40 protein-coding genes, 1 other RNA gene and 1 pseudogene (1 of these 42 running past the window's edge) are annotated in these 57,671 nt (G+C 71.5%); 20 read left to right on the top strand and 22 right to left on the bottom strand.

The features are described 5' to 3' along the window. Positions 1-570, top strand: the 3' portion of a protein-coding gene (locus AB0L95_RS24665) for a response regulator transcription factor (RefSeq protein ID WP_311692209.1). It extends 177 nt beyond the left edge of the window; the window shows 570 of its 747 coding nt (coding positions 178-747); the start codon falls outside the window, past its left edge; it ends in the stop codon at positions 568-570. Between the two features lie 53 nt (positions 571-623). On the opposite strand, the gene AB0L95_RS24660 is transcribed toward AB0L95_RS24665, so the two are convergent. Together AB0L95_RS24660 and AB0L95_RS24655 are read right to left on the bottom strand one after the other, a co-directional pair. After that, entirely contained in the window at positions 624-1,826 is a 1,203-nt protein-coding gene (locus tag AB0L95_RS24660) for a crosslink repair DNA glycosylase YcaQ family protein (protein WP_365164519.1), read from the bottom strand. Between the two features lie 59 nt (positions 1,827-1,885). Then, positions 1,886-2,464 carry a GNAT family N-acetyltransferase gene (locus AB0L95_RS24655; RefSeq protein ID WP_365164517.1) on the bottom strand — a complete coding sequence of 193 codons (579 nt, stop codon included), beginning with the start codon at positions 2,462-2,464 and terminating at the stop codon, positions 1,886-1,888. Between the two features lie 302 nt (positions 2,465-2,766). On the opposite strand from AB0L95_RS24655, the gene secA reads away from it, so the two are divergent. Beyond that, the gene (gene secA / locus AB0L95_RS24650) at positions 2,767-5,580 is read left to right on the top strand and encodes a preprotein translocase subunit SecA (RefSeq protein ID WP_365164515.1); all 2,814 of its coding nucleotides are present in this window, start codon (positions 2,767-2,769) and stop codon (positions 5,578-5,580) included. Positions 5,581-5,685: 105 nt separating this feature from the next. Here secA and AB0L95_RS24645 read toward each other — a convergent pair whose 3' ends face one another. After that, a complete protein-coding gene (locus AB0L95_RS24645) occupies positions 5,686-6,210 on the bottom strand; it encodes an Rv3235 family protein (protein WP_365164513.1) in 525 nt (174 codons plus the stop codon). 341 nt (positions 6,211-6,551) lie between these two features. On the opposite strand from AB0L95_RS24645, the gene AB0L95_RS24640 reads away from it, so the two are divergent. Then, positions 6,552-7,067 (top strand): hypothetical protein, encoded by a 516-nt coding sequence (locus tag AB0L95_RS24640; protein WP_365164510.1) that lies wholly within the window; start codon positions 6,552-6,554, stop codon positions 7,065-7,067. Between the two features lie 69 nt (positions 7,068-7,136). Next, positions 7,137-7,802: an HAD family hydrolase gene (locus tag AB0L95_RS24635; RefSeq protein WP_365164508.1), complete on the top strand. Its 666-nt coding sequence runs from the start codon at positions 7,137-7,139 to the stop codon at positions 7,800-7,802. Positions 7,803-7,875: 73 nt separating this feature from the next. On the opposite strand, the gene AB0L95_RS24630 is transcribed toward AB0L95_RS24635, so the two are convergent. Further along, entirely contained in the window at positions 7,876-8,442 is a 567-nt protein-coding gene (locus AB0L95_RS24630) for a DJ-1/PfpI family protein (RefSeq protein WP_365164506.1), read from the bottom strand. Positions 8,443-9,058: 616 nt separating this feature from the next. Between AB0L95_RS24630 and AB0L95_RS24625 the strand changes: the two genes are divergently transcribed. The 3 genes from AB0L95_RS24625 (at position 9,059) to AB0L95_RS24615 (ending at position 16,339) form a co-directional block, all read left to right on the top strand. After that, a complete protein-coding gene (locus AB0L95_RS24625) occupies positions 9,059-13,999 on the top strand; it encodes an NAD-glutamate dehydrogenase (RefSeq protein ID WP_365164503.1) in 4,941 nt (1,646 codons plus the stop codon). A gap of 259 nt (positions 14,000-14,258) precedes the next feature. Continuing rightward, complete coding sequence (locus AB0L95_RS24620; protein WP_365164501.1) at positions 14,259-14,783, top strand: GtrA family protein; 525 nt, start codon at positions 14,259-14,261, stop codon at positions 14,781-14,783. 104 nt (positions 14,784-14,887) lie between these two features. Then, entirely contained in the window at positions 14,888-16,339 is a 1,452-nt protein-coding gene (locus AB0L95_RS24615) for a hypothetical protein (protein ID WP_365164571.1), read from the top strand. 87 nt (positions 16,340-16,426) lie between these two features. Here the strand turns inward: AB0L95_RS24615 and AB0L95_RS24610 are convergent, their stop codons facing one another. The 4 genes from AB0L95_RS24610 to AB0L95_RS24595 all read right to left on the bottom strand — a co-directional run bounded on the left by AB0L95_RS24610 (position 16,427) and on the right by AB0L95_RS24595 (position 22,217). Beyond that, the gene (locus AB0L95_RS24610; protein WP_365164499.1) at positions 16,427-18,088 is read right to left on the bottom strand and encodes a glycosyltransferase family 2 protein; all 1,662 of its coding nucleotides are present in this window, start codon (positions 18,086-18,088) and stop codon (positions 16,427-16,429) included. Then, positions 18,085-20,319 (bottom strand): CDP-glycerol glycerophosphotransferase family protein, encoded by a 2,235-nt coding sequence (locus AB0L95_RS24605; protein WP_365164497.1) that lies wholly within the window; start codon positions 20,317-20,319, stop codon positions 18,085-18,087. Before AB0L95_RS24605 ends, AB0L95_RS24610 begins: the two co-directional genes overlap by 4 nt. A gap of 139 nt (positions 20,320-20,458) precedes the next feature. Then, positions 20,459-21,310, bottom strand: coding sequence for an ABC transporter ATP-binding protein (locus AB0L95_RS24600; protein WP_365164495.1), 852 nt, complete (start codon positions 21,308-21,310; stop codon positions 20,459-20,461). Then, positions 21,303-22,217, bottom strand: a complete 915-nt coding sequence (locus AB0L95_RS24595) for an ABC transporter permease (protein WP_365164493.1) — start codon at positions 22,215-22,217, stop codon at positions 21,303-21,305. Before AB0L95_RS24595 ends, AB0L95_RS24600 begins: the two co-directional genes overlap by 8 nt. Before the next feature lie 246 nt (positions 22,218-22,463). Between AB0L95_RS24595 and AB0L95_RS24590 the strand changes: the two genes are divergently transcribed. Then, the gene (locus AB0L95_RS24590; RefSeq protein WP_365164491.1) at positions 22,464-23,090 is read left to right on the top strand and encodes a TetR/AcrR family transcriptional regulator; all 627 of its coding nucleotides are present in this window, start codon (positions 22,464-22,466) and stop codon (positions 23,088-23,090) included. A gap of 460 nt (positions 23,091-23,550) precedes the next feature. On the opposite strand, the gene AB0L95_RS24585 is transcribed toward AB0L95_RS24590, so the two are convergent. Together AB0L95_RS24585 and AB0L95_RS24580 are read right to left on the bottom strand one after the other, a co-directional pair. Further along, positions 23,551-24,192: an ADP-ribosylglycohydrolase family protein gene (locus tag AB0L95_RS24585; RefSeq protein WP_365164488.1), complete on the bottom strand. Its 642-nt coding sequence runs from the start codon at positions 24,190-24,192 to the stop codon at positions 23,551-23,553. Further along, positions 24,189-24,794 carry a TetR/AcrR family transcriptional regulator gene (locus AB0L95_RS24580; protein WP_365164486.1) on the bottom strand — a complete coding sequence of 202 codons (606 nt, stop codon included), beginning with the start codon at positions 24,792-24,794 and terminating at the stop codon, positions 24,189-24,191. Before AB0L95_RS24580 ends, AB0L95_RS24585 begins: the two co-directional genes overlap by 4 nt. 100 nt (positions 24,795-24,894) lie before the next feature. Here AB0L95_RS24580 and AB0L95_RS24575 point away from each other — a divergent pair. Beyond that, positions 24,895-25,841, top strand: a pseudogene (locus AB0L95_RS24575) (oxidoreductase). A 5-nt stretch (positions 25,842-25,846) separates the two neighbouring features. Here the strand turns inward: AB0L95_RS24575 and galE are convergent. The 3 genes from galE to AB0L95_RS24560 are packed head-to-tail and all read right to left on the bottom strand — an operon-like array spanning position 25,847 to position 29,723. Then, complete coding sequence (gene galE / locus AB0L95_RS24570; RefSeq protein WP_365164484.1) at positions 25,847-26,827, bottom strand: UDP-glucose 4-epimerase GalE; 981 nt, start codon at positions 26,825-26,827, stop codon at positions 25,847-25,849. A 43-nt stretch (positions 26,828-26,870) separates the two neighbouring features. Next, a complete protein-coding gene (locus AB0L95_RS24565) occupies positions 26,871-28,472 on the bottom strand; it encodes a glycosyltransferase family 2 protein (RefSeq protein WP_365164569.1) in 1,602 nt (533 codons plus the stop codon). 54 nt (positions 28,473-28,526) lie between these two features. Beyond that, the gene (locus tag AB0L95_RS24560) at positions 28,527-29,723 is read right to left on the bottom strand and encodes a glycosyltransferase family 87 protein (protein WP_365164567.1); all 1,197 of its coding nucleotides are present in this window, start codon (positions 29,721-29,723) and stop codon (positions 28,527-28,529) included. Positions 29,724-30,002: 279 nt separating this feature from the next. Between AB0L95_RS24560 and AB0L95_RS24555 the strand changes: the two genes are divergently transcribed. After that, a complete protein-coding gene (locus tag AB0L95_RS24555; RefSeq protein ID WP_365164481.1) occupies positions 30,003-31,745 on the top strand; it encodes a glycosyltransferase family 39 protein in 1,743 nt (580 codons plus the stop codon). On the opposite strand, the gene AB0L95_RS24550 is transcribed toward AB0L95_RS24555, so the two are convergent. Next, entirely contained in the window at positions 31,663-32,169 is a 507-nt protein-coding gene (locus tag AB0L95_RS24550; RefSeq protein ID WP_365164479.1) for a MarR family transcriptional regulator, read from the bottom strand. The genes AB0L95_RS24555 and AB0L95_RS24550 overlap by 83 nt on opposite strands. A 134-nt stretch (positions 32,170-32,303) precedes the next feature. On the opposite strand from AB0L95_RS24550, the gene AB0L95_RS24545 reads away from it, so the two are divergent. Then, the gene (locus AB0L95_RS24545; protein ID WP_365164476.1) at positions 32,304-32,717 is read left to right on the top strand and encodes an organic hydroperoxide resistance protein; all 414 of its coding nucleotides are present in this window, start codon (positions 32,304-32,306) and stop codon (positions 32,715-32,717) included. A 90-nt stretch (positions 32,718-32,807) separates the two neighbouring features. On the opposite strand, the gene AB0L95_RS24540 is transcribed toward AB0L95_RS24545, so the two are convergent. The 7 genes from AB0L95_RS24540 to AB0L95_RS24510 all read right to left on the bottom strand — a co-directional run bounded on the left by AB0L95_RS24540 (position 32,808) and on the right by AB0L95_RS24510 (position 47,025). Further along, positions 32,808-35,012, bottom strand: a complete 2,205-nt coding sequence (locus tag AB0L95_RS24540) for a CDP-glycerol glycerophosphotransferase family protein (protein ID WP_365164473.1) — start codon at positions 35,010-35,012, stop codon at positions 32,808-32,810. A gap of 5 nt (positions 35,013-35,017) precedes the next feature. After that, positions 35,018-37,210: a CDP-glycerol glycerophosphotransferase family protein gene (locus tag AB0L95_RS24535; protein WP_365164470.1), complete on the bottom strand. Its 2,193-nt coding sequence runs from the start codon at positions 37,208-37,210 to the stop codon at positions 35,018-35,020. Positions 37,211-37,367: 157 nt separating this feature from the next. After that, positions 37,368-39,623: a bifunctional glycosyltransferase family 2 protein/CDP-glycerol:glycerophosphate glycerophosphotransferase gene (locus AB0L95_RS24530; protein ID WP_365164468.1), complete on the bottom strand. Its 2,256-nt coding sequence runs from the start codon at positions 39,621-39,623 to the stop codon at positions 37,368-37,370. Positions 39,624-39,788: 165 nt separating this feature from the next. Further along, entirely contained in the window at positions 39,789-40,697 is a 909-nt protein-coding gene (locus AB0L95_RS24525) for a carbohydrate ABC transporter permease (RefSeq protein WP_365164466.1), read from the bottom strand. Next, positions 40,694-41,974 carry a sugar ABC transporter permease gene (locus AB0L95_RS24520; protein WP_365164564.1) on the bottom strand — a complete coding sequence of 427 codons (1,281 nt, stop codon included), beginning with the start codon at positions 41,972-41,974 and terminating at the stop codon, positions 40,694-40,696. The genes AB0L95_RS24525 and AB0L95_RS24520 overlap by 4 nt, the downstream gene beginning before the upstream one ends. A gap of 79 nt (positions 41,975-42,053) precedes the next feature. Beyond that, on the bottom strand, positions 42,054-43,442 hold the full coding sequence (locus AB0L95_RS24515; protein ID WP_365164464.1) for an ABC transporter substrate-binding protein: 1,389 nt from the start codon (positions 43,440-43,442) through the stop codon (positions 42,054-42,056). Positions 43,443-43,623: 181 nt separating this feature from the next. Next, positions 43,624-47,025 carry an FHA domain-containing protein gene (locus AB0L95_RS24510; RefSeq protein ID WP_365164462.1) on the bottom strand — a complete coding sequence of 1,134 codons (3,402 nt, stop codon included), beginning with the start codon at positions 47,023-47,025 and terminating at the stop codon, positions 43,624-43,626. A 439-nt stretch (positions 47,026-47,464) separates the two neighbouring features. Between AB0L95_RS24510 and AB0L95_RS24505 the strand changes: the two genes are divergently transcribed. The 4 genes from AB0L95_RS24505 (at position 47,465) to AB0L95_RS24490 (ending at position 52,814) form a co-directional block, all read left to right on the top strand. Further along, positions 47,465-49,138: a serine/threonine-protein kinase gene (locus tag AB0L95_RS24505; RefSeq protein ID WP_365164460.1), complete on the top strand. Its 1,674-nt coding sequence runs from the start codon at positions 47,465-47,467 to the stop codon at positions 49,136-49,138. Between the two features lie 266 nt (positions 49,139-49,404). Continuing rightward, on the top strand, positions 49,405-50,637 hold the full coding sequence (locus AB0L95_RS24500; protein ID WP_365164458.1) for a serine/threonine-protein kinase: 1,233 nt from the start codon (positions 49,405-49,407) through the stop codon (positions 50,635-50,637). A gap of 80 nt (positions 50,638-50,717) precedes the next feature. After that, on the top strand, positions 50,718-51,824 hold the full coding sequence (gene prfB / locus AB0L95_RS24495) for a peptide chain release factor 2 (RefSeq protein WP_365164455.1): 1,107 nt from the start codon (positions 50,718-50,720) through the stop codon (positions 51,822-51,824). Between the two features lie 324 nt (positions 51,825-52,148). After that, on the top strand, positions 52,149-52,814 hold the full coding sequence (locus tag AB0L95_RS24490; protein WP_365164453.1) for a hypothetical protein: 666 nt from the start codon (positions 52,149-52,151) through the stop codon (positions 52,812-52,814). A gap of 327 nt (positions 52,815-53,141) precedes the next feature. On the opposite strand, the gene AB0L95_RS24485 is transcribed toward AB0L95_RS24490, so the two are convergent. Continuing rightward, positions 53,142-53,333, bottom strand: coding sequence for a hypothetical protein (locus tag AB0L95_RS24485; protein ID WP_365164451.1), 192 nt, complete (start codon positions 53,331-53,333; stop codon positions 53,142-53,144). Positions 53,334-53,589: 256 nt separating this feature from the next. Between AB0L95_RS24485 and ftsE the strand changes: the two genes are divergently transcribed. From ftsE to ssrA, 5 genes are all read left to right on the top strand, one after another. Beyond that, positions 53,590-54,279: a cell division ATP-binding protein FtsE gene (gene ftsE, locus AB0L95_RS24480; protein ID WP_365164448.1), complete on the top strand. Its 690-nt coding sequence runs from the start codon at positions 53,590-53,592 to the stop codon at positions 54,277-54,279. A gap of 28 nt (positions 54,280-54,307) precedes the next feature. Continuing rightward, on the top strand, positions 54,308-55,228 hold the full coding sequence (ftsX, locus tag AB0L95_RS24475; RefSeq protein ID WP_365164446.1) for a permease-like cell division protein FtsX: 921 nt from the start codon (positions 54,308-54,310) through the stop codon (positions 55,226-55,228). 67 nt (positions 55,229-55,295) lie between these two features. After that, entirely contained in the window at positions 55,296-56,468 is a 1,173-nt protein-coding gene (locus AB0L95_RS24470; RefSeq protein ID WP_365164444.1) for a S41 family peptidase, read from the top strand. 68 nt (positions 56,469-56,536) lie between these two features. Next, a complete protein-coding gene (gene smpB, locus AB0L95_RS24465) occupies positions 56,537-57,016 on the top strand; it encodes an SsrA-binding protein SmpB (RefSeq protein ID WP_311692279.1) in 480 nt (159 codons plus the stop codon). A gap of 151 nt (positions 57,017-57,167) precedes the next feature. After that, positions 57,168-57,536, top strand: a transfer-messenger RNA (tmRNA) gene (ssrA, locus tag AB0L95_RS24460). Positions 57,537-57,671 lie beyond the last annotated feature (135 nt).

Here is a 57,671-nt window from a genome sequence, read left to right as displayed (position 1 = left end):
GTCGGCGAGGCGGGAGACGGCGCGGAGGCGGTCGACAAGGCGGCCGATCTGCTGCCCGACATCGTGCTCATGGACGTCCGGATGCCCAAGCGGGGCGGGATCGAGGCCTGCACCTCCATCAAGGAGGTGGCACCCAGCGCCAAGATCATCATGCTGACGATCAGCGACGAGGAGGCCGATCTCTACGACGCGATCAAGGCGGGCGCGACCGGGTACCTCCTCAAGGAGATCTCCACGGACGAGGTGGCCACGGCCATTCGCGCGGTCGCCGACGGACAGTCGCAGATCAGCCCCTCCATGGCGTCGAAACTCCTCACCGAGTTCAAGTCGATGATCCAGCGGACCGACGAGCGCAGGCTGGTCCCGGCGCCCCGGCTCACCGACCGCGAGCTGGAGGTCCTCAAGCTCGTCGCCACCGGGATGAACAACCGGGACATCGCCAAGGAACTGTTCATCTCCGAGAACACCGTGAAGAACCACGTGCGCAACATCCTGGAGAAGCTGCAGCTGCACTCCAGGATGGAGGCCGTGGTCTACGCGATGCGGGAGAAGATCCTCGAGATCCGCTGACCGCCGGGCGGGACACCCCCGGCAGCGTTTTGCCGGGGGCACTGCGGTGTGGGTCAGTCCAGGGAGCGGGCGAGCTCGCGGAGCAGCGGCTCCCGCAGGGCCGGTGCGTCCACCCGCTCCACGCGTACGTTCGTGCAGTCCACCCAGGACGCCGCCTCCAGCAGGGCCTGGGCCACTGCCGGGACCGCGCGGGGGTCCTCCAGCGTGACCTGCTTCGCGACCAGGGTGCTGCCCTCGCGCGCCGGGTCCACCCGGCCGACCAGCCGGCCGCCGGCGAGTACCGGCATCGCGAAGTAGCCGTAGACCCGCTTGGGCTTGGGGACGTAGGCCTCCAGGCGGTGTGTGAAGCCGAAGATCCGCTCCGTGCGCGCCCGCTCCCAGATCAGGGAGTCGAAAGGCGACAGCAGCGTCGTACGGTGGCGGCCGCGCGGCGGGGTCGCGAGCGCCGCCGGATCCGCCCACGCCGGTCTGCCCCAGCCCTCGACCGTCACCGGGACCAGGCCCGAGTCCGCGATCACCGCGTCGACCTGCTCGCCCTTGAGGCGGTGGTAGTCCGCGATGTCCGCGCGCGTGCCGACGCCGAGGGAACGGCCGGCGAGGCGCACCAGCCGGCGCAGGCACTCGGTGTCGTCCAGCTCGTCGTGGAGCAGGGCCTCGGGGACGGCGCGCTCGGCGAGGTCGTACACCCGCTTCCAGCCGCGACGCTCGACGCACACCACCTCGCCGTACATCAGCGCGCGCTCCACCGCGACCTTCGTGCCGGACCAGTCCCACCACTCGCTGGTCCTCTTCGCACCGCCGAGGTCCGTGGCGGTGAGCGGGCCCTCGGCACGCAGCTGCTTGACGACCTGGTCGTACACACCGTCCGGCAGCGTGTGGTTCCAGTGCGGGCGGGAGCGGTAGGCGCGGCGGCGGAAGGCGAAGTGGGGCCACTCCTCGATGGGGAGGATGCAGGCGGCGTGCGACCAGTACTCGAAGGCGTGGGGGTGGGGCGCGGCGGTGCCGGCCGGTGACGGCCGCCAGTACGCCGCGTCGACCGAGCCGCGGCCTATCGCGCCGAGGCGGGCGTACGCGATGAGTTCGTGGGAGCGGGCGAGGACCGAGATGGTGTCGAGCTGGACCGCTCCCAGGTGGCGCAGGACCCCTCGGACGCCTGCCCTGCGGTCGGGGGCCCCGAGGAAGCCCTGCGCCCGCAGGGCGATGCGACGGGCTTCGTCGGCGGTCAGTTCGGCGGTGGGACGCGGGGCACTCGGCATGGTCACACCGTAGAGCCCCCCACTGACAACGCCGGGTGGGCCGGGGCCCCGGCCCGTGCCTACGCCCGCCGCGACGGTGCCGGCAGATACGGCGCCGAGGACGAAAGGCCCAGGTCGGACGGCAGGAGCGAGCCCACCCAGCAGTCCCGTCGGACCCCCTTGTTGTTGATCGCCGAGCGCAGGGTGCCCTCGATGGTGAAGCCCACACGTTCCGCGACGGCGCGCGAGCCCGCGTTGCCCACCTCGGCACGCCACTCCAGGCGGTCGATCGACAGCTGGGTGAAGGCCCAGCGCGCCGCGGCGAGCGTCGCCTCCGTGATGTAGCCGTTGCCCCGGTGTTCCTTCGCCGTCCAGAAGCCCACCTCGGCGACGCCCAGGGAGCGCATCGTCAGACCGAGCATGCTGACCAGTCCCCCGGAGGGCAGGAAGACACCGAAGGTGAACATGGAGGCGTCGGCCCAGCCGTCGGGAGCTATCTGGCCGACGAACCCTTCCGCGTGCTCACGCAGATACGGCGACGGGATCGTGGTCCAGCGCTGGATGTCGGGATCCTGGGCGGCCGCGAACACCGCGTCGGCGTCCTGGGGGTCCACGGTGCGCAACAGGAGACGTTCAGTGGTCAGAGTGACGGGGTCCATCGCCCGATTCTGCTCGGGCCTCCGCCCCGCCGCCACGACATTTCGCGCCCCGCGCCGGACGGGGGCGCCTCCGCCACGCCGTCGGGTCTCCTCCTGTCCCAGCGCGTCAGGGGCCGGTTACTTTTCGTGGCACGGACGCGGCACCTTCCGTCGCCGCCGTCCGTTGTCCTAGTGGCTGTCGACGACAGACCTCCCGGCGTGGCGGGGTCCTCGCTTACGATGGCCGTTGCTCAAGCTGTCATACAGAACCGACCGTCCATATACGACCGTCCCAGGCCCGACCGGCAAGGAGACAAACCCCCGTGTCCGTCCTCTCGAAGATCATGCGTGCAGGCGAAGGCAAGATCCTGCGCAAGCTGCACCGCATCGCGGACCAGGTCAACTCCATCGAAGAGGACTTCGTAGGCCTCTCCGACGCCGAGCTGCGGGCCCTCACCGATGAGTACAAGCAGCGGTACGCCGACGGCGAGAGTCTCGACGACCTGCTGCCCGAGGCGTTCGCCACCGTGCGTGAGGCCGCCAAGCGCGTCCTCGGCCAGCGGCACTACGACGTGCAGATGATGGGCGGCGCCGCGCTCCATCTCGGCTATGTCGCCGAGATGAAGACCGGTGAGGGCAAGACCCTGGTCGGCACGCTGCCCGCCTATCTCAACGCCATCTCCGGAGACGGCGTCCACATCGTCACGGTCAACGACTACCTGGCCGAGCGCGACTCCGAGATGATGGGCCGCGTCCACCGGTTCCTGGGTCTGTCCGTCGGCTGCATCCTGGCGAACATGACTCCGGCCCAGCGCCGCGAGCAGTACGCGTGCGACATCACCTACGGCACGAACAACGAGTTCGGCTTCGACTACCTCCGCGACAACATGGCGTGGTCGCAGGAGGAGCTGGTCCAGCGGGGCCACAACTTCGCCGTCGTCGACGAGGTCGACTCCATCCTCATCGACGAGGCCCGTACGCCGCTGATCATCTCCGGTCCGGCCGACCAGGCCACCAAGTGGTACGGCGACTTCGCCAAGTTGGTCACGCGCCTGAAGCGCGGCGAGGCGGGCAACCCGCTGAAGGGCGTCGAGGAGACCGGCGACTACGACGTCGACGAGAAGAAGCGCACCGTCGCCATCCATGAGCCCGGCGTCACCAAGGTCGAGGACTGGCTGGGCATCGACAACCTCTACGAGTCGGTGAACACCCCGCTGGTGGGCTACCTGAACAACGCCATCAAGGCCAAGGAGCTCTTCAAGCGCGACAAGGACTACGTCGTCATCGACGGCGAGGTCATGATCGTCGATGAGCACACCGGCCGTATCCTCGCCGGCCGCCGCTACAACGAGGGCATGCACCAGGCGATCGAGGCGAAGGAAGGGGTGGACATCAAGGACGAGAACCAGACGCTCGCCACGATCACCCTGCAGAACTTCTTCCGCCTCTACAACAAGCTCTCCGGCATGACCGGTACGGCGATGACCGAGGCCGCCGAGTTCCACCAGATCTACAAGCTCGGCGTGGTCCCGATCCCGACCAACAGGCCGATGGTCCGCAAGGACCAGTCGGACCTGATCTACCGCACCGAGGTCGCGAAGTTCGAGGCGGTCGTCGACGACATCGCCGACAAGCACGAGAAGGGCCAGCCGATCCTGGTCGGCACCACCTCGGTCGAGAAGTCCGAGTACCTCTCGCAGCAGCTCAGCAAGCGCGGCATCCAGCACGAGGTGCTGAACGCCAAGTACCACGAGCGCGAGGCGGTGATCGTCGCCCAGGCCGGTCGCAAGGGCGCTGTGACCGTGGCCACCAACATGGCCGGCCGTGGCACGGACATCAAGCTCGGCGGCAACCCCGAGGACCTCGCCGAGGCCGAGCTGCGCCAGCGCGGGCTCGACCCCGAGGAGCACATCGAGGAGTGGGCGCAGGCCCTGCCCGCCGCCCTGGAGCGGGCCGAGCACGCGGTCAAGGCCGAGAAGGACGAGGTCGAGGATCTCGGCGGCCTGTATGTGCTGGGCACCGAGCGCCACGAGTCCCGCCGCATCGACAACCAGCTGCGCGGTCGTAGCGGCCGCCAGGGCGACCCCGGCGAGTCCCGGTTCTACCTCTCGCTGGGCGACGACCTGATGCGCCTGTTCAAGGCCCAGATGGTCGAGCGCGTGATGTCGATGGCGAACGTCCCGGACGACGTGCCGATCGAGAACAAGATGGTCACGCGCGCGATCGCGTCCGCCCAGTCGCAGGTCGAGACGCAGAACTTCGAGACCCGGAAGAACGTCCTCAAGTACGACGAGGTCCTCAACCGGCAGCGTGAGGTCATCTACGGCGAGCGGCGCCGCGTCCTGGAGGGCGAGGACCTGCACGAGCAGATCCAGCACTTCATGAACGACACGATCGACGCCTACGTCGGCGCGGAGACCTCCGAGGGCTTCGCCGAGGAGTGGGACCTGGACCGGCTGTGGGGCGCCTTCAAGCAGCTCTACCCGGTGAAGGTCACCATCGAGGAGCTGGAGGAGGCCGCGGGCGACCGTGCCGGGCTGACCGCCGAGTTCATCGCCGAGTCCATCAAGGACGACATCCGCGAGCAGTACGAGCAGCGCGAGGAGCAGCTCGGCTCGGAGATCATGCGTGAGCTGGAGCGCCGGGTCGTGCTGTCGGTCCTGGACCGCAAGTGGCGCGAGCACCTCTACGAGATGGACTACCTCCAGGAGGGCATCGGCCTGCGCGCGATGGCGCAGAAGGACCCGCTGGTCGAGTACCAGCGCGAGGGCTTCGACATGTTCACCGCGATGATGGAGGGCATCAAGGAGGAGTCCGTCGGCTATCTGTTCAACCTGGAGGTCCAGGTCGAGCAGCAGGTCGAGGAGGTCCCGGTCGAGGACGCCCAGCCCTCCCTGGAGAAGGAGGAGGCGGTGGCGGCCCAGGCAGCCCGCCCGGAGATCCGCGCCAAGGGCCTGGAGGCCCCGCAGCGCCGCGAGCGGCTGCACTTCTCCGCGCCGACCGTGGACGGCGAGGGCGGCATCGTCGAGGGCGACTTCGAGGGCGACGACGGTGAGCCGGTGCGCTCGGAGTCGGACGGCCTCACGCGGGCGGAGCGCCGCAAGCAGGCCAAGGGCGGACGCCGCCGCAAGAAGTGACGCTGCCCCGGCGACGGAGCGGCAGCAGCACGGCTGAGTGAGGGGCCGGGCACCCTCGGGTGCCCGGCCCCTCATGTCGTGGCCGTCAGGCACGGTCAGCCGCCCTCAGTCGTCGTCCGGCCGTGGTGGCCGGGGCCCGCCCAGTTCCACCGCCGTGCAGCGCCAGCGGTGGTCGGGGCCGCACTCCAGGCGGAACGCCATGGCGCGCAGCTGGTCGCCCGCACCGATCCGGGCGAAGGCCTCGATGGCACCCGGGCGCGGCACGAAGTAGCCGATGTCGCGGACCACCGGACGGGTGCCCCGGGTGCGCAGCGGGCCGCGTGCGGCAAGCCGGGCCAGCTCGTCGTAGGCCCGGCCGACGGTGTGCCCGAGCATGCTGTGCACCGGGCGCTGACCGCTCAGCACCGACAGCAGACGGTCGGCGAAGAGATCCGTCGGACGGGGCTGGGGGACGGCCGCCGCCCGGCCCGCAGCGCCGGCCGGCGCCGTGGTGCCGGTCCTGCCCGGACCGTGGGCCGTCCGGCGCGGGGTGCCGCCGGGGCGACGGGTGTCGTGGCGGACCGGCGGGCGCCCGCCCGGCCGGGACTGCGCGGGGGGTGTCGTGCTGTTCCTGGTCATCACTTTGTTCATGCGGGATCCCCGTTTCACGGGACCGGCGGATACCGGTCGGTAACTTCTCGGTGGGGATCCTGTACGAGGTGAACCGGGCCCGCAGCGAGACCGCGGTGGCGCAGGGGCGGCCGGAAGAATCACCCATCAGGGTGAGGAGGCGGGTGGGAGCCCTTGGCGCGGCCGGGGCGGGCAGGGTGATCCCCGAGTGTCGCGGCTGACGGCGGCGACGGCGCACGCGGGACCCGAAGGGGGACCCCCGCACGTATCCTGGGATGACTCGCCGGAGGCGCGGAACGATCTTCGCGGGGTCCCGCCGGGGCCCGTCCGGTGCCCCTGACCGACTACGAAAGCGGCTCGTCATGCGCGTCTACGTCCCTCTGACCCTCTCCGGTCTCGCCGAGGCGTACAAGTCGGGCGAGCTGGGCGAGGGACGGGTCATGGCCTACGCCGTCACGCCCGCCCTGCGCGAGTGGTACCTCTCTGACGACATCGAGGAGCTGGAGTACGCGGCGCTGAGCCGGTCCGCGCTGGCCTCCCTGCGGCTGCTGGCGGCGGACCCGGGGGCGCCGCGGCGCCGGGTCGTCGTGGCGGTCGACGTGCCGGACGGCACGGCGGCGGCCGACCCCGACCGTGGTCTGGATCCGGCCGCGCTCGGCGAGGTGCGGGTCGCGGGACCCGTGCCGCTGGCCAAGGCCGCCGCGGTGCACGCCGACGCGGCCGACGCGGAGGCGGACGTGACCGAGGCGGCCCGGGCGCTCCCGGCGGCGGAGGACGGGGACGACGACGCACAGTTCGTCGTGGACGGGGCCGAGGACCACGAACTGCTCTGGTACGCGACGCAGGAGATCCCGAATCTCCTGGAGCTCGGCCGCTGACCTGGCCTTCCGTGGCCCTTGCGAGCAGGACGGCGGTGATTGTCAGTGGCACCGGGTACGTTTTCCGGCATGGGGACGCAAGGAAACGCGCACATTGTCTGGGACTGGAACGGGACGTTGTTCCACGACAATGACGCGATCATCGGGGCGACGAACGCGGCCTTCGCGGAGCTGGGCCTGGAGCCCATCACGCTGGAGCGGTACCGGGCGCTGTACTGCGTGCCGGTGCCGAAGTTCTACGAGCGGCTGATGGGGCGGCTGCCCACCGACACCGAGTGGGAGGTCATGGACGCGATCTTCCACCGCTACTACGCGGAGCACCGGGTCCGGTGCGGGCTCACCGAGGGCGCGACGGAGCTGCTCGCCGGATGGCGCTCGGCGGGCCGCAGCCAGTCCATCCTGAGCATGTATGTGCACGAGGAACTCGTGCCGCTCGTGCGGGGGTTCGGGATCGAGGCGCACTTCGTCCGGGTGGAGGGGCGGATCGGGCCCTCCGGGGGCAGCAAGGCCGAGCACATGGTCCGCCATATACGGTCCCTCGGCGGCGTCGACCCCGCGCGCACGGTGGTGATCGGTGACGCCGCCGACGACGCGGTCGCCGCCCGGCGTGTCGGAGCCCGGGCCGTTCTGTACACCGGGGGCTCGCACGGCCGCGCCAGCCTGGAGGAGGTCGGCGTGCCCGTGGTCGACACGCTGCAGGAAGCGGTCGCGGAGGCCGAACGCCTGGCCGCGTGAGAGCGGGCGGCGCGGCATGAGAGCGGGCGGCGCGGCGCGAGGGGACGCGCGTCGCACCGCCGCCCGCCCGGAATCAGCTCACCGGCGCCTTCGCCCGCAGTACCGTCAGGAACTCACGCATCCAGCCGGAGTGGTCCGGCCAGGCGCGGGACGAGACCAGGGTGCCGTCGACGACCGCCTCGGCGTCCTGGAAGGTGGCACCGGCCGCCTGCATGTCCAGCTCCAGCGCCGGATAGGACGTGACACGCCGGCCGCGCAGGGCGTCGACCGCGGCGGTGAGCAGCGGCCCGTGGCAGATCTGGGCGACCGGCCTGTCGGTGTCGAAGAACGACTTGACGATCTTGCGGAGTTCGGGGTCGTTGCGGAGGTATTCAGGGGCGCGCCCGCCGGGGATGACCAGGGCGACGTAGGCACCGGGGTCGACATCGGAGAAGGCCAGGTCGGCGGGCCAGCTGTAGCCGGGCTTCTCGGTGTACGTGTCGAAACCGGGTTCGAAGTCGTGGACGACGAATCGGAGGGTTTTCTGGGTGGGCGCGGCGATGTGGACCTCGTAGCCCTCCTCACGAAGGCGCTGATACGGGTAGAGGACCTCCAGTGATTCCGCTGCGTCCCCGGTGACGATCAGGATCTTCTGCGTCATGTCCGCTGTGCTCCCCTCGTTCGTACGGGCGGCCCGTGAAGTGCCTTCGGGCAACGTGCCTCAAGCCGGGGGCGCTGCCAAGGGGGGCCGTACGGTTCGTACCGCCATGCTTGCACCGAAGGCCCCGTATGGCGCATATCGAAGGCCCTGCACGGCCGCGCCCCCTTCGCCCCTGTGCAGAACGTCAAACTTCGCCCCCCTCTTTTGTACACATACGGCTCATGACGTGCCCCCCGTGAAGAGCGATAGCCTGGTGGCGTGATCAGCGCGATACCTCGCGGGGACGTCGTCGTCCCTGCCTTGCGCCCGGTGAGCACGGACGGTGTCCGTGACCGGGCGGCGGTCGCTGGTCTTCGCAGGCGGGGCCGGTCGAGCAGGGCGCCGCAGGCGCCCGGCACGGCAGCCGGGGCGCCGAGGACGCGAGAGGCGCGGAACGCGCCGAGAGCAGCGTCACAGTCGCCGAGGGTGCCGGAAATGGCCGATACCCCCCCGCCCATCTCTCCAAGCGGCATAGCGTCGAACCAGACCGGACACCCCGCGTCACGGCGTTACGTCGGAGAAGAGACCGTACTTCCTTCTACGTCACGCAATGGCGCGCGACAGGAGCCAGAGGACAATGCAGACCAAGCTGGACGAAGCCAAGGCCGAGCTGCTCGAGAGGGCCGCCCGGGTAGCTGAGAACAGCCCGGTCGGGGGGCACCTACCGACTGGGACGACGGGCGCGGGAACCCCGGACCGGGACACCGTGCTCGCGTTCCTCCAGCGCTACTACCTGCACACCGCCCCGGAGGACCTGGCCGACCGTGATCCGGTCGATGTCCTGGGAGCCGCGTTCTCGCACTACAGACTGGCCGAAACGCGTCCCCAGGGTACGGCGAACGTGCGGGTCCACACCCCCACCGTCGAGGAGAACGGCTGGACCTGCAGCCACTCCGTGGTGGAGGTCGTGACCGACGACATGCCCTTCCTGGTCGACTCCGTGACCAACGAGCTGTCCCGGCAGGGCCGCGGTATCCACGTCGTGATCCACCCGCAGTTCGTCGTCCGCCGTGATCTGACCGGCAAGCTGCTGGAGGTCCTGCCCGAACAGCCCGGGGCCGAGCTGCCGCACGACGCGCACGTCGAGTCCTGGATCCATGTCGAGATCGACCGGGAGACCGACCGCTCCGACCTGAAGCAGATCACCGCCGATCTCCTGCGTGTCCTGTCCGACGTCCGCGAGGCCGTCGAGGACTGGGAGAAGATGCGCGAGTGCGCGCTGCGCGTCGCGGAGGGGCTCCAGAAGGAGTCCGTGCCCGGGGACCTGCCCGAGGCGGAGGTCGAGGAGGCCGGCGAGCTGCTGCGCTGGCTGGCCGCCGACCACTTCACCTTCCTCGGCTACCGCGAGTACGAGCTGGGCGAGGACGACTCGCTGGCCGCCGTGCCCGGCACCGGACTCGGCATACTGCGATCGGACCCGCACCACTCGGGCGACGAGAGCCACCCGGTGAGCCCGTCCTTCGAGCGCCTGCCCGCCGACGCCCGCGCCAAGGCCCGCGAGCACAAGCTGCTGGTCCTCACCAAGGCCAACAGCCGCGCCACCGTGCACCGGCCGTCGTACCTCGACTACGTCGGGGTGAAGAAGTTCGACGAGAACGGCAACGTCGTCGGCGAGCGCCGGTTCCTCGGCCTGTTCTCGTCCGCCGCCTACACCGAGTCCGTGCGCCGTGTGCCGGTCATCCGGCGCAAGGTCGCCCAGGTCCTCAAGGGCGCCGGGTTCTCGCCCAACAGCCACGACGGCCGCGACCTGCTCCAGATCCTGGAGACCTACCCGCGCGACGAGCTGTTCCAGACGCCGGTGGACGAGCTGCGCTCCATCGTCACCTCCGTCCTCTACCTCCAGGAACGCCGCCGGCTGCGGCTCTACCTGCGCCAGGACGAGTACGGGCGCTACTACTCGGCCCTCGTCTACCTGCCGCGCGACCGCTACACCACGGGCGTCCGGCTGCGCATCATCGACATCCTCAAGGAGGAACTCGGCGGCACCAGCGTCGACTTCACGGCCTGGAACACCGAGTCGATCCTCTCCCGGCTGCACTTCGTCGTGCGTGTCCCCCAGGGCACCGAGCTGCCGCAGCTGTCCGACACCGACAGGGAGCGCATCGAGGCGCGCCTTGTGGAGGCCGCCCGTTCCTGGGCCGACAGCTTCGCCGAGGCGCTGAACGCCGAGTGCGGTGAGGAGCGCGCCGCCGAGCTGCTGCGCCGCTACGCGAGCGGCTTCCCCGAGGGCTACAAGGCCGACCACAGCCCCCGCGCCGCGGTCGCCGACCTGGTCCACCTGGAGCAGCTCAGCGCCGAGGAAGGCGGCCGGAACTTCGCGCTCAGCCTGTACGAGCCGGTGGGCGTCGGTCCCGGCGAGCGCCGCTTCAAGATCTACCGCAAGGGCGAGGCCGTCTCCCTGTCCGCCGTGCTGCCGGTCCTCCAGCGGCTCGGCGTCGAGGTCATCGACGAGCGCCCGTACGAGCTGCGCTGCACGGACCGCACGACCGCGTGGATCTACGACTTCGGCCTTCGCCTGCCGAAGTCCCTGGTCGACAACGGCGACCACCTCGGCGACGACGCCCGTGAGCGCTTCCAGGACGCTTTCGCCGCGACCTGGACCGGGCAGGCCGAGAACGACGGCTTCAACGCCCTGGTGCTGAGCGCCGGACTCACCTGGCGGCAGGCCATGGTGCTGCGCGCGTACGCGAAGTACCTGCGCCAGGCCGGTTCCACCTTCAGCCAGGACTACATGGAGGACACCCTCCGCAACAATGTCCACACCACCCGGCTGCTGGTCTCGCTGTTCGAGGCGCGGATGTCGCCGGAGCGGCAGCGGGCCGGACTGGAGCTGACCGACGCCCTGCTGGAGGAGCTGGACGCCGCGCTCGACCAGGTCGCCTCCCTGGACGAGGACCGCATCCTGCGGTCCTTCCTCACCCTGATCAAGGCGACCCTGCGCACCAACTTCTTCCAGGACGGGCGCGACGGCAAGCCGCACGACTACGTCTCCATGAAGTTCGACCCGCAGGCCATCCCGGATCTGCCGGCGCCGCGCCCGGCGTACGAGATCTGGGTGTACTCGCCGAAGGTCGAGGGCGTGCACCTGCGCTTCGGCAAGGTCGCGCGCGGCGGTCTGCGCTGGTCCGACCGGCGTGAGGACTTCCGTACCGAGATCCTCGGCCTGGTGAAGGCGCAGATGGTGAAGAACACCGTCATCGTGCCGGTGGGCGCCAAGGGCGGGTTCGTCGCCAAGCAGCTGCCGGACCCGGCCGTGGACCGTGACGCCTGGCTGGCGGAGGGCATCCGCAGCTACCGCACCTTCATCTCGGCGCTGCTCGACATCACCGACAACCTGGTGGCCGGCGAGGTCGTGCCGCCCGCGGACGTGGTCCGGCACGACTCGGACGACACCTACCTCGTGGTCGCAGCGGACAAGGGCACGGCGACCTTCTCGGACATCGCCAACGAGGTCGCCGAGAGCTACGGCTTCTGGCTCGGCGACGCCTTCGCCTCCGGCGGCTCGGCGGGCTACGACCACAAGAAGATGGGCATCACCGCCCGCGGCGCCTGGGAGTCGGTGAAGCGGCACTTCCGGGAGCTGGACGTCGACACCCAGACCGAGGACTTCACCGTGGTGGGCGTCGGGGACATGTCCGGTGACGTGTTCGGCAACGGCATGCTGCTGTCCGAGCACATCCGCCTGGTCGCGGCCTTCGACCACCGGCACATCTTCATCGACCCGAACCCGGACGCGGCGACCTCGTACGCGGAGCGCCGCCGTCTGTTCGAGCTGCCGCGCTCGTCGTGGGCCGACTACAACGCCGAACTGCTGTCGGCGGGCGGCGGTGTGTTCCCGCGGTCGGCGAAGTCGATCCCGGTCAACGCGCACATCCGCGAGGCGCTCGGCATCGAGGGCACGGTCACCAAGATGACCCCGGCCGACCTGATGAAGACGATCCTCGCGTCGCCGGTGGACCTGCTGTGGAACGGCGGCATCGGCACATACGTCAAGTCCTCGGCGGAGTCGAACGCGGACGTCGGCGACAAGGCCAACGACGCCATCCGTGTGAACGGCAAGGACCTGCGGGTCAAGGTCGTGGGCGAGGGCGGCAACCTGGGGCTGACCCAGCTCGGCCGGATCGAGTTCGCCCAGCAGGGCGGCAAGATCAACACGGATGCCATCGACAACAGCGCGGGCGTGGACACCTCCGACCACGAGGTGAACATCAAGATCCTGCTCAACGCGGTCGTGGCCAACGGCGATCTGACGGTCAAGCAGCGCAACCAGCTGCTCGCCGAGATGACCGACGAGGTCGGCGCCCTGGTACTGCGCAACAACTACGCGCAGAACGTGGCGATCGCCAACGCCCTGTTCCAGTCGAAGGACATGCTGCACGCACAGCAGCGGTTCCTGCGCCACCTGGTGCGCGAGGGCCACCTCGACCGGGCGCTGGAGTTCCTGCCCGCCGATCGGCAGATCCGCGAGCGGCTCAACGCCGGTCAGGGCCTGACCGGCCCGGAGACGGCCGTCCTGCTGGCGTACACCAAGATCACGGTCGCCCGGGAGCTCCTGGAGACGGAGCTGCCCGACGACCCGTATCTGCGCCGCCTGCTGCACGCCTACTTCCCGACGGCGCTGCGCGACCGGTTCTCCGAGCAGATCGGCAGCCACGCGCTGAGTCGTGAGATCGTGACGACCCTGCTGGTCAACGACACGGTCAACACGGGTGGGACGAGCTTCCTGCACCGTATGCGCGAGGAGACGGGCGCGTCGCTGGAGGAGATCGTCAGGGCGCAGACCGCGTCCCGCGCGATCTTCCACGCCGGCGCGGTGTGGGACGCGGTCGAGGACCTGGACAACAAGGTCGAGGCCGATGTCCAGACCCGTATCCGGCTGCACTCCCGTCGGCTGGTGGAGCGCGGCACGCGCTGGCTGCTCAACAACCGGCCGCAGCCGCTGCAGCTCACCGAGACCATCGCGTTCTTCGGTGACCGCGTCGAGCAGGTCTGGAGCGAGCTGCCCAAGCTGCTGCGCGGCGCGGATCTGGAGTGGTGGCAGAAGATCTACGACGAGCTGACGAGCGCGGGCGTCCCGGACGAACTCGCCACGCGCGTGGCCGGGTTCTCCTCCGCGTTCCCGGCGCTCGACATCGTCTCGGTGGCCGACCGCACCAACAAGGACCCGATGGACGTCGCCGAGGTCTACTACGACCTCGCCGACCGCCTCAGCATCACGCAACTGATGGACCGCATCATCGAACTGCCGCGCACCGACCGGTGGCAGTCGATGGCACGGGCGGCGATCCGCGAGGATCTGTACGCGGCCCACGCGGGTCTGACGGCCGAGATCCTGGCCGTGGGCAACGGCACCTCCACGCCGGAGCAGCGGTTCGAGGCCTGGCGGGACAAGAACGGCGCGATCCTGGGCCGGGCCCGGACGACCCTCGACGAGATCTCGGGCTCGGACTCGTTCGACCTCGCGAACCTCTCGGTCGCGATGCGCACGATGCGGACGCTGCTGCGGTCGCACGGCTAGTCCTGGTACGAAGACGGGGGCGCCCCCTGGGTGGGGCGCCCCCGTCGGCGTATCGAGAGAGCATTCCCCGTTCGCCGCTCGCGTACCGCATTCTTGTCAAGACCTAGGGGAATTCCGGCCGTCACTTTACCCTCTCTCGCTAAACACGACATTTGGACCAGTGCCCTTGAGCAGGTGACATTGCGCGACGGTGCGAACGCCGCCTGTGCGGGCACTAGGTTTGGCGTGATCGTCCGACGAGTGTGGAGGACCCCTACCCGTGACTGTGAACCTCTCCGAGCAGCGACCCCAAGTCGCTCGCCCGGTTGCCGAGACCGTCGTCCCCGCACCCGTCCCCGCCCCTGCCCCGGCACGCGCCCGGGCGCGGCGGATCGCGGTCGAGGTCGCCAAGTTCGGGGTCGTCGGCGGCAGCGGTGTCGCGGTCAACTTCCTCGTCTTCAACGCCCTGCTGCACGGTCTCAAGTGGGCTCCCATGACGGCGACGGTGCTCGCCAGCGTCATCGCCATGGGCACCAACTACCTGGGCTTCCGCTTCTTCGCCTACCGGGACCGCACCTCGCGCACCCGGCAGCAGATCGTGCTGTTCTTCGTCTTCAGCGGGCTCGGCGTGGTGATGGAGAGCGTGCTGTTCTACGCCGGTTACCACGGCCTCGGTATGAACGGGCCGTTCGGCTCCAACGTGGCCAAGGCGCTGTCGATCGTGCTGGCGTCGGCGTTCCGCTTCCTGGTGTACCGCACCTGGGTCTTCCAGCACGAGGCGAAGCAGGGCCACGGGGCACGATGAGCGTCACCGCGGAGGACACCGGCGGAGCGCGGGGGGCCGCGAGGCGGCTCACGGGCCCCGGAGGGCCGCTCGCGGCCACCAGGACGCCGCGCGGCGCCGCGGGCATGGCGCTGTGGGCGGTCATGGCGCTGTTCGTCGTCCTGATGCTGCTCGTGATCGTGCGGCTGCCCTGGGCGGGCGACCTCGGGATGCACGCGGCGACCGTGGAACGCCTGCGGCACCGCCTCACGGATCCCGGCAACCCGCTGGTCGACGAGAACACACCGAGCCCGTACTACTCGCCGTGGACCGTCTTCCTCGGCGTGATCGCCCGACTCACCGGGCTGTCCGTCTGGGTCGTGCTGCGGATCGGCGCGCTGATCAGCCTGACGCTGCTGGTGACGGGCGTGTGGCGGTACGTCCGGGCGCTGACCGCCCACCGTCTCGCGCCGCCGCTCGCCCTGCTGTGCGTGGTGCTGCTGTGGGGCACCGAGGTGTTCAACTGGAGCGGTTTCCTCGGACTCAACTCCCTGGCGCTGACGATCGCTTACCCCAGCGTGTTCGCGCTGGGGCTCGTCTTCCACTTCTGGGCCCTGGCGACCCGGGCGCTGAAGGGGGAGCCCGCGGGGTGGACCGTCTTCCTGGGGCTCGGTGCGCTGTGGGCGGTGATACTGCTCAGCCACCAGTTCACCGGCGTGGTGGCGACACTGGGCGCGCTCGCGACGGTGATCGGTGCGCGCGCCGGCCGCCGGACCTGGCTGCGGCTCGGGGCGGGGATCCTGCTCGGCGTGGCGATCCTCGCGCTCTGGCCCTACTACGACTTCTTCGCACTGTTCCAGGTGAGCGGTCTGGAGGCCATCCACCGGCCGCTGTACGAGCACCTGTTCACGCGGTTCTGCCTGGTGCTGGTCGGGGTGGCGGCGCTCGCTCTGCGGGCCAGGCGTGATCTGCGGGACCCGCTCGTGGTGTTCTTCCTGCTCGGCGTGCTGATGTTCGCGGCGGGCGGGCTGACCGGGCACTACTCCTGGGGGCGGGCGCTGCCTGCCGTGCTGATCCCGGCGCAGCTCGCGGCGGCCGTGGAGGTGGCCGGCGCGGCGCGCGGCACGCTGCGGACGGCGGGGGCGTGGGTGCTGGCGGCGGCGCTCGCGATCGGCGCGTGGACACAGGTGCAGACCGTCGGATACGTGGTGGGGCGCAGCGCCCTGCCCGCGGCGGTCGCGGCCAAGTACCGGACGCCGTGGGTGGGGTACCACTGGATCACCCCGTGGGTGCGGTACGGGGACGTGGTGATGGTGCCGATGTATCCCGCGCGGCAGATCCCGGCGTACGGGGCGTACACCGTGGCGCCCGGGTATCCCGACTTCTTCCTGCCGGACGAGGCGAAGCGGGAGGCCGCAGTGCGGACGTACTTCGCGAAGGGCTCGTCGCGCAGCGCGCGGCTGGGTGTCCTGCGGTCGTACGGCGTGCGCTGGGTGGTGCAGCGGCCGAAGGACGGCGGACTGCCGTCCGGGGACGGCGCGTTGAAGCGGGTGGCCTCGGGGCCGGGCGGCCAGGTGCTGTACCGGGTGGTGCGCTGACGAGGCCGGAACAGAGGGAACACGATGGGGCGGACCGTTCGGTCCGCCCCATCGCCGTCAGCGCAGAACGCTGCGGACCAGCCGTGGTCAGCGCAGAACGCTGCGGACCAGCCGTGCCGCCTCGCGCACCCGCGGCCCCGCCACCCGGCGGACCACCGGGCCCACTCGGGCGGTGAGCCCCACCGGGCGCCACCGGACCTGGAGACGGCCGGCCCCGCGGCCCTCCGGCTCCACCGTCATCTCGTGCGGCAGCGTGCCCACCTGATGTGCCGTGAGCGCCGGGAAGGACAGCGGGGCCAGCAGAACGCCCGAGTTGGACAGGCCCTGCTGGTTCAGACGCAGCACCGGGTGGCGGATGCCCTCGAAGCCCTGCACCGGCAGCTGTGCCGCCCCGAGGTCCACGCGGACCTGCCCCTCGAAGACACCGGGACGGACCGGGTCCAGACGGAACGCCGTCACCAGCTGGCGCCGGCCGGGCGTGACCACGACGCTCGCCCGCTGCGGTCCCACGGGCAGCCGCAGACCGGGATCGTAGGTCCGGATCGACAGGTCCACCGAGGCACCCGGACCCGGCGTCACGGACGTGATCTCATGGCGGAACTGCGCGCTGGAGAAGGGCCGGTACTCCAGCTCCAGATCGGTGATGTCGAGTTCCTGGCGCGCCCAGGCGGAGGACGGGACCTGCCCGCCCCAGTAGGTGGCGCCCGAGTCGTCCGTCACCGTCTCCCGGGGGGCGACCCCGTGGCCCAGCCCCCGCGCCGCCGGCTGCGCCTCCGCCAGTCGACGGTCGCGCACCAGCTGGATCACCACCCGCTCCAGGCGCGGCAGCCGCGCGTACGCGGCGGGATCCAGCGTCTCCAGATACGGCGTCACCAGGTCCGCGAACCCGGCCAGCCACTCCTCGTCGCGGTACGGCAGGTCACCCGCGTACATCCGGAAGTCGTGCTTGAGGAACTTGTAGTCCTTGTCCGCCCGGAGGGACTCATGGCCGCTCTCGGTCAGGAACGCGTCGATCAGCGTCTGCACGTGGATACGGTCGCGGACGTTGGAGAGCTTGTGCCGCTGGTTGGAGATCGACGCCGCCTCCGCCGCCACATAGGGGGCTATGTACCAGCGGTAGACCGTCTGCGGGATGATCGTGAACGCGCGTGCCAGGCAGTACGACTGCGCCGAGAACAGCTGGTCCTCGTAGTGGATCCCCTCGGGGAAGCGCAGATCGTGCCGGTCCAGGAACTCCCGCCGGTACATCTTGCTCGTCGACAGGTGCTCGAAGAGCAGACCGGGCTCGGACTCGATGCCCTCGACCGTACGTCGCTCGGCGACCAGGTGCGGCATCCAGGTGGAGCGCTGACCGGTGTCGATACGGATGCGCTCGACCGCGCCCATGGCGAAGTCGATGTCACGCTCGCGGTGCGCGTTCAGCAGCAACTCGACCGCGTCCTCGGGCAGTTCGTCGTCGCTGTCCAGGAACATCAGGAATGGTGCCCGGGCGATGTCGATGGCCCGGTTGCGCGGGGCGCTGCAGCCGCCGCTGTTCTCGGGCAGGCGCAGATAGCGCACCCGCTCGTCCTGGGCTTCGAGGCGGCGCGCCACCGACGGGGTGTCGTCCGTCGAGTGGTCGTCGCTGATGATCACCTCGATGTTCGGGTACGTCTGCCGCAGCAGCGAGGCCACGGCGCGCGGCAGGCGTTCCGCGTCGTTGTAGACGATGACCGTGATCGTCACATCGGGGGTACGTGTCGTCGTCACGCCGTCGCCTCCTCGGGGGTCGGGGCCGGGGTCCGTTCGTCCACCGGGACCACGGGCGGCAGCGACTCCTCGCTCTCGCCCAGGAAGACCCGGCGCACCACCCGCTCGGCCGCCCGGCCGTCGTCGAACTCGCAGAACCTGCGCCGGAAGGCGGTCAGCGCCTTGCCCGCGGCCTCGTCGCGCCATGCGTCCGTCTCGAAGAGGGCCGCCAGCTCCTCCTGGGTGCGGGCCACCTGGCCCGGCGCCTCGGCCATCAGGTCGAAGTAGACGCCGCGGGTCTTCGCGTACGTCTCCCAGTCGTCGGCGTAGATCACGATCGGGCGGCCCAGGTTGGCGTAGTCGAACATGATGGACGAGTAGTCCGTGACCAGGGCGTCCGCCGCCAGGCAGAGGTCCTCGACCGGGTCGTACGACGAGACGTCGATCACCCGGCCCGAGCGGCGCAGTCCGGCCAGCGGGGAGGCCGCGCCGCCGTAGAAGTAGTGGCCGCGGACCAGCAGGACCGTGTCCTCGCCGAGCCGCTCGGCGAGGGAGGCGAGGTCCAGGCGCGGCGTCCAGCCCGCTTCGTAGTCGCGGTGGGTGGGGGCGTACAGGACGGCCCGGCGGCCCGGGGCTATGCCCAGGCGCTCGCGTATCGCGCGGACGTCCTCGGCCGTGGCCGAGTAGAAGACGTCGTTACGGGGATAGCCGTGGTCCAGCGAGGTGTAGTGCGAGGGGTAGGCGCGCTCCCACATCCGGGTCGAGTGGCTGTTCGCGGAGACGCTGTAGTCCCATTTGTCTATGCGGGCCAGCAGGGCGTCGAAGTCCAGGCCCTTGGCGGCGGCCGGGTAGTCCACCTGGTCCAGGCCCATGCGCTTGAGCGGGGTGCCGTGGTGGGTCTGCACATGGACGGCGTCCGGGCGCTTGACCACCGCGTTGGGGAAGTTGACGTTGTTGACCAGGTACTTGGCCCTCGCCATCACGTCCCAGTAGCGGCGTGTGCCGGGGATGATGTGGTCGGTGCCCGGCGGCAGCAGCGCCGCCTTGCTCCGGGAGACCACCCACACCGGGTGGATGTGGGGGGCGAGTTCGGTGAGCTTCGCGGCGATGGCGGCAGGGTTGCAGGCCACGCCCCGGTCCCAGTACGCCGAGAACACGGCCAGGTGGGGGTCGACGGGCTCGCTCAGGGCGCGGCGGTAGCGGTGGTCGCGCAGCTTCGCGCCGACCTGCCGCTTGCCCGAGACGACCACCGACCGCACCTCGCGGCGCTTCTGGTTGGCGGCCTGGAAGACGCGGTACTTCGTGTACGCGTTCTCCTCCAGGAAGGCGTGGCGGACCCCCTCGAAGCCGGCCGGGCGCTGGTGGTGCTCCGGCCGCCACCGCACGGCGGCCTGGGAGGCACGGGCGAAGAACTCCCGCGCCTCGGCCTCCGGCATCCCGCTGCGGCTGAAGACACGCAGCAGATCGCGGACCATCAGGTCGTACAGGACCGCCCGGGGTCCCTCGGGCGCGCTGCGCCCGGCGAGCAGCCGGTGCAGCCGCTCGTACCGCTCCAGGGCCTGGTAGCGCTGTGCGGGGGTCACCGGAGGCAGGCTCTGCTCGCGCAGCTCCCGCACCTCGTAGGCCACCTCGTCGAGCGCGGCGATCTGCTCGGCGTGCAGCAGCACGGCGAGGGCGGTGTACGTCTCGTCGTCGCCGAACTCGGCGTCGGCCAGGTCGTCACGGACGGCCTGGGAGCGCCAGAAGTCCGCGCGGATCACCCGGTTGCCCAGGACCGGGGCCGGCCAGAGCAGCTGCGGGAAGTCGGCGAGCGGGGCGGCGTGGCGGCCGGTGCGGGCCAGGAACTTGCCGTCCCCGCTGGACGCGGCGGTGGTCTGCCAGGTGGAGCGGACGTGGTTGACGACCAGGATGTCCGCCGAGTCCGCCAGTTCGGCGGTGCGGTCGGCGACCGCCCGCAGGGCGCCGGCGGGCAGCCCGTCCTTGGCGTGCACGAAGTGCAGCCAGCGGCCGGTGGCCCGGGCGGCGCCGGCCTCCCGGGCGGCGCCGTCGCTCGTGCCTTCCGGCAGCGGCAGCACCACCATCCTGGGGTCGTGGGCCGCGCGCTGCCCGGCTTGTTTCTCGGCCCATTCGCCCACGGTCGCGACGATCACCTCGGCCCCGGTGAAGGGCTGGGCGGTGAGGGAGTCCAGGAGTTCTCCCAGGTGGCCCTGGGGATCCGGACCGTGGACGATGACGCTCAGCCCTGGTTGCACGTGGTCTCCTCGCTCTTCAGGCGCCCACGGCGGCACTGCTGCTGGTGAAACAACATGTATAAGGCGTATACGAGTCAGGTAAGAGGCATGTACGAGACATGAACAACCGCTGTCGTGTGCGCCTCGTTGGGGAAAGATGCTATTTCGCGGCCGCCGGTTCCTTCTGCTGCGGCTTCGGCGCCGGGGCGCCCTTCTGCTTGTCGGCGCCGCCCGTGAACGCCTCGTAGGCCTCCAGGACCTCCTCGGTCGGGCCGTCCATGCGCAGCACGCCGCGCTCCAGCCACAGCACCCGGTCGCAGGTGTCGCGGATCGACTTGTTGTTGTGGCTGACCAGGAAGACCGTACCGGCGTGCTGGCGCAGCTCCCGGATGCGTTCCTCGGACCGCCTCTGGAAGGAGCGGTCACCGGTGGCGAGGGCCTCGTCGATCAGGAGCACGTCGTGGTCCTTGGCGGCGGCGATGGAGAAGCGCAGCCGGGCGGCCATGCCGGAGGAGTAGGTCCGCATGGGCAGTGTGATGAAGTCGCCCTTCTCGTTGATGCCGGAGAAGTCGACGATGTCCTGGTAGCGCTCCTTGACCTGCTCCCGGGACATGCCCATGGCGAGGCCGCCGAGGTAGACGTTGCGCTCGCCGGTGAGGTCGTTCATCAGGGCCGCGTTCACACCGAGAAGAGAGGGCTGGCCGTTGGTGTAGATCCGGCCGTTCTCGACGGGCAGCAGTCCGGCGACGGCCTTGAGCAGGGTCGACTTGCCGGAGCCGTTGGTGCCGATCAGGCCGATGGCCTCGCCCTTGTACGCGGTGAAGGACACGTTCTTGACGGCGTGCACCCGGCGCACGCCCGCGGCCTGCTCCGCCTGCTTGCGGCGCACGATGCGGTTGAGCGCGGCGGTCGCGGTGCCGCGGCCGGCCCCCGTGCCGTTGACGCGGTAGACGATGTCGACGCCGTCGCAGATGACGGTCGGGATGAGCTGGTCGCTGATCGGGTTAGCCACGGCCGTAGGTCTCCTCAGCCTTCCAGAAGTAGATGAAGCCTCCGACACCGGCGAGCAGGGCCCAGCCTGTCGCCGCCGCCCAGACGTGCGGGGGCAGCTGGTGCGCGTGGAAGCTGTCGATCAGCGCGTAGCGCATGAGGTCGATGTAGACGGCGGCCGGGTTGGTCTTCAGGGCGACGATCAGCACGTGCGGCAGATGGTCGCTCTTGGTGAGCTTGTCGATGCTCCACATGACGCCCGACAGGTACATCCAGGTCCGCAGGATGAACGGCATCAGCTGCGCGACGTCCGGTGTCTTCGCACCCATCCGAGCCATGATCATCGACACGCCTGCGTTGAACGTGAACTGCAGGGCGAGCGCCGGGATCGCCAGCAGCCAGGAGGCGGCGACCGGCACGCCGAAGCAGAGCAGGATGATGATCAGCGCGGCCATCGAGAACAGCAGCTGCTGGAGCTGCTGGAGGCAGAAGGAGATGGGCAGCGCGGCGCGCGGGAAGTGCAGCGCCCGGACGAGCCCCAGGTTCCCGGAGATCGCGCGGGTGCCCGCCATGATCGAGCTCTGGGTGAAGGTCCAGATGAACACGCCGGTGACCAGGAACGGGATGTAGTCCGGGACGCCGCGCTTGTTGTTCATCAGCACGCCGAAGATGAAGTAGTACACCGCCGCGTTCAGCAGGGGCGTCATGACCTGCCAGACCTGGCCGAGCTTCGCCTGGCTGTACTGGGAGGTCAGCTTGGCCGTGGCGAACGACGTGATGAAGTGGCGGCGCGCCCACAGCCGGCGGACGTACTCGGGCAGGGAGGGACGGGCACCGCTGACCGCGAGGCCGTACCGGGCGGCGAGCTGCGCCGGGGTCTCGGCCGCTTCGGCTGCCGTGGGGGGCGGTGTGTGGAGTACCTGGCTCACATCCGCTGCTTTCGCTCGGGGGGTCGGTTGCGCGAACCGGTCGCAGTCTTCCGCCGTATTGCCCCTTCTGGCGGCAATGCCCGGCTTTTCTCACCTTTCTTGCCGGAGTCTTGCTCTTTTGCTGCTCTTGGGGCTTTGGACTACTGCTCTTTACGTCGGGACGGGACCGTATCGTCGCAACGCGAGCGTAAGGCGTTCTGGCGTCGGAACGCAACCGTTTCGTCGTCACGCTCTATGCTGGTCCGTATGACCACGAACGCCGACACTCCCCAGGTGCAACGGCGCCGCAGGGCGCCCGCGGGTGCGGCCGTGCTGCGCGAGGACGTGACGGAGGCCATTCGCCTGGCCGTCTTCGAGGAGCTGGCGGCCGCCGGCTACGCCCGGATGTCCATCGAGGGCATCGCGCGCCGGGCGGGGGTCGGCAAGACGGCGGTGTACCGCCGGTGGCGCTCCAAGCTGCACCTGGTCCTCGACCTGGTCTCGGCGGTCGCGGTCCAGGGCCTGCCGGCCCCCGACACCGGATCCCTGGAGGGGGATCTGCGCCTGCTCTACGAGGTGACGTCACGCGCCCTGCGTCACCCGGTGGCCGGGCAGATCATCCCGGACCTCCAGGCGGAGGCGGCCCGTAACCCCGAGATCGCGGACGCCATGCAGAAGGCGCTGCGGGAGGGCCAGCAGAGCGTGGCGAGCGGCATCGTCGCGTCGGCCGCCGCCCGCGGCGAGATCAGCGAGGACATCGACGAGGACCTCGCCCTGGACCTGATCTCCGGACCGCTGTACTGGCGCGCGGTGGTGGTACGGGGTCCGAAGCTGCCGAAGGGCTATCTGGCGGGGTTGGCCCGGGCCACCGCGGGGGCGTTGAAGGCGTTGTGAGAGCGGCCTGAAGCGCATGTGCGCTCGGGTGGATACCCGTCATCGGTCTTGATCGCCGGCATCGGTGTGCCCGGCGCGCCCCCGAGGCGTGCCTGAGCGCACCGATGCGGCGCGTACACCGACGAGCGGGGGAGCGGGCGGCCGTGCGGATGGAACGACACCAGGTGGGGGAGGCCGCCCTCGCGGCGGCCCGTGAGGACTTCGCCGACAGGATCGGCTCGCTGGCCCGCTCGATGTCCAGGGCCGGCCGGATGACCACGTACGAGTGGTGGGGGATCGCCGAGGAGTTCCTCGACTGTCTGGGCGCGCTCTCGGTGCAGACCCCCGACCTGGCCACCCCGGAGGCGCGGGCGGTCCTCGCGGACGCCGCCGAGGCGGCCGCGGGAGCGGTGGCGTACGCCGCGTACCACCCGCACGCCTCCTTCCATGTCTTCCTCGAATACGCCGGCTTCGGGATGAGCTACGACCGCGGGTCCGACGCGCCCCCGGAGTCCGTCGGCCTGGACCGGTGGATCGACGCCTTCCCCCTGGCCTCCACCCCCGGCCCGGCCAGGGCGCTGAGTTGGGGCGTGCGCAGGGTGCGGTCGCCGAAGCCCGGCAGGGGTACGTGGAGCGGTTCCGTCCACCGCTCGGGGAGGGCGTCCGGGCCGTACACCGCGCCGGCCAGGCCGCCGGTCACCGCGGCGACCGTGTCCGTGTCGCCGCCGAGGTCGACGGCGGCGCGTACGGCGTCTTCGTACGACGTCGTGGTCCGCAGCGCCCAGACGGCGGAGCCGAGGCAGGGCCAGATTGCCCCGTTGCTCCGTCGCCCGGTCCGGATGCCAGTCGGGGGCCAGGACGGCCGCGAAGCGGGCGCGATGGCCGGGGTGCACGGCCGCGAGAGTCTCCGGGAGCGCGGCGAGGGGGTCCTCTGTGTGTCGTCGGTCGCCTCGCCGGGGTCCCAGCCGCCGCCCCCGCACATCTCGCCGCCGTGGCCCGGCCGGGGAAAGCGGGCCGAGAACGCGCCCTCGGGTCCGAACTCGAAGGGTGCGCCCAGCGCGTCACCGACGGTCGAGCCGAGGACGGTGGCGATCGCCCGCCGGGTGGGGCTCGGGCGCGTCATGCGCTCTCCTCCGGAGCGCAGCCCCGGAGGATGTACGCGACCAGTTCGTCCAGGTCCTGTGTGCACACGTCCGGCGGCAGGGAGTCGCTCGCCGCGAGGGTGGCGTAGCCGTGCAGGGTGGAGAAGACCCCGATGCCCACGCGCTCCGGGGAGCCCTCGCGCACTTCGCCGCGACGCTGCGCGTCGACGATGAGGCCCGTCATCTCCTCGGTCCACCGCTGGGCCGCGGCGCTCAGCTCCTCGGACGCCTCGGGGGTGTGCTTGATCGAGTACATGAGGTCCAGCAGCTCCGCGTTGGCGGTGGCGAAGTCCACGTAGGCACGCGCCCCCGCTCTCAGGCGTTCGGCGAAGGACCTGCCCGTCTCCTGCAGCGCCGTCGTCATCGACCCCGCGAGCCGGTCGAAGCCGACCAGTGCGAGCGCGTCCAGCAGTGCCTGTTTGTCCTTGAAGTGGCGGCTCGGCGCCGCGTGGCTCACGCCGAGGTCGCGCGCGAGTTCGCGGAGGGACAGTGCGGCCGGTCCCTTCTCTCGGAGCGTCTCCTCGGCGCGGGTCAGCAGCGCGGCGCGGAGGTCTCCGTGGTGGTAACGGCGTCGAGTGTGCATGCAGATCAGTGTAGCCGGGATGTGGGCGACGCCTACTTTGTTGGCGGTGGCACTATTGTTGTCGTTGACATCATTGTTGGCGACGCCTACTTTTGCCTGTATGCCCACGACTCAGAGCAAGAAGCAGACCAAATGGAACGCCGGTGACATCGCCGACCAGACCGGCCGCACCATCGTCGTCACCGGCGCCAACAGCGGTATAGGCCTCGCCGCCGTCGACGCCCTCGCCCGGGCCGGTGCCCGCGTGGTGCTCGCTGTCCGCGACCCGAGGCGCGGCGAGGCGGCCGCCGCCACCGTGCGCGGCGCGAAGGGACACCTCGAGGTGCGCCGTCTCGATCTGGCCGACCTGGCGTCCGTGCGCGAGTTCGCGGACGGGTGGCGAGGTGACATCGACGTGCTCGTCAACAACGCCGGTGTCATGAACGTCCCGGAGGGCAGCACCAAAGACGGCTTCGAGACCCAGTTCGGCACCAACCATCTGGGTCACTTCGCCCTGACGAACCTGCTGCTGCCGTACGTCAGGGACCGCGTGGTCACCGTGTCGTCGGGCATGCACCGGTATCCCGGCGCGCGCATCCACTTCGAGAACCTGAACCTGACCGGCGAGTACACCCCGATGGCGGCCTACGCGCAGTCCAAGCTGGCCAACCTGCTGTTCACCCTGGAGCTGCAGCGCCGCCTGACCGAGGCCGGCTCGCGCGTACGGGCCCTGGCCCCGCGCACCCGGGCTGGGCCTCTACCAACCTCCAGGGCCATGACGCCAACGCCCTGCGGCGGGTCGCGATGCAGGTCGGCAACCGCCTGTTCGCCCAGGACGACAAGGGGGGCGCGCTGCCGACCCTGTACGCCGCGACCCAGGATCTGCCCGGTGTGAGCTACGTCGGCCCCGACGGCATGAGTGAGATGCGCGGCGCCCCGACCCTGGTCGGCCGCTCGCACGCGGCCAGTGCCCCGGACGTGGCCCGGCGCCTGTGGACGGTGTCCGAGGAGCTGACGGGCGTCACGTTTCCGCAGCTCCCCGAACTCTCGCCGACCGTGGAGGCCTGAGCGTCCTACCGCCGCGCCGCCCCCGGATGCCTGCGGACCCAGCCCTCCCAGGCGGACGCGATCATGTCCTCGACGTCGTGCTTCGCCGTCCAGCCCAGTCGTTCGGCCGCGCGGTCGGCCGAGGCGACGACGCGGGCTGGGTCGCCGGGGCGGCGGGCGGTGACGGTCGGCGGGGTGTCGTAGCCCGTGATCGCGTTGATGCGGTCGATCATCTCGCGCACCGACACGCCTTCCCCGCGGCCGATGTTGAGGGTGAGGTCCGTGCCGGGGGCGGCCCGGAGCGCGCGAGCCGCGGCCACATGGGCCTCCGCGAGGTCGACCACATGGATGTAGTCGCGGACGCCGGTGCCGTCGGGGGTCGCGTAGTCGTCACCGAAGATGCGCGGTGCCGCGTTCTGCGTCAGCCGCTCGAAGACCATGGGGACGAGGTTGAAGACGCCGATGTCGGCGAGCTCCGGGGCCGCCGCGCCCGCCACGTTGAAGTAACGCAGGGACGCCGTCGCGAGTCCCGTGGCGCGGTTCGTCGCGCGGACCAGCCACTCGCCGGCCAGCTTCGTCTCGCCGTACGGCGACATCGGGACGCACGGCGTGTCCTCCGTCACCAGATCGACGTCCGGCATGCCGTACACCGCGGCGGAGGAGGAGAACACGAAAGAGGGAACCCCGAACTCCGTCACCGCCTCCAGCAGGACCCGCAGGCCCTCCACGTTCTCGCGGTAGTAGTGCAGCGGCAGCTCGACCGACTCGCCCACCTGTTTCTTCGCCGCGAGGTGCACCACCCCGCTCACCGCGTGCTCCGCCAGCGTGCGGCGCAGCAGTTCGCCGTCCAGCGTGGAGCCCACCACCAGCGGCACCTCCGCGGGCAGGCGTTCGGCGATGCCCGTGGACAGGTCGTCGTACACCACGGCGCGTTCGCCCGCCGCGGTCATCGCGCGGACGACGTGCGCCCCGATGTAACCGGCGCCGCCGGTGATCAGCCAAGTCATGTCCGGCCGTCTCCTCGTCAGTTGGCCCAGCGTCTGTCTGCGGTCATTTCCAGTGAAGCAGGCGGCGGAGCCGGCGGCCCACGACCGATGTCACTCCTCGTACGCCCGGCGCCACCCGCAGGGCGAGCGCCCCGGAGTGCGTCGCGTACGGCTGCACCAGCAGCACCCCGTGCCGCAGGCTCGGCACCGCGCGGCGGCCCAGCCGGCCGGCGCCGTCCAGGGCGTGGGCCGTGGTGTCGCGGCTGGTGCCGTCGTCGAAGCGGAGCGTCAGGTTCAGGTCCCAGGTCCCGGCGCCGAGCGCCGCGAGGTCGACCGGGGTCTCGGCCGTCCAGCCGCCGTGGTCCGCGTCCCGCCTGAGCGCGGCCGTCGCGGTGAGGCCCACCCGGGTGTCGTCCTCGCGCTGCACGAACTGCACGTCCACCCGGTACGGCCGCGCGTTCTCCACCCGCCCGTACAGCTCGTGCAGGCGCAGCCGCAGCCGGGCGGTACGCACGCCCGGGCGCAGATCCGCGTCGACGGCGACCGGAAGGTGCCGCATGGGGCGGTGCAGCAGATGCTCCAGCCGGACCTCGGGCAGATCCGCCGACCAGACGGGAGCGCCGTCCTCGGTCTGCGCGTAGGGCGGGGTCAGCCGCGCCGGGCGGGCCGCCAGCTCCTTGATCCGGTGCAGATCGCGGGGCTGCCCGGCGGCGAGCACCACCTGCGCCACGACCCGCCCGGGTACGGACGCCTGCGCGAGGTCGGCGGTGTCGAAGTCCGACAGGTACGCGCGCGTGAGCGTCCACCACGCACCGCGGTACTCGGCTTCACGCAGCGGGAGTTCCCGCGCGTACATGCGCAGCCCGCGGTCCAGGAAGGCCGCGCGCGCGGCTCGTGCGAGCCGCTTCTCGCCGGCGCCCAGCAGGATCTCGTACGCCTGCCGGTTGGCCTCCATACGTGCCTTCCAGTTGTCGACGTCGGCGCGGTCGAGGGAGATCGACAGCCGTCGCGCCGAGCGGCGCACATGCCAGACGTAGACGGTCTCCGGCACCAGGGCGATGCTCGGTCCCGCGGCCAGCACGCGCGCGGTGAACACGAAGTCCTCGTAGGGGAAGCGGCCTTCGGGGAAGCGGATGTCGTGCTCGCGCAGAAAGTCGGTGCGGTACAGCTTGTTGACGCACAGCGTGTCGTGCGCCAGGCGGGGACGCCGGGAGGGGTGGGAGACCAGCGCGGGCCGCTCGTACAGCTCCGGCTGCCAGGGGACCTCGCGGCCGGACGGCAGCTCGCGGCGCACGCACAGGCCGGCGGCGACCGGGGTGCCGTGCGCGACGGCCGCCATGAGCAGCGCGTCCACCGCGCCGGGCGGCAGTACGTCGTCGCTGTCCAGGAACATCAGATACGGGGCGGTCGCCGCGTCGATCCCGTCGTTGCGCGGGGTGCCGCAGCCGCCGCTGTTGGTGGTTCTGCGCACGACTTTCACCCGCCGGTCCTCGGCCGCGAGGGCGTCCAGCAGCTCGGGGCTGCCGTCCGTCGAGCAGTCGTCGACCGCGATCACCTCGCGGACGATCCCGCCCTGGGCCAGAGCCGAGCGCACCGCGGCGGTCACATGAGGAGCGTCGTCGTAACCGATGACGACGACGCTGACCTGCGCATCGTGAGGGTGCATCGAATCCACGAGCCGAAGCCTAGGGAAGCCTGGTAATTATCTGTTAAGAGCCAATTAACCGCCTGTGTGGAAGACGGCAGGAATGCGGTCGGGGTTCCGCGGCGGGGTGTCCGATTCCGGCCGTTCCGGGGCGGGGCGTCCCGAACGCCACAGCAGGACGAACGACAGGACCGCCGCGGACGCCAGCAGCCCGTTGCGTACGACCATGAGCGCGCAGCCCAGCCAGGTGCAGTTGATGACGTCCCCGTAGAGGGCGGGGTACTCCATCGTGCTCACCGCGCTCGCCGCGAGGACGAGCGGGGCCACCACGCGCTGGGTCGTGTGCCGGGAGGTCATGCAGACCGCGGTCAGTCCGATCAGCCACACCATGTACTGCGGGCTGATGACCCGGCTCGTCACCGTGAACAGCAGAACGGCCGCGAGCGCCGCGTCGTACGGGGTCGCGGGCGTCCAGCGGCGGGTCCGCAGCCGCCACAGCAGCAGCAGGGCGAAGGCCACCGCGGTCAGCCCCAGCGAGCAGACGGCGACCGCGTGCACATGCGGGCCGACGAACTCGACGGCCCCGTACTGGTAGCGGGTGCGCCCCGGCCAGCCGGCCCGGCGCGCCAGCATGAGCGCGGTGCCGCCGAGCGACTCGATCTGCACACCCCGGCCGCCCTGCTGGCGCAGGAAGTCGAGCGGGTTGCGGAACAGGGCCACGAGCAGGGCGAGCAGCGTGACCACCGTGACCACGGCCGCCGTCCATGCCTCGCGGGTGCCGCGGCCGCGCGGGGTGCCGAGGAGCGCCAGCGCCGGCCACACCTTCACCAGGGCGCCCAGTGCCGCGAACGCGCCGCCCACGCGCGGCCGACGGGACACCGCCAGCAGGGAGATGACCGCGAAGGCGGTGACCTGGACGTCGTAGCGGGCGAGCGGGACGTGCAGCAGCAGGGGCAGGCCCGCCGTCCACAGCACCGCGCCGCGCAGGGAGCGGTCCGGGCGGGTGCCCGCGCGGGCGAGGGCGAGCGTGATCACGGCGTCGGTGAACAGGGTGAGGACGACGAACGCCTGAAAGTACGTCAGGCCCGGCAGCAGCGCGGGCGACAGCAGCACCGCGCCCGCTCCCGGCGGGTACTGCCACAGGTGGTCACCCGAGGGGAACCTGCCGTGCGAGAGGACGCCGTACCAGTGGAAGTACAGCGCCCACACCTCGCGTGCGACCCCGCCCCGGCCGAGCAGGGGGTACTGGTCGTGCGCCAGCAGCCACAGCATCACCGCCCGGGTGGTGAGCCAGCCGGTGGCGAGAAGAAGCAACCGATGTGTCGTACGGCCCCTCTTCCACAACGGTGGCCGCGACTTCGGCGCGGACGGGGGTGCGGGGGGCTCCATGGCACTCTTCAAGGCACTCATCAAGCCCGGATGGTAAGCCGCCCAGATGTCGTGAGGGTGCAGATACGCCGTCAATAAGCAGCAAAGGTTAGTTAATAGTACTAAGTCGGTACATGTTGAATGCCTCCCATGAGTCGGTCAGCGGTGAGGTGTACGGAGCGCGTGGCCGTCCTCGTGCCCGTGGCGGTCATGTTCGCGCTCGGGCTGTGGGGACTGGACCGCGGCGGCATATGGCGCGACGAGGCGGCCACGTTCCAGGTCGCGCGCCGCTCGCCCGCGCAGATCTGGCGGATGCTGCACCACGTGGACGCGGTGCACGGCCTGTACTACCTGCTGATGCACGGCGTCCTGGCCCTCCGCCCGGGTGAGGTGCTGCTGCGGCTGCCCTCGGTCTGCGGGGCGGCCGCGACGGCGGGCCTGGTCGCCGCGCTGGGCACCCGGCTGTGCCGGCCGCGGGTGGGGCTGTGGGCGGGGCTGCTGTACGCGGTCACGCCGATGGTCGGGCACTACGCCCAGGAGGGACGCAGCTACGCGCTGGTCGCGGCCGGGGTCGCGGGCGCGACGCTGCTGCTTCTGCGGGCGGTGCGGGGCGGGAGCTGGTGGCCGTACGGGCTCGTTCTCGCCGTCACCTGTCTGCTGCACGAGTTCGCGGTGCTGGTGCTCCTCGCGCACGCCTGCACGCTGGCGCTCGCGCGGGTGCCGGGCAGGGTGTGGCGTGGGTGGGCCTGCGCGGCCGGGGCGGTGGCCGTGCTGCTGCTGCCCCTGGCGCTGGTGTCGCGGGGGCAGTCGGCGCAGGTGGCATGGCTGACACCGCCCGACGGACGGAGCGCGGAGCGGCTGCTGCGGGAGTTCGCGGGGCCGTCGTGGGCGGTCCTGGGGCCCTGTCTGGTGCTGATGGCGCTGGCGGTGCGCGGACCCGGCGCATGGCGCGGGCCGTCGCCGGCCGGGGTGGCGCTGCCGTTGATGCTGGTCCCGCCGGCGGTGCTGATGGCGGTCTCCCTGATCAGCCCGCTGTACGACGACCGGTATGTGCTGTATTCGCTGGCCGGGGCGCCCCTGCTGGTCGCGGCCGGTGCCGAGCGGGTGGCCGGGGTGCTTCGCCGGTCCGCCGGGGCGACGCCTCCCGCGGCGCACGGCGGCTGTCCGGGCACCGCCGGGGTGATCGTGCGCGGCCCCGCGCCCCTCGCGCCGCGCCGGCCGGTGCCGCACGGGACGGCGGTGGCGGTGCGGGAACGGCCGGGGGTCCCCGCGTCCGGTGCCCGCCCGGTCCTGCGGCGGCTCTCCGTGCCCCGTGCCCGCGCCGTCCCGGGGCGGCCTCCCGCCCCCGGCGCCCGCCCGGCCGGGCGCCGTCATCTGGGGGCCCTGGTCGGGGCGGTTCTCGTCTGCGGGGTGCTGGTCGTGCAGTTTCCGCTGCTCAGGGCCGACCGAAGGGCCGCCAACCGGCCCGATGACCTGGCCGCCGTCTCCGCCGCCGTGGGCCGCACGGTGCGGCCCGGGGATCCCGTGCTGTTCCTGCCCTCACTGGAACGGCGGTCGGCGCTGGCCTATCCCGCCGGGTTCCGGGGGGTCCGGGACGTGGCGCTGGACGTGCCCGCGGCCGCCGGCGGGACGCTGTACGGGCGCGAGGTCGGCCCCCGGGAGCTGCGGCGGCGGCTCGGCGGACTGGGGTACGTCTGGGTGGTCGGCGAGCGGTATGCGCTACGGCCCTCCTGGACCCCCTGGAACGCCACCGACCGCGCCAAACTCGCGGTGGTGCGCGAGGAGTTCGTCACCCGCGCGGAGTATGTCCACCGCGGCGTCACCCTTCGACTCTACGTACGCCCTAGAAGCACTCCGGAGTCTCGTTCAGCGCCGCCGCGTCCAGCATCCGGGTCAGCTCGTCGAGGCGGCCCCGCAGGTTCGTGATCTCCGCCAGGTCGAAGCCCGTCGCCGCGGCGATCCGGCGCGGCACCAGCAGCGCGCGCTCCTTCAGCGCCATGCCGTCGTCCGTGAGGTGCACATGCACGGACCGCTCGTCCTCGCTGCTGCGCTCGCGTCGCACCAGGCCCGCCGCCTCCAGCCGCTTCAGCAGCGGTGACAGCGTCCCGGAGTCCAGCCGCAGATGCTCGCCGAGCTTCTTCACCGGCAGCTCCCCCCGCTCCCACAGCACCAGCATCACCAGGTACTGGGGGTAGGTGAGGCCCAGCTCCTTGAGCACGACGCGGTACACGCCGTTGAAGGCGCGGGCGGCGGCATGCAGCGAGAAGCAGATCTGGTGGTCGAGGCGCAGGTACTCCTCGGCCGCAGAGGCCTCGGAGACCGCCGTGCTGGGTGTCGGCGTCGTCGTCATGGCTCCAGGGTAGCTCTGCCGCGCGCCGTTCAGTTGTGCACAATTGAATTGTGTGCTCTAATGGTGTCCGTAAGGCGGTCCGGACGGAGAGCAGGACCGGCCGCCCGAAGAGACTTCGAAAGGGATGGTTTTCCATGGACGCGCTCTACACCGCTGTCGCCACCGCCACCCACGGCCGCGACGGCCGCGCCGTCAGCTCCGACGGCAAGCTCGACCTCGACCTGGCCGTTCCGGTGGAGATGGGCGGCAACGGCAAGGGCACCAACCCCGAGCAGCTGTTCGCGGCCGGGTACGCGGCCTGCTTCGCCAGCGCCCTCGGCCTCGTCGGCCGCGCGGCCAAGGTCGACGTCAGCGACGCCGCGGTGACCGGCGAGGTGAGCATCGGCAAGCAGGGCGAGGCCTTCGGCCTCGCGGTCACGCTGCGCGTGGAGCTGCCCGAGTCGGTGGACCAGGAGACCGGCCGCAAGCTGGTCGAGCAGGCCCACCAGGTCTGCCCCTACTCCAACGCGACCCGCGGCAACATCCCGGTCGAGCTGGTCGTCGAGTAACCAGTCGGGCAACCCGTCAGGCAACCCGTCGGGTGACCACAGTCCCGTGCCCGGCGCCGGTGAGCATCTCGCCCGGCGCCGGGCACGTTCTCATGTGGTGGTCAGCGCATCCAGTTCGCCCGCCGCCGGGGCCGGGATCGACACCGGGACGTCCGGCTCGCCCAGCATCAGCATCCGCACCACCCGCCGGGCCGCCTGCCCGTCCTCGAACTCGCAGAACCGCTCCCGGAAGCCGGCCCGCAGCCGCGCGGACTCCGCGTCCTGCCAGCGCCCCGAGGCGAACAGGGACGCCAGCTCCCGGTACGCGCGCGTGACATGACCCGGCGCGTCCGCCGTGATGTCGACATAGGCGCCCCGGGCCGCCGTGCACGCGCCCCAGTCGTCGGCGTGCACGACGATCGGCCGGTCCAGGTTGGCGTAGTCGAACATCAGGGCCGAGTAGTCCGAGACCAGCACGTCCGAGGCGAGCATGACCTCCTCGACGTGCGCCTCGTCGGTGGCGTCGACCAGCACTCCGCGCCGGTGCAGCTCGGCCAGGCCCATGCCGCGGGCCGGACCCTCCGCCAGCGAGGGATGCAGACGGACGACCAGGGTGTGGCCCGCCCCCAGGTCCTCGGCGAACCGGGCCAGGTCGAAGCGGTCGGCGTGGCCGCCCCGGACGTGGTCCCGGCGGGCCGGCGCGTACAGCACGACCGTGTGGTCCCCGGGGATGCCGTGCCGGGACCGGAAAGCGGCCCCGTCGCCGGGCCGCGCGCCCACCAGGACGTCGTTGCGGGGACTGCCGGTGCGCACCGAGGTGAAGTGGCAGGGGAAGGCACGGTCCCAGACCAGCTCGGCGTGGCGGTTGGCGACCAGGCTGTAGTCCCAGCGGTCCGCGCGGCGCAGCATCTGCGGCACGTCCGTACCGAACCGGGCGCCCGGCTTGTCCAGCAGATCCACCCCCTGGTACGTCAGCGGGGTGCCCTGATGGGTGTGGACATGGACGCTGCCGGGGCGCTTGACCAGGGTGCCGGGCCAGTTGATGTTGTTGACGAAGTACATGGCCCGCGCGGCGAGACGGTGGTAGCCCAGGGAGTCCGGCAGCACGTACTCGATGTCCGGCGGAAGGTGCTCCACCTGGTCCGCGCGCACGACCCACACGCCCCGGATGTGCGGGGCGAGCTCCCGGGCCGCGCGATGGATCGCGGCCGGGTCCCCGAGCACCCCTCGGTGGGAGAACGCCGAGTAGAGGGCCAGCTCCGGGTCCAGCGGCCGCAGCGCGTGCGCCCGGAACCAGCCCTTCTTGACCCGGCCGGCCGCCGCCGCGCGGGCCTGCCCGCCCCGCCGCCCGAGCAGGCCGCCGAGCGCGGCGGCCCGCTGCCGGGCCCGGTAGCGGGCGTAGCCGCCCTGGAGGACGCGCAGGTCCGCGGGGACCGGCTCCTCCGTGCGGTGCTCACGGAACAGCTCGGCGGTGCGGCGGAAGAACTCGCCCTTGGCGGACGCGGGCAGCCGGTCCGGTTTGGCGAGGATGTCCAGGCAGTGTTCGCCCATCTTGCGGTGCAGACAGGGGCGCCAGCGGGCCAGCTCCGGGTGGGCGTCGACATAGGCGAAGACCCGCTCGTACTGGTCGTGGATGTCGAAGTGCTTACGGCTGGTGGTGGACAGGATGTTGCCCTGCCGGCGCTGCCGGTAGTTCAGGCAGATCCGGTCGAGGACCGCGATCCGGCGGGCGCTCAGCAGCGCGGGGAAGGTCCAGGGCGTGTCCTCGTAGTAGCCCGGCGGGAAGACGAGGTCGTGCGCGGTGACGTAGTCCCGGCGGTAGACCTTGTTCCACACCACCATCAGCAGTTCGAGGATCTCGGGGCGTTCCTCCGCGGTGAAGGTCCCCTCGCCCGCCTCGGTGAGCACCCGGGCCAGGGCGTTGCGCCGGGTGCCGCCCCACCAGTAGGTGCGGGCGTAGTCGAAGACGAGGACGTCCGGGTCCCGGGTCTCCTCCAGCCGGTCCGCGATCGCGCGCAGCGCCCCCGGGGTGAGCGTGTCGTCGCTGTCGAGGAAGAACAGATAGTCCCCGCCGGCGTGCGCCGTCCCGGCGTTGCGGGCCCGGCCGAGGCCGACGTTCTCGGGCAGGTGCAGCACCCGGACGCGCGGGTCGCGCTCGGCGTACTCGTCGAGGATCGCTCCGCAGCCGTCGGGCGAGCGGTCGTCGACGGCGATCACCTCGAAGTCCGTGTACGACTGCCCGAGCACCGAGTCGAGGCACTCGCCGAGGAAGCCCTGCACCTTGAAGACGGGGACGATGACGCTGAAGCGGGGCACGTGGGTCAGCTCCTCACGAGGGAGTGGGCCGGGGCCGGGACGCGCTCGGCGAGCGGGATCACGGGCGGGATCGACTCGGGCGGCTCGCCCAGCAGCACCCGGCGCACCACGCGTTCGGCGGCGCGCCCGTCGTCGAACTGGCAGAAGCGCTGCCGGAAGGCGGTGCGCAGGGCGGCGGCGGAGGCGTCCGCGTACGTGCCGTCGCGGAAGACGGCCGTCAGCTCCTCGGGCGTACGCGCCACCCGCCCCGGCGGCGCCTCCATCAGGTCCAGGTAGACGCCCCGGATCTCCCGGTAGACGTCCCAGTCGTCCGCGTACACGACGATCGGCCGGTCCAGGTTGGCGTAGTCGAACATGATCGACGAGTAGTCCGTGATCAGGGCGTCGGCGGCCAGACAGACGTCCTCCGAGGAGCGGTGTCCGGTGACGTCGATGATCCGGCCGTCGTCCCGTGCCGTGCCCCGGTCGTAGAAGTAGTGGGCGCGCAGCAGCACCACGTACTCCTCGCCGATCGCCTCGCAGAACGCCGCCAGATCGAGAGGCGCGTCGAAGCCGCTGCTGTGGTCGCGGTGCGTGGGCGCGTACAGCAGGGCCGTCCTGCCCTCCGGGACGCCCAGCTCGCGGCGGACGCGGGCCACGTCGTCGGCGGTCGCCGTGTAGTAGACGTCATTGCGCGGATAGCCGTACTCCAGGGTCTCGTACGAGCCCGGGAACGCCCGCTCCCACATCCGGGTGGAGTGCCGGTTGGAGGAGAGGTTGTAGTCCCAGCGGTCCACCCGGGCGAGCAGCTTGGCGAAGCTGCCGGAGGCGGCCGCGACCACCGGGTACGTCGACTGGTCGACGCCCATCTTCTTCAGCGGCGTGCCGTGCTGGGTCTGCAGATGCACACTGCCGGGACGTTTGACGACACCGTCCGCGAAGTTGGCGTTGTTGATCAGGTACGTGGCGCGGGCGAGCACGTCCCAGGAGGCGCGGCTGCCGATCACCGCGTACTCCACGTCCTTCGGCAGGCTGCCCACCGCGTCCGGCTCGACCAGGAACACCGAGCGCAGATGCGGGGCCAGTTCGCGGGCCTTGGCATGGATCGCGGCCGGGTTGCAGGCATAGCCACGGCCCCAGTACGCGCAGTACACGGCGAGATCGGGGTCGAGCGGGCGGCGCAGTTGCAGCGCGTACCGGGCGCGGGTGCGTACCGCCCGGGGGCGGGGCACCTCCTTCGCCGCCCGCGCCGCGCCCTGGTTGACGGCCCGCAGCGCATGGAAGGCGTCGTAGGCGCCGACCGCGAGCAGCCGGTGCTGCACCCCGACGCTGCCCGCCGGCGGCCGGAACCCGGCCGGACGGTGACGCCGGTACAGGCCGCCCGCCCGTCGGAAGAACGCCCGGCGCAGATGCGCGGGCAGCCGCTCCGGATGCGCGGCGGTCCTCAGCACGGCGGAGAAGAGCTGTTCGAACAGCGGCCGCAACCGGTCCTCGGGCAGGGCGAGTTCGCCGGCCCGGGCGAGGACCAGCTCGACCTGGTCCAGGAGGTCGAGCTGATGGGCGCCGGGGCTGTGCAGCCGACTGCCCTGCCGGCGCACCAGATGCCGTATGCAGACCGAGCGCAGTACGGCCATGCGTTCGGCGGTGAGCGTGACCAGACCGCCCCACCCGATGTCGGTGAAGTGGCTCGCCGGGAAGGTGAGCCGGTGCTCGGTGACGAACGCGCGGCGGTACGCGGCACTCCACGCGGGCACGGACACCCCGGTCAGCCGCGGCGCCCGGTCCGGCGCGAACGCCCCGTCGGGCGCCGGGCCCAGCGGGGGCGTGGACGTCTCGGTGTCCCACCAGTGGACCCGCTCGTGGTCGAAGAAGAGCACGTCCACGTCGCCGGTCGCGGTCAGCCGCGCGTCGATCGCGGCCAGCGCGCCGGGCGTGAGGACGTCGTCGCCGTCGAGGAACAGCAGATACGTCCCGGCCGCCGCCGCCATCCCGGTCGTCCGGGCCACGCCCAGGCCCCCGGCGGGCGGGGAGGTGAGCGGCACGACCTTGCCGTGCCGCTCGGCGTACGCGGCGGCGACCGTGCCCGCGGGCGAGTCGGGGGCGTCGCAGACCGGGATCACCTCGACATCGTCGAAAGACTGGCCGAGGACGGAGTCCAGCGCCTGGGACAGACGGCCGGCGACACCGAAGGCGGGGACGATGATGCTGAAGCGGGGCATTCTGGTCTTTCTCTCGGGCCCCGGTTCCGGTGCCGGGGCCGGTGCGTCGTGGGCGTACGGGTACGTCAGCGCCCGGGCCGTCCGGCGGGGCGCCAGGTGAACGGCCTCGTGGGGGTGGGTCTGCGCGGCATGCGGAACTCCGTCTGCTCAAGGCGGGTCAGAGGCGTTCGGCGACCCGGGCGGGACCCCCGGGCGCCGGAACGGTGGCAAGCGGTACGGCAGACAGCCCCGCGGCGGCGGACGGGACCGGGTGCCGGCCCTCCGGGGGGACGACCGAGGGCAGTTCGGCGCTCTCCCCGAGCACGACCCGGCGCACGATCCGCTCGGCGGCGCGCCCGTCGTCGTAGGGGCAGAAGCGCTCGCGGAACGCGGCCCGCAGCCGGGCCGAGCGCGAGCCGCACCAGTGGCCGGTCGCGAAGATGTCGATCAGCTCGTCCTCGTTGCGCGCGACCGCGCCCGGCGGGAAGGCGCGCACGTCGAAGCAGGTGCCGCGGGCCGCCTCGTACGCCTCCCAGTCGTCTGCGTACACCACGATCGGCCGGTCGAGGTTGGCGTAGTCGACCATCAGTGAGGAGAAGTCGGTGACCAGCGCGTCCGCGGCCAGGCACACCGACTCCACGCTCGGATGGTCGCTGACGTCGATCAGCCGGCCGCCGGTGGCCCGCGTCAGCGGCTCGCCGTACGAGGGGTGCGCGCGGGTCAGCAGGACGAAGCGCGGGCCGAGCCTGCTCAGAAAGCGTTCGAGGTCCAGGCCGGGGCGCGGGCCGCGGCGGTAGTCGCGGCAGGTCGGCGCGTACAGGACCGCCACCGCGTCCGCGGGGATGCCGAACGTCTCGCGCAGCCGGGTCACGTCCGCCGAGGTCGCCCGCGCGAAGACGTCGTTGCGCGGAAGGCCGTACTCCAGGGTCGTGAAGCGGGACGGGAACACGCGCTCCCACACCAGGGTGGAGTGGCGGTTGCCGGACACGACGTAGTCCCAGGTGTCGGCGGTGCGCAGCATCCGCGTGACATCGGTGTCGCGGGCGGCGGCCGGACGGTCCTGGAGGTCCAGGCCCATGCGCTTGAGCGGGGTGCCCTGCCGGGTCTGGACCAGGGTCTGGCCGCGGCGCTTGACCAGCCGCGGGCCGAAGTCGGCGTTGTGCACGAGGTACCGGGAGCGGGCCAGTGCCGTCCAGTACGCGGCCGAACCGGGCCGCAGCCGGCGGGTGGCCGCCGGGATCGTGTGCTGGTGCTCGGGGCGGGCGATCCACGCGGTGCGGATCCGGGGGAACAGCCTGCGGAACGCGGACTCCAGGGCGGCCGGGTTGCACCCGTATCGGCCCCCCGCGTCCGCGGTGAACACGGCCCGGTCGGCGCGCAGCGGAAGACACAACTGCAGGCGGTAGTGCGCCCACAGCGCCACGGCGGCCGACCGGCGGGCCGCCCCGGCGGCCAGGCGCCTGGTGCCGCGCGCGAGACGGGAGGCCAGGGAGAGCAGGCGGAAGGTGCGGTGCGCGCCGAAGCGGACCAGCAGATGGCGCGGGCGCAGCGGGGTGCCCGGGACGCGGTGGCGGCGGTGGTGGTCGCGGGCCAGGCGCAGGAACTCACCGTGGCTGCCCCGGGGCAGCCGGCCGCGCCGGACGAACACCGTGGCCAGGTGGTCGACCATGCGGCTGAACAGCGCCGGCCGCCAGCGGGCGAGTTCCGGATGCGCGTCCAGGTGCGCGAACACCCGGTCGTACTGGTCGAACACATCGAAGTGCCTGCGACTGGTCGAGCCGAGGATGCTGCCCTGGCGGCGCTGCCGGTAGTGGACGCAGATCCGGTCGAGGGTGGCGATCGTCTCCGCGGTCAGCAGCACCGGGAACGTCCAGGGCGTGTCCTCGTAGTAGCCCGGCGGGAAGGTGAAGCCCTCGCGCTCGATGAACTCCCGGCGGTACGCCTTGTTCCACACCACCATCAGCAGGGAGAGCAGTCCGGGGCGGTCGTCGAGGCGGAAGGGCGCCGGGCCCTGCTCGCTCAGCAGACCGGAGAGCCGGTTGCGGACCGTCCTGCCCGTCCAGTACGTGCGGGCGTAGTCGAAGACGAGGACGTCCGGTTCGGAGGTCTCCTTCAGCCGGTCCGCGATGTCCTGGAGGGCGTCCGGGGTCAGGCTGTCGTCGCCGTCCAGGAAGAGGACGTAGTCGCCCCTCGCCTGTTCCAGCCCGGCGTTGCGGGCCCGCCCGAGCCCCACGTTCTCCGGCAGGTGCAGGGGGCGGACGCGGGCGTCGCGGGCGGCGAACTCGTCGATGACGGCGCCGCAGGCGTCCGGCGAGCAGTCGTCCACCGCGATGACCTCGAGATCGGGGTACGACTGGTCCAGCACGGAGGTCAGGCATTCCTCCAGGTACGCCTGAACCTTGTACGCGGGGACGATGACACTGAACCTGGGCAAGGGGAATCCATGGGTCGGCGCGGGCATACTGCCCGAAAACGGCCGATGGTGCGGTTTGGTTACGCCCGGGTGCGGCATGAGGGGGAACGTCGAAGGAAACCCCAGGTGAACGACGTGGGGTGGACCGTGGCCCCGGTCCACCCCTGAACCCCCGTGCGATCACGACTACTTGACGGCACCCGCCATGACACCCGACACGAACTGGCGCTGGAACGCGAAGAACACCGCCAGCGGGATCACCATCGAGATGAACGCGCCGGGCGCGAGGACGTCGATGTTGTTGCCGAACTGGCGTACCTGCGTCTGCAGGACCACCGTGATCGGCTGGGAGCCCGACTTGGTGAACACCAGGGCGACCAGCATGTCGTTCCACACCCACAGGAACTGGAAGATGCCGAGGCTCGCGATCGCCGGGCCGCCCAGCGGCAGCACGACCCGGGTGAACAGCCGCAGCTCGCCCGCGCCGTCGAGCCGGGCCGCCTCCAGCAGCTCCCGGGGAATCTCCGCGAAGAAGTTCCGCAGCAGGAACACCGCGAAGGGGAGACCGAAGCCCGTGTGGAAGAGGACCACCCCGAAGACCGTGCCGAACAGGCCGATCTTTCCGAAGAGTTCCGCGATCGGGATCAGTGCCACCTGTACGGGTACGACCAGCAGGCCGACCACGCCGAGGAACCACCAGTCGCGGCCCGGGAACTCCATCCAGGCGAAGGCGTAGCCCGCCAGGGAACCGATCACCACCACCAGGACGGTCGCCGGCACGGTGATCAGAACCGTGTTCAGCAGGGAGTTGGTGATGTCACTGTTCTCCAGCAGCTTCTGGTAGCTCTCGACGGTCAGCTGAGAGGGCTTGCTGAAGACCGTCCACCAGCCGGAGGCGCTCATGTCCGACGGTGAGCGCAGCGAGGACAGCAGCAGGCCGATCGTCGGCACCAGCCAGAACAGGCCGACGACGATCAGGAACACCCGGACCAGACCGCCGCCGACACCTTCCGCGAGCCGCGCGCCGAGAGAGCGCCGCGCCCGGACGACGGCGACGTGATCCGCCTTCGGCACACTTCGGGCCTCGGTCGTCATCGCCTGACCTCCCGCCGCAGCCGTCGTACGTTGAACAGCATCACCGGGATCACGAGCAGCAGCAGGAACACCGCGATCGCGCTCGCGATGCCCGGCTGGTCCTCCGAGAAGCCCTTGCGGTACAGCTCCAGGGCCAGGACGTCCGCGTCGTCCTGGGACGAGCCCGGCGGGATGATGAAGACCAGGTCGAAGACCTTCAGCACATTGATCATCAGCGTGACCGTGACCACCGCTAGCACCGGCGCGAGCAGCGGCACGGTGACCCGGCGGAAGACCTGCCACTCGTTCGCGCCGTCCACCCGCGCCGCCTCCAGCAGTTCCCGTGGCAGGCCCGCGAGCCCCGCCGCGATCAGCACCATCGCGAAGCCGGCCCACATCCACACGTACGCGCCGATGATCGCCGGTGTGACCAGCGACGGCCCCAGCCAGTCCACCCCGTTGTACGGCTCCCTGAAGTTGGCCGCCGGAAGCCGCAGCCGGGCGCCGTCGGCCCGGGCGGGCAGGGTGAACGTGCCGTCGTCGGCGGCCTTCGTCGAGGCCACCACCGTGCCGCCCCTGACCGCCTCGATCCGCATCCCGGCGTAGCCCAGCTCCGCGGGGTCGACCGCGCCGAGCCTGCCGACGCCCTTGCCGCGCGTGAAGTCCTGCCAGGTGGTGCCGGTGACGCTCCCCGGCCGGGGCTCGGCCTGTACGGCCCGCTTCGCGCCGCCCGGCATCTGGTCGGGCGCGACCCCGACCAGGGGCAGCGCGACCGGCTGCCCGGTGCGGACGGCGGTCCGGGTGATGAAGCCGCCGCCCTGTGCCATGAGCGGGGACTCGCGGCCGAGGTGCGCCTTCGGGAACGCGGACGACTGCGCGAAGGTGTCGTGGACCCCGACCCACACCGCGTTCGCGACGCCCTTGTCGGGGTCCTGGTCGTACACCAGCCGGAAGATGATCCCCGCGGCGAGCATCGAGATCGCCATCGGCATGAAGACGACCAGCTTGAACGCCGTGCCCCAGCGCACCCGTTCGGTGAGCACCGCGAAGACGAGGCCCAGCGCGGTCGAGACGGTCGGCGCGAACACCACCCAGATGATGTTGTTCTTCAGGGCGGTGCGGATGCCGTCGTCCGTGAACAGCGCCTTGTAGTTGGCGAATCCGGCGAAGCCGTCGCCGGACGCGTTCTGGAAACTGCGGACGACCGAGTACCCGATCGGGTAGACCACGAGCGCGCCGAGCAGCACCAGGGCGGGCAGCAGGAACAGCGCCGCCACGGTCCTGCGGGTGCCGGTCACACTCTTGCGCGAACGGGGAGCGGGGGGCGTCGCCGGGACCTCGGCGACGCCGTCCGCGGCTGTCGGCGGCACCGCCGGATCAGCTCCCGCTTCCGTACGCCGCCGCCGCGTCCTTCTCCAGCTTCGCCTGGGTGCCCGCGACGTCCGCCGGGTTCTTCAGGAAGTCCTGGAGGTCCTTCCACTCGCCCTTGCCGGGCGTACCGCCGAAGGCCTGCGGGGCCTGGTCGGACATGTCGAAGCGGAAGTCGTCGCCGGCCGCGATCAGCGCCTTGGCCATCTTCTGCTGCACCGGGTTCGGATACGCCGACAGCGGGACCTGCTTGTTCGGCGAGAGATAGCCGCCGAGCCGGGCCTGGACGGTCGCCGCGTCCGGTGACGCGAGAAAGGTGACCAGAGCCTGCGCCGCCGGGGAGTCCTTCAGGACGACCGCCGCGTCACCGCCGGAGACCACGGGTGGCCGGGCCCCCACCGCCGGGAACGGGAACACCTTCGCGTCCGTGCCCACCTTGGCCTTGGTCTCGCCGATGTTGACCTGCGCGAAGTCGCCCTCGAAGACCATGCCCGCCTTCGGCTGGGCGCCTCCGGTGAAGGTCTGGGTGACCGAGACGGGGAACTCGGTCTGCAGCGCACCGTCGGGGCCGCCCGCGAGGTAGTTCTTCTTGGCCCAGATCTGCGCCAGCGTGGTCAGCGCGTCCTTCACGGACGGGTCCGTCCACTTGATCTTGTGCTGGGCGAGCTGGTCGTACTTGTCGGGGCCCGCCTGGGAGAGATAGACGTTCTCGAACCAGTCGGTGAGGGTCCAGCCGTCGGCGCCGCCGACGGAGAAGGGGGTCACCCCGGAGTCGTAGACGTTCTGGGCCACCTTCAGCAGGTCCGCCCAGCGGGCCGGCTCCTTGGCCCCCGCGTTCTCGAAGACCTGGGCGTTGTACCAGATCAGGGACTTGTCGGCGGCCTTGTAGTACGCCGCGTACTGGGTGCCGTCGACCTTGCCGATGTCCTGCCAGCCCGGGGAGTAGTTCTTGGTGATCTGCGCCCGGGCCTCGGCGCCGAGGGGCTTGGCCCACTTCTTCTGGACGGCCTGTTTGACGGCGCCGGGCTGCGGGAGCAGGGCGACGTCCGGCGGCTGACCGCCGGCGATCTTCGAGCCGAGGAAGTTGATGATCGGGTCCTGGGCGGGCACGAAGGCGACCTTGGCGCCGGTGCGTTTCTCGAACTCGGCGAGCACCTTCTTGAAGTTGGCCTGTTCGCCGCCGGTCCAGACGGCGGCGACCTCCAGGCTCTGGCCGTTCAGCTTGGGGAGGGTGACGGTGGTCGCGCCGGTCGTACCACCGCTGTGCTTGTCGCCGCCGCTCTTCTTGTCGTCGCTTCCGCCGCACGCGGTGAGCGAGAGCGCGAGCGCTCCCACGACGACGGCGGCTGCGGTCCTGGCTGCCCGGTGTGTCCGGATGGTGCTGCTCGTACTGCGCATCACTGCCCCGTTCTTCGTTCCTCGTCGAACGTCGAGCGCTGTCCCGTGCGCTCTGGTGTACGCGGGGACGATCGGGGCGGCAAGAGCGCCTGCGCTGTCAACGGGGGGATCGTGACCGCCTCGTGACGTACGGTGAGCGACCCTGCCCGGCCTTGCGCCTACGGCCCTTGGGGCCACGGACCTACAACAGCGAGGGCACCTCCGTGGCCGACACCGAGCGGGCCGCGCGCTCCAGCGCGCTGGCGAGGAGCGCCAAGTCCGTGGGCCCGTTGCCCAGTTCGCGGACCGGGCGGCGCGCGGGCGGGTCGCCCATGCGGTGCCACTCCAGGGGGACGACCGTGGGGCGCAGGGTCGCCGTGCGGGGGATGCGTCCGGTGATCCGGCCCGCCTGGAAAGGCGTCACTCTGCCGTCCGCACCCGTCAACCGGCCGCGCCCCGGCGCCGGTTCATCGGGTCCGGGCGTCACCGCGTCCAGCGCGACACGCAGCGAGGCCGTGCGCGCCGGTTCCCACTCCGCGGTCCGCCCGCCCGGGGTCGCCGCCGCGACGAGATGCACCCCGAGCCGCTGCCCGTCCCGGGCCACGGCCTCCAGGGCTCGTACGACCGAACCGGCCGCCGGGCGGCCCGCCGCGCCCAGCGCGGGGGACAGCAGTGCGTCCAGGTCGTCCACCAGCACCACGAGACGGGCCAGCGCCGGCCCGGGCTCCGAACGCTGCCGTGTCGCCGCCGGCCGCAGCCGCAGGGTCGTGCTCGGCGGGGAGTCGAGGTCGCCCGAGACCGAACTCCCTGTGCGCTGCGGGCCGATCCGCTGCGACACCTCCCGCTGCGTGTGCCACTCGGTGAAGTCCAGACGCCCCAGCAACTCGGCCCGCCGCTTCAGCTCGGCGCTGAGCGACTGCGCGAACTCCCGCATACGGACCGGGTCGTTGGCCGTCAGGTGGGTGGTGACGTGCGGCAGATCCGTACCGACCCGCAGGCCCTCGGGGTCGGTGGTGCCGTTCGGGCCGCAGCCGCCGCCCTCGACGAGCACGATCCCCAGCCGGTCGGGGCGCTCGGCCGCAGCGAGCGACGCGGCGATCGAACGCAGCAGCTCCGTACGCCCGCTGCCGGGCGGCCCCTCCACCAGCATGTGCGGTCCGTCGGCGGCGAGATCCACCGTCACCGGACCGCGCGGCCCCGCGCCGAGCACCGCCCAGGCGCGACCGCCCGGCGACCTCGTGTCGTCCGCCGCGTCGGCCCAACGCGCCATCAGGGACGCCGGAGTGGCCCGCGCGAGGCCCAACTCGTCCAGCAGTCGCGCCGTCTGGGGCAGCGGCGCCGACACGCGGGGATGCCGGTCCCCGCCGCCGTCCGTGCGCAGCGGGGCGAGCGCCCGCGCGAACCGCTCCGCCCATGCCGGGGACACCGCGTCCAGGGCGGCGACCGTGCCGTGCCCGACGGGGACGCGGGGTCCCCGCGCCGAGTCCCCGCCCCCTGCGGGTGCGACCCGCAGCAGCCGCAGTGCCGTCGCCACGTCGCCGCACAGCAGCGCCACGGCCCCGCACTCCCGGAACGCGGGCGATGCCGCGCACGCCGCCTCGTAGGTCTCCGTCACCGGGGAGGCGGGCGAGGCGGACGGCGCCTCGGCCAGGCACAGCACATGGATGCCGGCCCGCGCCCCGTCCTGCGCCAGCCGCGCCACGGCCTCGCGCACGTAGGCGCCGCCGGGGTCGCCGTCCACGACCACCACGGTGTACGGCCCCGGGAAGGCGCCGCCCGGCTCCGTCTCGTCCCGCGCCCAGGACGGCCGGCGGAGGGCACCGCGCACCTCGTCGGCCGGGTCCTCGAAATCCCCGGCGCCACGGGATGTGCGATGCGTGCCGGTCGCGGCGGGGGCGCCCGGCACGCCGTCGTAGTCGGTCAGGTGGTCGTCGAGGCGGCGCAGCAGTTCGTCCGTGCGGGCCGCGGCCTGCTCGCGGTCGTACGCCAGCAGGAGCCGGCAGTCCTGACCGTGGGCCGGGCGCAGATGCGGCAGCCAGCCGAGCCAGGCCCAGTCCGCGGTGCGTTCCTCCAGCGGGCGTGAGCGGTCGGCGCTGATCAGGACCAGCTCCAGTGTGTCGGGGGAGTGCAGCGCGGCGAGCTGCGCCACCACCGCGCGCGCCAGTCCCGCGAGCCGCGCCCGGGGCCCGGCCAGGCCGAGCGCGCCCACCTCGCGCAGCCCGGCGGTCACCGGCACCGCGGGCAGCAGTCCCGTGCCGTCCGGCGCCGCCCGATCGGCCGTGCCCAGCCGCACGGTGAGCGTCTCCGGGTGGCCGGGGCCGCGCTCCCACAGCCGTGGCCCGGGGCCGAGCGCGCTCAGCAGCAGCGCCGCGAGGTCGGGCCACTTCTCGGGGACCGGGGCGGCGAAGGACGCGGGCGCTGCGGTGATCGCGGCCTCGTCGAAGCCCGGTCGTGCGGTGTCGGCCTGTTCGCCACGGCTTCCGGTGAGACGCCGCGCCCACGCGGTGAACCCGCGCCTGCGCACGCCCGGCGGCAGGTCCGTGCCCCGGTGCCCGATGCCCGGGGCTCCGCCCTGCCCGGCCACGGTGGGCGCCGTCGGGGCACCTTCCGTGAGCGGGAGAGCAGCCGACAGTCTGGGGGACGGCGGCTCCACCGGGCCGTGCTCCTGTGCCCCGGGGGCGGCCCCGCCGGAGGCGCCCCACTCGGTGACGCCGAAGCCGTGGTGGGTGTCTGCGGAGGCGAGGCCGTGCCCGTCCCGGGCCGGGGTGCCCGTGGCGGCGTCCCGGCCGGGCGTATCCGTGGTGGCGTCCCTGCCCGGGGCCGCCGCAGCGCCGTATTCCGCGTCCGGGGTGCTCGCCCCGCGCGCGTGCGGCACCGTCGTCGTCGGTCGCGGGGCAGCCTCCGGGCTCCCCGGAACCTCCTCGCCCAGGACCCGCACCTGCCCCTCGCCGTCCGGCGCCGTCCGCACGCGCCGCGCCGGGCCGGGCGGGGCCAGCCGCAGGGCCGATTCACCGAGGCGCAGCAGCGCCCCGGGGGCCAGGCGCACCGGACGGTCGGTCACCTGCCTGCCGTCGAGCACCGTGCCGTTCGTGGACCCCAGGTCGGCGACCGAGACCCGGCCGTCGGCGGCGACCGTGACCGCGCAGTGCAGCCGGGAGACGTCGGGGTCGTCCAGCGGGACGTCCGCGTCGGCGGAGCGGCCGATGCGGGCCACGCCGCCGTGCAGCAGATGGACGCCGCCCGCGTCCGGGCCCGCCACCACCTGGAGCTGGGCCGCGTCCTCGTCGGGCTCGGGGCCCGGCTCCGCGGGCGCGCCCAGCGTCAGCACCGCCCCGTCCAGCAGCGGCGGCTCGCCGAGCGTGCAGCGCTGCGGGTCCAGTCGCTCCGAGCCCGCGTACAGCACCAGGGAACCCGCGCCGGGCTCTCGGCCGCGCTCGGGCGCGGGGGCGCCGCCGGCCGCGCCGACCGCCGAGGCCAGGCCCGACGCCACCGCGGCCAGTGCCGTGCCGGCGGGCGCGGTGACCAGCACGTCGCAGCTCGCGGCGCGCGCCCGTGACTCCGGGGGCGGGCCCAGCCGGTCTACGACGGTCAGCCGGATCTGCATCGCCGTCAGCGGTCCCTTCTGCGCGGGCGCCCGCGCGCGGGGATAGCGGGAGCCGCGCCGCGGTCCCCCACCGCGAACTCCCCCCACCGCACACGAGCACAGCGGCCAGTACGGAATGCATCCTCGCACCTGCCACCGACAACATGCCCGTCGCCCAACGCCAAGTGATCTTGATTGGTCGGCTCTGCCCGCAAAAGTGCCTGACCGGTGCCCGGCCGGTGTCCGCTTGAGATCGGTCACGTCCGGCCGCGGCAACCGAGGGACCGAGGGGAGCGTCTTTTCTTCGAACATGCACGAGAAGCGGAACGTAAGACGGACTGGACAACAGGGAGCGCCGCCGACCGCGGCACTACAGTGGGTCGGAACACGCTCGGCACTCCGGGAGCGGTGACCGGAGCCGGCGACGGACCAGGCAAGCGATCAGCAGGGAGCGCATGACGTGCGGCCGGTAGGCAGCAAGTACCTGCTCGAGGAGCCGCTCGGACGCGGCGCCACGGGCACCGTCTGGCGAGCCCGCCAGCGGGAGACCGCGGGCGCCGAGGCGGCCGTGCCCGGCCAGCCCGGCGAGACGGTCGCGATCAAGGTTCTCAAGGAAGAGCTCGCGAGCGATCCGGACATCGTGATGCGGTTCCTGCGAGAGCGGTCCGTCCTGCTCCGGCTCACCCATCCGAACATCGTCCGGGTGCGCGACCTGGTCGTCGAGGGTGATCTGCTGGCGCTGGTCATGGACCTCGTCGAGGGCCCCGACCTGCACCGCTACCTTCGCGAGAACGGCCCCTTCAGCCCGGTCGCCGCCGCCCTGCTCACCGCGCAGATCGCCGACGCGCTGGCCGCGAGCCACGCCGACGGCGTCGTGCACCGCGACCTGAAGCCCGCGAACGTGCTGCTCCAGCAGTACGACGGCCAGATGCACCCGCTGCTGACCGACTTCGGCATCGCCCGGCTGGCCGACTCGCCCGGGCTCACGCGTACGCAGGAGTTCGTCGGCACGCCCGCGTACGTCGCTCCCGAGTCGGCCGAGGGCCGCCCGCAGACCTCCGCCGTCGACATCTACGGCGCCGGCATCCTGCTGTACGAGCTGGTCACCGGACGTCCGCCGTTCGCCGGCGGGACCGCCCTGGAGGTCCTCCACCAGCATCTGAGCGCCGAACCGCGCCGCCCCTCCACGGTGCCCGAGCCGTTGTGGACGGTGATAGAGCGCTGTCTGCGCAAGAACCCGGAGGAGCGGCCGAGCGCCGAGAGCCTGGCGCGCGCGCTGCGGGTGGTCGCTGAGGGCGTCGGCGTGCACGCCAACGCCGACCAGATCGCCGCCGCGGACGGTGTGGCCGTGCTGCTCGCGCCGGACCCGGCCCCGGCGGCCGTACCCGGCTCGGCCGACCCCACGCAGGTGCTGCCGCAGGGTGCGGCCGGCGCGTACGACCCGAACGCGGCGACCAGCGTCCTGCCGCACACCTCGGGCGCCGCCGATCCGACGGCCGTGCTGCCGAACCGGGGTGCGGCCGATCCGACGGCCGTGATGCCGCCGGTGCCGCCGTACGGGCCCGGCGGACAGCAGGGGCCCGGCGGGCCCCAGGAGCCGCACCCCTGGCAGAACCAGCTGCGCGCGGCCCGCGACCGCAACGAGCAGACGCAGGTCCAGGCCTACCTCGACCCGGGTGAGGACCCGCTGCGCCGCCGCCCGCAGCGCCAGGTGGCGCGCCCGCAGCAGCGCCCCCAGCAGCCCCGGCAGCAGCAGCCGCCCCCGGGCTACGGCTACCAGCAGCAGCCCCAGCAGTACGCGCCCCAGCGGCAGCAGTACGCCCCCGGGCCTCCGCAGCAGCAGCCGCAGCGCTACGCGCCGGCGCCGCAGCAGCAGCCCCAGCGGCCGGAGCCGCGTCCGGCGCGCGAGCCGCGGCCACCGCGTCAGCGCAGCGCTAACCCGATGAAGATCCCGGGGCTCGGCTGTCTGAAGGGATGTCTGTTCGTCATCGTCATCCTGTTCGTCGCCGGGTGGCTGGTCTGGGAGTTCAGCCCCTTGCAGCATTGGATCGGCACGACGGAGTCGTACTGGCAGCTGCTGAGCGGCTGGTTCGACAAGGTGACCGGGTGGATCGGCGACCTGAACTCCAAGTAGGCGACCTGAACTTCAAGTAGGCGACCTGAACTTCAAGTAGGCGACGTGAGCGCCGAGTAGCGGGCCTGTCGGCCGACGCGGGCCGTGGGTCAGGGGATTTGTCGACATCCGAGGGGTGATTTCGGGCTCAGCGGTGAAGGTTGCCCCTCCGGACGCGTAGTTTTGTCGATCGGGGCCAGGGCGCGCGGCGGTGTCAGCCGCTCGTTCCGTGCCGGGGCCCCGCATCGGCGCAGCGTCGGCAACAGGCGTCCCCAGTAGGAGCAGTCTTGGCACGGAAGATCGGCAGCCGGTACACCGCGAACCAGATCCTGGGACGGGGGAGCGCCGGCACGGTGTGGCTGGGCGAGGGGCCGGACGGTCCCGTCGCCATCAAGCTCCTGCGGGAGGACCTCGCGTCCGACCAGGAGCTCGTGGGCCGCTTCGTCCAGGAGCGCACGGCGCTGCTGGGGCTGGACCATCCGAACGTGGTGTCCGTACGGGACCTGGTGGTCGACGGCACCGATCTGGCACTGGTCATGGACCTGGTCCGGGGCACCGATCTGCGCACCCGTCTGGAGCGGGAGCGCCGCCTCGCGCCCGAGGCGGCGGTGGCGATCGTGGCGGATGTGGCGGACGGGCTGGCGGCGGCGCACGCGGCGGGAGTCGTGCACCGGGACGTCAAGCCGGAGAACGTGCTGCTGGACATGCAGGGGCCGCTGGGCCCCGGCGGGGCGCACCCGGCGCTGCTGACCGACTTCGGCGTGGCCAAGCTGATCGACTCGCCCCGCCGGACCAAGGCGACCAAGATCATCGGAACCCCGGACTATCTGGCACCGGAGATCGTGGAAGGGCTGCCGCCGCGCGCGGCGGTCGACATCTACGCCCTGGCGACGGTCCTGTACGAGCTGCTGGCCGGCTTCACGCCGTTCGGCGGCGGCCACCCGGGGGCGGTGCTCCGCCGCCATGTCACCGAGTCCGTCGTCCCGCTCCCGGGCATCCCCGAAGAGCTGTGGCAGCTGATCGTCCAGTGCCTGGCCAAGGCCCCCGCGTCCCGGTTGCGGGCCTCGGAGCTGGCGTCGCGGCTGCGGGAGCAGCTGCCGCTGCTGGCGGGGATGCCGCCGCTGGACGTCGACGAGCCGGACACCGAGCCCGCCGAGGAGCCGGCCGAGGCGGCCGGGCCCGGCGAGCCCACGGCGGCGCGGGAACGGCGCGGGGCGGTGCCGCTGGTGCCGGGGGCCAAGCCCGACTCCAACCGTGACACCCATACGTCGATGCGGGTGCCGGGCCCGGACGAGCTGGCGGGCGGCGCCCGCGGCACGGCCCGTGCGCCCCGGGCCACGGGCGCCCCCCGCCCCGGCTCGGCCCGCCACCGCGCGCAGACCCGCCGGCGCCGGATCGCGCTGGGCGCGGCGACGGCGGTACTGCTGGCGGCGGTCGGGGTCGGCACCTGGCTGGCCGCCTCGGGAGACGACGGCGCGGGCCCCTCGGACACGAAGAACTCGGCTCCGGCATCCCCCTGAGCCCCGCCCGCCGCAGAGCGTCCCCGTGAACCGGCGGTTACCCGGCGCTGGCTTCCCGGCGGAGCCGTTACGCTGGATGCGTGGCAGTCGTCGATGTATCCGAAGAGCTCAAGTCCCTCTCCTCGACCATGGAGTCGATCGAGGCCGTTCTGGACCTTGAAAAGATGAGGGCAGACATCGCCGTGCTCGAGGAGCAGGCGGCCGAGCCGTCCCTCTGGGACAACCCGGACGAGGCGCAGAAGATCACCAGCAAGCTCTCCCACCTCCAGGCCGAGGTGCGGAAGGCCGAGACCCTGCGCGGCCGGATCGACGACCTCGGTGTGCTCTTCGAGCTCGCCGAGGCCGAGGCCGACGCGGACGCCCGGGCCGAGGCCGAGGCCGAGCTCACCGACGTCCGCAAGGCGCTGGACGAGATGGAGGTCCGGACGCTCCTGAGCGGCGAGTACGACGCCCGGGAGGCGCTCGTCAACATCCGCGCCGAGGCCGGCGGCGTCGACGCGGCCGACTTCGCCGAGCGGCTCCAGCGCATGTACCTGCGCTGGGCGGAGCGGCACGGGTACAAGACGGAGATCTACGAGACGTCGTACGCGGAAGAGGCGGGGATCAAGTCCACGACCCTCGCCGTCCAGGCGCCGTACGCCTACGGCACCCTCTCCGTCGAGCAGGGCACCCACCGCCTGGTCCGTATCTCCCCCTTCGACAACCAGGGCCGTCGGCAGACCTCCTTCGCCGGTGTCGAGGTCCTTCCGGTCGTCGAGCAGTCCGACCACGTGGAGATCGACGAGTCCGACCTCCGGGTCGACGTGTTCCGCTCCTCCGGCCCCGGCGGCCAGGGCGTCAACACGACCGACTCCGCCGTACGGATCACGCACCTGCCCACCGGCATCGTGGTCACCTGCCAGAACGAGCGGTCCCAGATCCAGAACCGCGCCTCCGCGATGAACGTCCTGCAGGCCAAGCTCCTCGAACGGCGCCGGCAGGAGGAGCAGGCCAAGATGGACGCCCTCAAGAGCGACGGCGGCAACTCCTGGGGCAACCAGATGCGTTCGTACGTCCTGCACCCGTACCAGATGGTCAAGGACCTGCGGACCAACTACGAAATGGGCAACCCCGAGGCCGTGTTCAGCGGTGAGATCGACGGGTTCATCGAGGCCGGTATTCGCTGGCGCAAGCAGCAGGAGAAGTAACCCCGGCAACGCGCGGCGCCACGCTGCCGCAAGCAGCACTTTGTCGACAAGGCAACTGCCCCGGAACACGGGGCAGTTGCCTTCTCTGTCGCTCGATGTCTGGGTTTTGCATCACACTTACAACTCAACCACTCCCGCAAAAGACGTCTTACTGGACATCGCGTGCGCAACGACCTTGACGTTGCTTTGAAAAATCGGAAGGGTGAAGGGTGGCATGCGTATCCATGGGGCGCATGTGAACCGGGGGGCTCAGCACAGTCATCCCCGACGCCGTGGCCCCGTGCGCTGCTCCATTGACGATCAGCTACTGGGGGTAGCAGCTAGATGACCAAGAAGACGCGGATCCGCCTGGCGCGGATAGCCGCAGGCGCCGTGATCGCCGCGGGTGCGTCGCTGACCGCTGCGGGTGCCGCCTCGGCACTCGACATCAGCATCGGCGCGAGTGCCGGAGGCGACGGAGTGGGAGTCGGGGTCGCCGTCAACGGTGACGACCCGACGCCCACCGACACCGGTATCCCGACGGACCCGGAGTCGCCGACCGACCCGGGCACGCCGACGGACCCGGGCACGCCCACCGACCCGGGCACGCCCACGGACCCGGGCACGCCGACGGACCCCGGGACGCCCACCACCAGCGACCCGACCGACGACCCGACCCAGCCCACCGACGACCCGACCGAGCCGACGGACGACCCGACCGACGGCAGCGGACACGGCGGCGGCAGCGGGAACGGCGGCGGCAACGACACCAACCCCGACGGCGGGAGCGGCCCGGTCCAGCAGGGCAAGGGCTCCTCGGGCCTGACCGACACCGGCGCGGACACCGCGAAGTCCGACACCTCTGCCCAGGGCGGCGGCAAGCAGCTGGCCGAGACGGGTGCGGGTCAGACCGCGTTCCTGCTGGTCGGCGCCGCCACGATGATCGCCGGCGGCATCGGCTTCCGTGTGCTGCCGCGCCTCGCGTCGGGCCGCGGCCAGGCCGCCGCCTGACGCACACCGTGACGCCATGAGGGGGCCGGAACCCCGACCGGCGGGCATCCGATCCATGGATGCCCGGTCCGCGGGCTCCCGGCTCCCGGGGCGCCTGCCCGCCGCACTCCCTCCAGGAGTGTGAGAACGGCGAGAAACACGTGAGAAGGGCCCGGGACGTCTCCGTCCCGGGCCCTTCTCCGTACGTCCGTGTATGCGCGTGTACGTGGTGTGTCCGTCGCCTCCCGACCGCCGCGACGCCGGTCCGGTGTGCCGCGTGGGCAGCGCCGCGCGGTGATCCCGTACGCCCTGCCCGCCCGCCGTGCGCCCCTCCCGGGCCGCCGTGCGCTACGCCGTCTGGTGCGCCAGCAGTGCCACGGCCGCGATCAGCACGGCCAAGAGCGCGATCAGTGCCGCCGGATTCATCCCTGACCAGGGGCTTTCCTGCTGGAGCCGCTCACGGCTCGCCCGGCAGACGGGGCAGCGGCCCTCGTTCACGGGCGCCGCGCAGTTCGCGCACACCAATCGGTCGTACGTCATGCGCCTCGCCCTCCTTGTGCCGCTTCCACGTACACAACGTTTCCGGGAACGCAACCGTTCCCCACTCCACTGTGCCAGGTTCCGCGAGCCGCTGCGCGGGGTCGGCCGGCCAAGCACCCGGCGGCAGGGGCGGCCGGGCGCCCAAGCGGAAGGGACAAAACGCTCAACTCTTCTGCAACCCCTCCCGGCGACTGCGCTCGCGTACCCGGTTCGCGTATGGTCACGCTCACCTACCCCAACGGCCCGTGGTGCATCCGTGATCCGATTCGACAATGTCTCCAAGGTCTACCCCAAGCAGAACCACCCTGCCCTCCGGGATGTCTCCCTGGAGGTCGAGAAGGGCGAGTTCGTCTTCCTCGTGGGGTCCTCCGGCTCCGGAAAGTCCACCTTCCTGCGGCTGATCCTCCGCGAGGAGCGGTGCAGCACCGGACAGGTGCACGTCCTGGGCAAGGACCTCGCTCGCCTCTCCAACTGGAAGGTGCCGCAGATGCGCCGCCAGCTGGGGACGGTGTTCCAGGACTTCCGCCTTCTGCCGAACAAGACGGTCGCCGAGAACGTGGCCTTCGCGCAGGAGGTGATCGGCAAGTCGCGCGGCGAGATCCGCAAGTCCGTGCCCCAGGTGCTCGACCTGGTCGGGCTCGGCGGCAAGGAGGACCGAATGCCCGGCGAGCTCTCCGGTGGTGAACAGCAGCGCGTCGCCATCGCGCGGGCCTTCGTCAACCGGCCCAAGCTGCTGATCGCCGACGAGCCCACCGGCAACCTCGACCCGCAGACCTCCGTCGGCATCATGAAGCTGCTCGACCGGATCAACCGGACGGGCACGACCGTGGTGATGGCGACCCACGACCAGAACATCGTGGACCAGATGCGCAAGCGCGTCATCGAGCTGGAGAAGGGCCGCCTCGTCCGCGACCAGGCACGCGGCGTCTACGGCTACCAGCACTGAGTTCCACGGAAAGGCTTGAGCAGACGCCATGCGCGCCCAGTTCGTTCTGTCGGAGATCGGTGTCGGTCTCCGCCGCAATCTGACGATGACCTTCGCGGTGATCGTCTCGGTTGCCCTCTCCCTGGCCCTCTTCGGTGGCTCACTCCTGATGAGCGACCAGGTGAACCAGATGAAGGGCTACTGGTACGACAAGGTCAACGTCTCGATCTTCCTGTGCAACAAGAGCGACGCGGAGTCCGACCCCAACTGCTCCAAGGGTGCGGTCACCGAAGAGCAGAAGAAGCAGATCCTCGGCGATCTCGACAAGATGACGTCCGTCGTCCAGAAGGTGACCTACGAGTCCCAGGACGAGGCCTACAAGCACTACAAGGAGCAGTTCGGCGACTCCCCGCTGGCCAGTTCGCTGACTCCGGACCAGATGCAGGAGTCGTACCGCATCAAGCTGAAGAACCCGGAGCAGTACCAGGTCATCGCGAGCGCCTTCAACGGCCGCGACGGCGTGCAGTCGGTGCAGGACCAGAAGGGCATCCTCGACAACCTCTTCGGCCTGCTGAACGGCATGAACTGGGCCGCCCGAGCGGTGATGGCGATGATGCTGGTCGTCGCGCTGATGCTGATCGTCAACACGGTACGTGTCTCCGCGTTCAGCCGTCGTCGTGAGACCGGCATCATGCGCCTGGTCGGCGCCTCCGGTTTCTACATCCAGGCGCCGTTCATCATGGAGGCCGCGGTCGCCGGGCTCATCGGCGGCACGGTGGCGTGCGGATTCCTCCTGGTCGCCCGATACTTCATCATCGACCACGGCCTGGACCTGTCCCACAAGCTGAACCTCATCAACTTCATCGGCTGGGACGCCGTCCTGACCAAGCTCCCCCTGATACTCGCCACCAGCCTTCTGATGCCGGCGCTGGCCGCGTTCTTCGCGTTGCGCAAGTACCTGAAGGTGTGACGCACGCCAATGGGGCCGTACGGGCAACCGTCCGTGCGGCCCTTTGCGTTGTCCTAGACTCACCCGCATGTCCGGCCGTGACCTGTTCTGTCAGCCCCGCCGCGTTCGCCACGGGGCGGCTCTGACGTTGGTCTTCGCGAGTGTCCTCGTGGCCGGCGCCGCGACGGGCTCGTTCGGCGAGACCGTCCGGAGGACCCCCGACGCCGAAGCCGCGGTCCCCGCGGGGCACGGCGACGCCGTCACCGAGGCGGCCGAACGGGCCATGGCCGACGGCAAGTCCCCCATGGAGGCCGCCGAGCGCGCCGTCAGCCGCAGCGGCGACCGCTGGAGCGCCGTCTACTCCCAGGGCGAGTACCAGGAGTTCCAGGAGGCCCTCGACGGCCGGTACACGGGCGTCGGACTGTCAGCCCGGCGCGAGCGCGACGGCCGGATCGAGGTGACCGAGGTGCAGCCCGGCTCGCCCGCGGCGGCCGCCGGGATCCGCGGCGGTGACCGGCTGTGCAGCGTCGACGGCGAGGACGTCGACGGCAGGCCCGTCACCGAGGTCGTCTCCTTACTCCGCGGCGACTCCGAAGGCACCGACGACGCGGCCGCAGGCACCCGGGTCAGAATCGGCCTGGAGCGCGGGACGCGGACCTGGAGCGAAGAACTGCGCCGGGCCCGGCTGTCCACCGACTCGGTGAGCGTGCGCCGGCTCGCCGGGCGCGTCACCCTGATCAGGGTCGCGGCCTTCACCAAGGGCTCCGGCGACCTCGTACGCAACGCCGTCGACCATGCCCCGGCGGGCGCCGGGATCGTTCTCGACCTGCGCGGCAATTCCGGCGGCCTGGTCACCGAGGCCGTCACCGCCGCCTCCGCCTTCCTCGACGGCGGACTCGTGGCCACGTACGACGTCCATGGCGACCAGCGCTCCCTGCACGCCGAACCGGGCGGCGACACCACCAGACCCCTGGTCGCGCTCGTCGACGGCGGCACGATGAGCGCGGCCGAGCTGCTCACCGGTGCCCTCCAGGACCGCGGTCGCGCGGTCGTCGTGGGCACCCGCACCTTCGGCAAGGGCTCCATCCAGATGCCGAGCCGCCTGCCTGACGGCTCCGTGGCGGAGCTGACCGTCGGGCACTACCGCACCCCCGCGGGCCACAAAGTCGACGGCCGGGGCATCACCCCGGACCTGGAGGCCGGGGACGAGGTGCTCGAACGGGCCGAGACGGTGCTCAGCGGCCTGGGCGACGCTTCGTAGCGCCGCGCCGCCCCCTCCGTAATCGGCTTCCCTTCGCACCCCCTTGTAGTGCGAAAATGGACGGCACTATGGCAAAGGAAAAAGGGCGCAAGCTGATCGCGCAGAACAAGAAGGCGCGGCACGACTACCACATCCTCGACACGTACGAGGCGGGCCTCGTGCTGACCGGGACCGAGGTCAAGTCGCTGCGCCAGGGAAGGGCCTCGCTGGTCGACGGCTTCGTGCAGCTGGACGCGCACGAGGCGTGGCTGCACAACGTCCATGTCCCGGAGTACAGCCAGGGCACCTGGACGAACCACAGCGCGCGCCGCAAGCGGAAGCTGCTGCTGCACCGGGTCGAGATCGACAAGCTGGAGTCCAAGTCCCAGGAGACGGGTCACACGATCGTGCCCCTCGCCCTGTACTTCAAGGACGGCCGGGCCAAGATCGAGATCGCGCTGGCGAGGGGCAAGAAGGAGTACGACAAGCGGCAGACGCTCCGCGAGAAGCAGGACCGCCGCGAGGCCGACCGGGCGATGTCGGCGGTACGGCGCCGGCAGCGGGCCTGAGCCGCCCGGACCGGAACGATCCGGCGCCCGGCACCGTTGAACCGGGTACCACGACGGGATGACCGCCGGGAATACGGTGGCATCGATGTGCGTTGGTCACGTACGATACTGCCTGCACCGCATGCCGGTGTGAGCATTGAAAAATCAACATGGGGATGATCGGTTTCGACAGCGGCTGTCGAAGCAGGGGAAGCGTGTCGAGGAAGCGGCCATGATCTCGTAAACCACAGGCCGAAAACAATAATCGCCAACACCAAGCGCGATTCCTTCGCCCTCGCTGCCTAAGTAGCGACTTGCGAAGTGTCAGCCCGGGGCTGTTCCCGACCCGGATCCTGGCATCAGCTAGGGGACTAAACCTTGATCCCGGTCACGGGGTGAAGAGGGAAATCTAACAGTGACTGAGCCCGTCGGAGACTTGTTCGCGTGATCTCCGGGGCTGAGAAAAGCGAAGCGAACTGCACACGGAGAAGCCCTGATTCCGCACCGTTGGACGCGGGTTCGATTCCCGCCATCTCCACGATCTGGAGCTCGACCGTGCTCGCACACAACGCGAGCCCGGTCCGGCCCGTCGTATGTCCGGGGGCATGACCCCCGGACCCCGTGCCCCATGTGGACCAAGGCCCTGCTGCTTCGAGCGGCGGGGCCTTTGTCGTTC

It is taken from the genome of Streptomyces sp. NPDC052036, from assembly GCF_040680495.1.
GTDB lineage: Bacteria > Actinomycetota > Actinomycetes > Streptomycetales > Streptomycetaceae > Streptomyces.
This window is presented reverse-complemented; position numbering and strand designations above follow the sequence as displayed.

Coding starts and splice junctions, on each gene's coding strand:
- galE (WP_365164484.1), bottom strand. CDS start 26,827: ATGACTTGGCTGATCACCGGCGGCGCCGGTTACATCGGGGCGCACGTC.
- AB0L95_RS24660 (WP_365164519.1), bottom strand. CDS start 1,826: ATGCCGAGTGCCCCGCGTCCCACCGCCGAACTGACCGCCGACGAAGCC.
- AB0L95_RS24560 (WP_365164567.1), bottom strand. CDS start 29,723: ATGCTGTGGCTGCTGGCGCACGACCAGTACCCCCTGCTCGGCCGGGGC.
- AB0L95_RS24640 (WP_365164510.1), top strand. CDS start 6,552: ATGCGCGTCTACGTCCCTCTGACCCTCTCCGGTCTCGCCGAGGCGTAC.
- AB0L95_RS24580 (WP_365164486.1), bottom strand. CDS start 24,794: ATGCACACTCGACGCCGTTACCACCACGGAGACCTCCGCGCCGCGCTG.
- ftsX (WP_365164446.1), top strand. CDS start 54,308: ATGCGCGCCCAGTTCGTTCTGTCGGAGATCGGTGTCGGTCTCCGCCGC.
- AB0L95_RS24515 (WP_365164464.1), bottom strand. CDS start 43,442: ATGCGCAGTACGAGCAGCACCATCCGGACACACCGGGCAGCCAGGACC.
- AB0L95_RS24655 (WP_365164517.1), bottom strand. CDS start 2,464: ATGGACCCCGTCACTCTGACCACTGAACGTCTCCTGTTGCGCACCGTG.
- AB0L95_RS24625 (WP_365164503.1), top strand. CDS start 9,059: ATGCAGACCAAGCTGGACGAAGCCAAGGCCGAGCTGCTCGAGAGGGCC.
- smpB (WP_311692279.1), top strand. CDS start 56,537: ATGGCAAAGGAAAAAGGGCGCAAGCTGATCGCGCAGAACAAGAAGGCG.
- AB0L95_RS24585 (WP_365164488.1), bottom strand. CDS start 24,192: ATGACGCGCCCGAGCCCCACCCGGCGGGCGATCGCCACCGTCCTCGGC.
- AB0L95_RS24615 (WP_365164571.1), top strand. CDS start 14,888: ATGGCGCTGTGGGCGGTCATGGCGCTGTTCGTCGTCCTGATGCTGCTC.
- AB0L95_RS24565 (WP_365164569.1), bottom strand. CDS start 28,472: ATGCACCCTCACGATGCGCAGGTCAGCGTCGTCGTCATCGGTTACGAC.
- AB0L95_RS24490 (WP_365164453.1), top strand. CDS start 52,149: ATGACCAAGAAGACGCGGATCCGCCTGGCGCGGATAGCCGCAGGCGCC.
- AB0L95_RS24470 (WP_365164444.1), top strand. CDS start 55,296: ATGTCCGGCCGTGACCTGTTCTGTCAGCCCCGCCGCGTTCGCCACGGG.
- AB0L95_RS24630 (WP_365164506.1), bottom strand. CDS start 8,442: ATGACGCAGAAGATCCTGATCGTCACCGGGGACGCAGCGGAATCACTG.
- AB0L95_RS24635 (WP_365164508.1), top strand. CDS start 7,137: ATGGGGACGCAAGGAAACGCGCACATTGTCTGGGACTGGAACGGGACG.
- AB0L95_RS24535 (WP_365164470.1), bottom strand. CDS start 37,210: ATGCCCCGCTTCAGCATCATCGTCCCCGCCTTCGGTGTCGCCGGCCGT.
- AB0L95_RS24485 (WP_365164451.1), bottom strand. CDS start 53,333: ATGACGTACGACCGATTGGTGTGCGCGAACTGCGCGGCGCCCGTGAAC.
- AB0L95_RS24525 (WP_365164466.1), bottom strand. CDS start 40,697: ATGACGACCGAGGCCCGAAGTGTGCCGAAGGCGGATCACGTCGCCGTC.
- AB0L95_RS24590 (WP_365164491.1), top strand. CDS start 22,464: ATGACCACGAACGCCGACACTCCCCAGGTGCAACGGCGCCGCAGGGCG.
- AB0L95_RS24550 (WP_365164479.1), bottom strand. CDS start 32,169: ATGACGACGACGCCGACACCCAGCACGGCGGTCTCCGAGGCCTCTGCG.
- AB0L95_RS24545 (WP_365164476.1), top strand. CDS start 32,304: ATGGACGCGCTCTACACCGCTGTCGCCACCGCCACCCACGGCCGCGAC.
- AB0L95_RS24645 (WP_365164513.1), bottom strand. CDS start 6,210: ATGAACAAAGTGATGACCAGGAACAGCACGACACCCCCCGCGCAGTCC.
- AB0L95_RS24510 (WP_365164462.1), bottom strand. CDS start 47,025: ATGCAGATCCGGCTGACCGTCGTAGACCGGCTGGGCCCGCCCCCGGAG.